The organism is Pseudomonas gozinkensis, from assembly GCF_014863585.1.
GTDB lineage: Bacteria > Pseudomonadota > Gammaproteobacteria > Pseudomonadales > Pseudomonadaceae > Aquipseudomonas > Aquipseudomonas gozinkensis.
Window position 1 is genome coordinate 5038677 of sequence record NZ_CP062253.1, and the last position, 57671, is coordinate 5096347.

The following is a 57671-nucleotide window of genomic DNA, read 5'->3' on the forward strand; positions in this document are numbered from 1 at the left end:
GGGCCTTGACCATTTCCGGGCCGGTCAGGGCAGCGTTGTCCAGGTCGACCAGGGCTTTCTTGTAACCATCAACACCCATCACCGACAGCACGACCGCTTCGAACACGGTGCTGTCCTGCCAAGGCTGACCGCCGTGAGCCAGCGGAATGAAGCCCGCCGCTTTCAGCTTGTCGCCGGCGGCGTAGAATTCTTCGAGGGTGGTCGGGGCTTTTTCGATACCGGCTTTCTTGAAGACTTCCGGATTGATCCACAGCCAGTTCACGCGGTGAATGTTCACCGGCACGGCCACGTAATCACCTTCGAACTTCACGGTGTCGGAGACTTTCTTGTCGAGCAGGCTGTCCCACTTCTCGGACTTGGAAACGTCTTTCAGGACGTCAGTGTCGAGCAGACCGGTCGACGCCCATTCCTGGATGTCCGGGCCCTTGATCTGGGCAACGCCCGGCGGGTTGCCGGCTACCGCGCGGCTTTTCAGCACGGTCATGGCAGTCGCACCGCCACCGCCGGCGACAGCGCCGTCTTTCCATGTGAAACCGTCTTTCTCGACTTGTGCCTTGAGCACATCGACGGCAGCTTTTTCGCCACCGGACGTCCACCAATGCACGACTTCCACCGAACCTTTGGATTCGGCAGCGGAAACACTCAGGGGCAGCACAGCGAGCGGGAACAGGGAGGCGACAGAAATGACAGTAGCGAGGCGAGAAATCGCATTCATCTGAGATGTACCTTTCTTGTTGTTATGCATGCAAGTCTGGTGCTTGCGCTGCACACGAGTTTAAACAGAGCGTTTCCCCTCGCAGGTAACGAAGGGACGCGCGAATGTCACCACATGGTTACACAGGAACGCTTCGGGACAGGTGTGCCAGAGCACTGGCCATGCTCGGCGCCAGCGGCAGACGCGGGATCAGAACCGCCTGCCAGGCGTGGTACAGATCCGGTTTGCCCGCCCAGATATCGGCACTTGGGCGGTTCTGCGGATCGAGTTCGTGGTGCCAGCTGCCATCGCAGCGGTCGATGAAATGCGTTTCGCAAAATTCCCAGAACAGGCGATACCAGCTTTCGTACTGCGCATCGCCGGTACGTTTGAGCAAGGCACTGGCGGCAGCGCTGGCCTCGGCGTGGGTCCAGTGCAGGCGATGGCGAACCACCGCTTTGTTGTTCCAGTCGAGGGTGTAGACGATGCCCGGTGTGCCATCCACATCCCAGCCATGGCGGCAGTTGTTTTCGAACAGCTTTTGCGCGTCAGTGGCCAGCCAGCCGGGCGTGAGCATGCCGGCCTGAACCCGCGCGGCTTCGAGGTGCAGCAACAGCCGCGCCCACTCGAAACCATGGCCCGGCGTGGTGCCGTAGGGACGGAAACCGTCGGCCGGATTGTCATGGTTGTATTCGCGCAGCGGTTGCCAGTCGCGGTCGAAATGCTCGATCACCAGGTAATCGTTGGCAGCGGCGTGCCCGTGAATCACCCGCTCGACGATGCGTTGCGCACGCACCAGCCAGCGTGGGTCTTCGGTGACATCGGCCAGCGCAAGGAAGGCTTCGGTGGCGTGCATGTTGCTGTTGGCGCCGCGATAGGCTTCTTCTTCGCGCCAGTCACGGTTGAAGAATTCGCGCATGGCGCCCTCTTCTTCGCTCCAGAAATACGTGTCGATGATGTCGATGGCGTCATCCAGCAACGCCTGCGCGCCGGGGCGTTGCGCGACCACGGCAGAACTGGCCGCGAGGGCAACGAAAGCATGCAGATAAGCGTTCTTGCCGGTGTTGCCGTCACGGTGTTCGGCGACGGCAAACCAGCCGCCGTGCAGCGCATCGCGCAACGGGCCGCGCAGGGCCGCAACGCCGTGATCGACCAGCTCGGCAAACCCCGGCAGGCCCTGAATGTGGGCCATGGCGAAGCTGTGGGTCATGCGCGCGGTGTTCATGGTTTCGGCTTGCGCGCCGGCCTGAAGCTGGCCGCGCTCATCGAGATTGCCGAAGCCTTCGGGCAATCGTGAAGCCTTGGCAAATGCCAGCAGGCGCAGGCCTTCATCGGCGAGCCATTGCTGGTGGGCAGGGGCGTTCAGCCAACTGCTGAAGCCCGGATTGAAGTGATCCATGGGTGGCCTTTTTTGTTGTTATGACTGCGGGCAGTCTAAACAACGGGCCGGGAGGGACTTGTAACGAAGGGGGCGGGCTTTGTCACGGATCAGTGACATTAGCATTGAACGGACCGACGCCTTCGCGAGCAAGCTCGCTCCCACAGGAGACAGGCGTTTTGTTCAAAACCAATGTGGGAGCGAGCTTGCTCGCGAAGAACGATGACGCGGTCTGACTAGTCAGCACTTCGCGGCAATTGCAGGGTCACGCGCAATCCGCCTTCACGAAGGTTCTGCAATGTCACCTCACCGCCATGGCTATGGGCAATGTTGCGGGCAATGCCCAATCCAAGCCCATAGCCCTGCTGCTGCCCCGCCAAGCGGAAGTGCGGTTCGAACACCTGTTCCAGCCGCTGTTCCGGCACGCCCGGCCCTTCATCGTCGACGTGCAACACGAATGCGCTGTCATCGTCATCGATGTGCAAATGCGCGTTCTGCCCGTACTTCAACGCGTTGTCGATCAGGTTGCCGATGCAGCGTTTGAGCGCCAACGGCTTGCCCGGATACGCCGCCAGCGCCCGCCCTTGCTGGGTCACGCGACCGTTGCCGTTGGGCGCCAGATACGGTTCCACCAGACAGTCGAGCACATGGTTGAGATCCACCGGTTCGATGTTTTCGTGGATGTCGGTGTCTTTCACGCATTGCAGCGCGCCTTTGACCAGCAGCTCCAGCTCATCCAGATCACGGCCGAACTTGGTCTGCAGCGCTTCATCTTCCAGCAGTTCGACCCGCAGTCGCAGACGCGTGATCGGTGTGCGCAGGTCGTGGGAAATCGCACTGAACAGCTGACTGCGCTCGGTCAGGTAACGGCTGATGCGCTCGCGCATGGTGTTGAATGCACGCCCCACTTCCACCACTTCGCTGCCGCCGCCCTCAGCTACAGGCTCGACGTCGGCGCCCAGCGACAAATCCCGCGCGGCCCGTGCCAGACGCTTGAGCGGCCGGCTCTGCCAGTGCACCAGCAGGCCGATGAACAACAGCAGAAATCCGCTGGTGAACACGATGAACCACACCTGCTGGGTCGGCAGGCCTTGTTCTTCAAGACTGGTGTAGGGCTCGGGCAACAGCGAGGCGATGTACAGCCATTCACCCGGCGCCAACTGAATCTGGGTCACCAGCACTGGCGGATTCACCGGTTCCAGGGTCAATGCGTAATGCGCCCACGAACGCGGCAACTCATCGAGTTTCAACCCGGCGTTGAAGATCCGTAAGTCATCGGGGCTGACGAAGGTCACCAGAATGTCGGTGTCCTGGCCCAGCGACTGACGCAGCACTTCATCCACCGCTTTCAACACCGCGGCCTTGCGCGGCGTCACCGGCAGCACTTCCATGCCCAGCGGTTTGTCATTCAGCGTCACCACAAAACGCGTGCCGCCCATGCTGCGCAACTGGTCGAGCACCAGCGGTCGATAGGCCACCGGCAACGAGCGGAAATAACTGACGCTGGCGGTCATCGAATGGGCGAGGCTGCGCGCGCTGGTGACCAGGCCTTCGAGCTGGGTCGCGCGCAATTGGGACACCCAGATCACGCTGGACAGCGTCTGGGCAAACAACACCGCGAGCAACGTCAACAGCAACATCCGCCCAAGCAGCGAACGCGGCATTGGCACTTTGCGCGCGGTGGTGCGCAGGAACTCAGTGACCATTGCCGGCAACCACATTGGCTGCCAGCTGGTAGCCGCTGCCACGCACGGTGCGGATCAGGCGCGGCGGTTTTTCGGTGTCGCGCAGACGCTGGCGCAAACGGCTGACGGCCATATCGACAATGCGGTCGAGGGGCATCAGGTCGCGGCCACGGGTGGCGTTGCCGATGGTGTCGCGGTCGAGGATTTGCTGAGGGTGATCGAGGAACAGCTTCAGCAGAGCGAAGTCGGCGCCGGACAGAATCACTTCCTCGCCGTCGGTGTGAAACAGTCGATGGCTGACCATGTCCAGCCGCCACTCATCGAACGCCAACACTTCACTGCCGCCGCGTTCCTGACCGAATTGGGCGCGACGCAGCAGGGCCTTGATCCGGGCTTGCAGTTCGCGGGGGCTGAAAGGTTTGCCGAGGTAATCGTCGGCACCGAGTTCCAGGCCGATGACCCGGTCGGTTTCGTCGGAACTGGCGGTGAGCATGATGATCGGCACCTGGGCCTGACGCGGATGCTGGCGCACCCAGCGGCACAGGCTGAAGCCGTCTTCATCGGGCAGCATCACATCGAGGATCACCAGATCGCTCGGCGCCTCGTTCAGTGCCTGACGAAAACCGGCGCCATCCGCCGTGGCCCGTACCTGAAAACCCGCGCGGGTCAGGTAGGTTTCCAGCAACTCGCGTATCTCCTGGTCGTCATCGACCAACAAAATCGACTTGTTGACTGAGCTCACTTCGAAGGCATCCTTGTTGTTGGAATTGGGCGGATTATGCCTGATGAACCTTGGTTATTTGTGGTCTGTTCTGGCCTCATCGCTGGCAAGCCAGCTCCCACAAGGTCTTGTACACATTCTGAGAATGTCTGGAATCCTGTGGGAGCTGGCTTGCCAGCGATGAAGGCGACTCGGTTTCAAGCCTGTTCGAGCGCCACTCCTGCACCGACGAGCCCCGAGTAAGGCGCCGTCACCAGCCACACCGGAATCCCCTTGAAGTAATCGCTCATGCAGCCCTTGTCGGCAAAGCTGCGGGCGAAACCGCTTTCGAGGAAGAAATCGGCGAAACGCGGAATCACGCCGCCAACGATGTACACCCCGCCCCGGCCGCCAGTGGTCAGCACGTTGTTGCCGGCCACGCGACCGAGCCAGCAGCAGAACTGCTCCAGCACTTCCAGGGCAATCGGATCACCCGCCAGCCCGGCCGCCGTGATCGCTTCCGGCGTGTCGAGTTTCGGCTCATGACCGTCCACCGCACAGATCGCCCGGTAAACCCGTGGCAAGCCGCCACCGCTCAACGCGGTTTCCGCGCTGACGTGGCCGATCTCGTTGTGGATGTGCTGCCAGAGCTGGGTTTCACGCGGGCTGCTCAGCGGCAGATCGACGTGGCCGCCCTCTCCCGGCAACGCGGCAAACCGCCCCTCACCGAGATCAAGCAAGGTGCCGACGCCCAGGCCAGTGCCCGGGCCGATCACCACTGCCGGGCGCAATGGCTCCGGCGTGCCTTCGCAGACCACGCGAAATTCGCCGGGCTGCAAACGGGTCATGCCCAGGGCCATGGCCGAGAAATCATTGACCAGCAACAACTGCTCGACCTGCAAGGTCTGGCAGAACGCCTTGCGGCTCAGGCGCCAGTGATTGTTGGTGAACTTGAATTCATCACCGCTCACCGGCCCCGCCACCGACAGGCACACCGAACCGATGGCGCCCGGCGCCAGACCGAGCCCGCTCAGGTAGAGGCTGATCGCCTCTTCCGGGCTGGCATGGTCGGCCGTGGCCAGCACCTGAACCGATTCGAGCTGCTGATCTTTCCACAACGCAAACCGCGCGTTGGTGCCTCCGATGTCACCGACCAAAGCCAGTTTCAATTAAGCGTCTCCAGGGCAGAAGTGAAGGCGCTGGCGCCCTGCTCCGCCGAGCTGAAGGCCAAACGCATGAAGCCAAACAGTTCGCGACCGCTGCCGATGTTGTTGCCCAACAGGCCTTTGGCGGGTTCGCGCGCTGCGAATTCGGCGGCGTCCACCTTGAGTTCCAAAGTGCCTTTGACGCCATCGACGCGGATGATATCGCCCTCTTGCACGCGCGCCAAAGCGCCGCCGACATAAGCTTCAGGGCTGACGTGAATGGCCGCCGGGATTTTCCCCGACGCGCCGGACATCCGTCCGTCAGTCACCAGCGCGACTTTGAAGCCGCGATCCTGCAGCACACCAAGGAACGGCGTCATCTTGTGCAGCTCCGGCATGCCGTTGGAACGCGGGCCCTGGAAGCGCATCACCGCGACAAAATCCTTCTCCAGCAGACCGGCCTTGAAAGCGTCGGCCAGATCCTGCTGATCCTGGAACACCATGGCCGGGGCTTCGACGATCTGGTTTTCCAGCGCGACGGCGGACACCTTCATCACGCCACGACCGAGGTTACCTTCCATCACGCGCAAGCCGCCCTCTGCCGAGAACGCACGAGCCACCGGCCGCAGGATGTTTTCGTCGAGGCTGTCGGTCGGGCCTTCGCGCCACACCAGTTTGCCGTTATCGAGGAACGGCTCTTTGGTGTACTGGCTCAAGCCGTGGCCGAGCACGGTGTTGACGTCTTCGTGCAGCAGGCCGGCTTCCAGCAGTTCGCGGATCAGGAACGACATCCCGCCGGCTGCCTGGAAGTGGTTGATGTCGGCTTTGCCGTTCGGATAGACGTGGCTCAGGGTCGGCACGACTTCGGAGAGGTCGGCCATGTCCTGCCAGGTCAGTTGAATGCCCGCCGCCATGGCGATGGCCGGCATGTGCAAGGTGTGGTTGGTCGAGCCGCCGGTGGCGTGCAGCGCGACGATCGAGTTGACCAGCGCCTTCTCGTCGACGATTTCGCCGATCGGCAGGAAGTTGCCGCTCTGTCTGGTCAGGCGCGTGACCTGATGCGCGGCCTCGCGGGTCAGGGCCTCACGCAGCGGCGTGTTCGGGTTGACGAAAGAGGCGCCCGGCAAGTGCAGGCCCATGACTTCCATCAGCAACTGGTTGGTGTTGGCGGTGCCGTAGAACGTGCAGGTGCCCGGGCTGTGGTAGGACTTCATTTCCGATTCCAGCAGCTCTTCGCGGGTCGCCTTGCCTTCGGCGTACTTCTGCCGCACGTCGGCTTTTTCCTTGTTGGAAATCCCCGAGACCATCGGCCCGCCCGGTACGAAAATCGTCGGCAGGTGACCGAAACGCAGGGAGCCCATCATCAGGCCCGGCACGATCTTGTCGCAGATGCCGAGCATCAGCGCGCCGTCGAACATGTTGTGGGACAGCGCCACGGCCGTCGACATGGCGATCACTTCGCGGCTCGGCAGGCTCAGCTCCATGCCCGGCTCGCCCTGGGTCACGCCGTCGCACATGGCAGGTGTACCGCCGGCGAACTGGCCGACCGAGCCGATTTCGCGCAGGGCGTTCTTGATCTGTTCCGGGAAGACTTCGTACGGCTGGTGCGCCGAGAGCATGTCGTTATATGACGAAACAATTGCGATGTTCGCCGAGTTCATCATCCGCAGGCTGTGCTTGTCTTCGCTGCCACATCCGGCCACGCCGTGGGCGAAGTTGGCGCATTGCAGCTTGCCGCGCATCGGCCCGTCAGTTGCAGCGCCGCGAATCAGCGCAAGGTAAGCCTGACGCGTGGCGCGGCTGCGGGCGATAAGCCGTTCGGTGACCTCAAGAACGCGGGGATGCATGTGTAGAACTCCAGGCTAACGGATGTGGCGACCTGATTGTCTATGCTGATCAAAAGCCCGTTCGCGTGGGATGACGAACGGTTTTCTTGATCATTCGGACCAGTTGATTCAGGTCACTCGTTGTAGATAAAACAAAATATTGCCACTAAAAAGGCTTGTTTTCTATTTTTATGCGAATAATCTTGTAATTCCAACAACAAAACGACGGCGGCGCTGTTCAATGACTCTTCGAATCGCAATCAATGGTTTTGGCCGCATCGGCCGTAATGTCCTGCGCGCACTGTATACCCAAGGCTATCGTCAGGATTTGCAGATCGTCGCCATCAACGATCTGGGCGACAGCGCAATCAATGCGCATCTGCTCAAGTACGACACCGTTCATGGCACATTCGACGCCGAAGTTGCTCACGACAACGAGAGCCTGACCGTCAACGGCGACCGCATTTCGGTCAGCGCCATCCGCAACCCGGCCGACCTGCCATGGGCCGCGGAAAAGATTGATGTGGTGTTCGAATGCACCGGTCTGTTCACCGACCGGGCCAAAGCCGCCGCGCATATTACCGCCGGCGCACGCAAAGTGATTATCTCGGCCCCGGCCAAAGGCGCCGATGCCACCGTCGTCTATGGTGTGAACCACGACATCCTGCGCCAGTCGCACCAGATCATTTCCAACGCGTCGTGCACCACCAACTGCCTGGCCCCGGTGGCTCAGGTGCTGCACCGGGAACTGGGCATCGAAAGCGGTCTGATGACCACTATCCACGCCTACACCAACGACCAGAACCTGACCGACGTTTACCACACCGACCCGTACCGCGCCCGCTCCGCCACCCAGAACATGATCCCGAGCAAGACTGGTGCTGCCGAAGCGGTGGGCCTGGTGCTGCCGGAACTGGCGGGCAAGCTGACCGGCATGGCCGTGCGCGTGCCGGTGATCAATGTGTCGCTGGTTGACCTGACCGTGCAACTGAAGCGCGAAGCGTCGGCCGATGAAGTCAATGCATTGATGAAAGCGGCGAGCCAGCACTCGAAGATCCTCGGCTACAACACCCTGCCGCTGGTATCGAGCGACTTCAACCACAACCCGCTGTCGTCGATCTTCGACGCCAACCACACCAAATCCAGCGGCAAACTGCTGAAAGTGCTGGCCTGGTACGACAACGAGTGGGGTTTCTCCAACCGTATGCTCGATAACTGCCTGGCGCTGTGCAACGCCGAGTAGTCCCTCCCGCATACCTGTGGGAGCTGGCTTGCCAGCGATGAGGTCGGCACATCCAATATGGATATCCGCTGACCTACCGCCATCGCTGGCAAGCCAGCTCCCACAAGGTCAATTATTCCAATTTGAAATCAGGGCTTGACCACTCGACTAGATGATAAGCATTATCATTCGCTCGAAATGGATCAGGTCCTCCCGTGAGTCAATCACACTTCAACCACGTCTTCCTCGCCCAGCGCACGTCGCTGCTGCGGACCCTGGAACGGATGGTCAACAACCACAGCACCGCCGAAGACCTGTTGCAGGAAACCTACCTGCGCGTCACCCGGGCGCTGAGCGAACGGGCCATCGATCACCTTGAACCCTTTGTCTTCCAGACCGCGCGCAACCTGGCGCTGGACCATTTGCGTGCGCGCAAGATTCATTCGCGCACCATGGTCGACGACGTGCCGCAGGACGTGGTGCACAGCGTCGCCGCCCCCGCCAGCAGCGCCGAAGACGCCGCCCACGCCGAACAATTGCTGGAGCGCCTGAACGTGAGCCTCGGTGAACTCAGCCCGCGCCAACAGCAAATCTTCATCCTCAGCCGCCTGCATGGGCACAGTTATCAGGAAATCGCCGAAGAACTGAGCGTGTCCCTCAGCACGGTGCAGAAAGAACTCAAACTGATCATGACCATCTGCATCGGTGTCGCCGAGCGTTTGAATAGTGACTGACGCTGTAGGGCGTTTCTGTAAACCTCAGGATCGACTGCACTGATCATCGGGCTTTGTTACCCTTGCCCGACTTTTACGCTTCACTAAAAAAACAGCCGTGCACAGACACTGCCGAGGAAACACCGTGACGGACACCCACCGCTCCCCTCCGCCTTCATCGGCGCAGGACGCCGCCAGCGCAATGGACCAGGCCCTGGACTGGCTCATCGTGCTCGGCAGTCCGGACGAGGAGCAGACCCGGCAATTCCATGCCTGGCTGGCGGCCGATCCGTTGAATACCGAGGCGTTCGCCAAGGCCCAGGCGATCTGGGACGGCCCGCAGATCGCCGAATGCGCGCAGAACCTCGCCGCCAAACCGAAGAAAGTCACCGTCCTCACTCGCCTGCGCCCGCACTGGAAACCGCTGGCCACCGCCGCGGTGCTGCTACTCGGGCTGTTCAGTTTCAGCAACCTGCCGATGCGTCTGCAGGCCGATCACCTGACCGTGGTCGGCGAGCGTCAGCGCCTGCAGCTTGAGGACGGCTCGAAAGTCCTGCTCAATACCAATTCCGCGTTCTCCAGCACGATCAACGATCAGCAGCGAGTCGCGCGGCTGTATCAGGGCGAAGCGTTTTTCGAGATCCCGGCGAGCCGTAACCAGCCGCTGGAACTCGACGCCGGCCCGGTGAAAGCCAGCGTGCGCGATACCGCTTTCGCCGTGCGCTATCTGGACGGCGTGGCGCAGGTGCGGGTGCAGCGCGGCGATGTTGATCTGCGGGCGACCCGTGACGATGCGCGGGTGCGGCTGTCCGCCGGGGAAAGCATCCGCATCGGCCCGAACGGTTTCGATCGCCCGGCCAAGGTCGACGCCGCCACCGATCTGGCGTGGGTGCAGGGTCGGCTGATCTTCGAGAACTGCCCGCTGAACCAGGTGCTGGCCGAACTGCGTCGCTACTATCCGGGCTTCATCATCAACACCAACGAGCAGTTGGCCGACGTCGCCGTCACCGGCAATTACCGTCTCGACCAGCCGCTGGACGTGGTGCGTTCGCTCGCTCACATTACCTCGGCCAAGCTTCAGGAATTCCCGGCGCTGGTGATTTTGAACTAAATGAGAATTATTTTTACTCGATAGCCAAAGCTCGTTCGTCTCGTTATAGCCAATGCAATTGATTCGCATCTCGCGAGATCAATCAGCACCTATAAAGATTCGTGCGACACGGAGCGCTATCGATGTCCTCACGCCTTACCCGCCAGACTTCTTCCCCTTCCCGCGTGCTGTCGCTGCTGACCGCCGCCATCCTGATGGCCGGCACCGCGCCGCTGATGGCCGCCACCGAACAGCCGACGCGCAACATGGGCGACTACTCGTTCGCCATCGGCCAGCAGCCGCTGGTGTCGGCGCTCAATGCGTTCACCGCCGTCACGGGCTGGCAGGTCGGTTTGCCGGCAGAACTGGGTCAGGACGTGTCGTCGCCGGGCGTGCGCGGTTCGCTGCCACCGGAAAAAGCCCTGGAGCGCCTGTTGGTGGGGACCAACCTGAGCTTCCGTAAACTGAGCAACAACAACGTCGTGCTGGAAAAGCGCGCCAGCAGCGGCGCACTCAATCTTGATCAGGTGACCATCAGCGCCACCCGTCAGGAGCAGTCGATCAACAGCGTGCCAGCCACCGTCACCGTGCAGACCCGTCAGGATCTGGACCGCAACAACGTCAACACCATCAAGGATCTGGTGCGCTACGAGCCGGGCGTCTCCGTCGGCGGCGCCGGCCAGCGCGGCGGGATCAGCGGCTACAACATTCGCGGCATCGACGGCGACCGGATTCTGACTCAGGTCGACGGCGTCGAAGTGCCAGACGGTTTCTTCAACGGCCCTTACGCCAAGACCCAGCGCAACTACGTCGACCCGGAAATCATCAAGCGCGTCGAAATCCTCCGTGGCCCGGCCTCGGTGCTGTACGGCAGCAACGCCATCGGCGGCGCGGTCAGTTACTACACCCTCGACCCGGACGACATCATCAAGCCCGGCAAAGACGTCGGCGCCCGCCTGAAAACCGGCTACAGCTCCGCCGACGAGAGCTGGCTGAAATCCGCCACCGTCGCCGGTCGCGCCGACCAGTTCGACGGCTTGCTGCACTACAGCCAGCGCGACGGCCACGAAACCGATTCCTACGGCAGCAACAACGGCACCGGCCTTGAGCGCACCGCCGCCAACCCGGAGGACGTGAAAGCCACCAACGTGCTGGCCAAGATCGGCTGGAACTACAACGAAGGTTCGCGCCTGGGCCTGACCTACGAAAAGTACAAGGATGATCGCGACACCGATCAGAAAAGCGCCTACGGCGGCCCGTACTTCAACGGTGCCCCGACGATCCCGGACAGCGTGCTGCCCGGCGGCATGTACCAGTGGCGCACCGGCAACGACACCATCACCCGCGAGCGTTTCGGCCTGGAGCACAGCTTCGAGTTGAACAGCCTGCTGGCGGACAACGTGAAGTGGAGCCTCAACCACCAGACCGCCAAAACCGACCAGAGCACCGACGAGTTCTACTACCCGATCACCCGTAAAGTGCTGCGCACCCGCGACACGATCTACGAAGAGAAACAGTGGGTCTTCGACGCGCAACTGGACAAGGCATTCGCCATCGGTGACACCGATCACGTGCTGACCTACGGCACCACCATCAAGCAGCAGAAAGTCACCGGCTCGCGCAGCGGCGACGGCACGTGCCTGGCGGTCGGTCGCGGCTGCACCGCCATCGGCGCCACCAGCGCGGCTGACGTACTGAAAAAATCCAGCGACTTCCCGGACCCGACCATCAACACCTACAGCCTGTTCGCCCAGGATCAGATCAGCTGGAACAACTGGACCTTCCTGCCGGGCCTGCGCTACGACTACACCCAGCTCAAGCCGCACATCACCCAGGAATTCCTCAACACCGTGGCCGCCGACGGCAACGGCACAGTCAGCGACAAGAACAAGACCTGGCATAAAGTCTCGCCGAAATTCGGCCTGACCTACGCACTGACCGAAAACTACACCTGGTACGGCCAATACGCCGAAGGCTTCCGCACCCCGACCGCGAAAGCGCTGTACGGCCGCTTCGAGAACAGCACCACCGGCTACAACGTGGCGCCGAACCCGGACCTGGAACCGGAAAAAAGCAAAAGCTATGAAACCGGCCTGCGCGGCAACTTCGAGCAAGGCTCGTTCGACGTGGCGGTGTTCTATAACAAGTACCGCGACTTCATCAACGAAGACGCCGTCACCCCGGGCTACAGCGAGCTGACCTTCCAGTCCAGCAACATCAAGCACGCGACCATCAAGGGTGCGGAAGTCAAAGGTCGCCTGAACCTCGATTCGTTCGGCGCGCCACAGGGCCTGTACACCCAGGGTTCGATCTCCTACGCCTATGGACGCAACAACGACAACGGCGAGCCATTGAACAGCGTCAATCCGCTGACCGGCGTGTTCGGTCTGGGTTATGACCAGGACAACTACGGCGGCCTGCTGAGCTGGACCGTGGTCAAGAAGAAGGATCGCGTCGACGACAGCAACTTCAAGTCGCCGGACGGCGTCAGCAGCCAGTTCAAGTCGCCGGGCTTCGGCGTTCTCGATCTGGCCGGTTATTACAAGGTCACCGACGACGTCACCGTCAGCGGCGGCATCTACAACCTGACCGACAAGAAATACTGGCTGTGGGATGACGTGCGCGGTTACGACAGCGTCGGCGAAGCGTCGGTGACACAACCGGCCAACCTCGATCGCCTGACCCAGCCGGGTCGCAACTTCGCGATCAATCTGGTCTGGGATATCTGATCCGGATGACCTCACGGCGCGCATGCATTGCCGCGCCGTGAGGTTTTTTTACTGTCCGGCGCTTGCCCGTACGTCTCGTTATCAAGCGCCTCTTCTTTTCAAGGACATCTCATGAGCACCCCGGAAAAAGCCCTGCGTTCGCAACGCCTGAACCAGATCACCCACGAGCCGCACAGCAAGCTCGACGCGCTGGTCAAGGCCCACGCGCCGTTCGAGACCCGCGCCAATTTCGCCCGGTTCGTGGTCGCGCAGTACCTGTTCCAGTCGGAACTGGTGTCGCTGTACAACGATGCCGAACTGACCGACATCGTCCCTGACCTGCCGGCCCGCTGCCGCGCCGAAGCGGCCAGGGCCGACCTCGCCGACCTCGACACCGAAGTGCCTGCGCCAGTGGCCGGCGCGGTGAAAAACCCGAGCAAGGCCCGCGCCCTGGGCTGGATCTTCGTGTCCGAGGGTTCCAAGCTCGGTGCTGCGTTCCTGATCAAACGTGCGGTGGCGCTGGACCTGAGCGAAACCTTCGGCGCCCGTCACCTGGGCGAGCCTGAAGGCGGTCGCGCCGAAGGCTGGAAGAGCTTTGTGCGCACCCTCGATTCGCTGCAATTCAGTGCCGAAGAGGAAGCCGAAGTCGAGCAAGGCGCGATTGACGCGTTCAACCGCTTCACCGTGCTGCTGGAACAGGCTTACGCCAAAGAAGCCGAACCGGCCTGAGCCACACCGGACACAAAACCCTGTGGGAGCTGGCTTGCCAGCGATGACGGCGCGTCAGACAACATCCGTGTCGACTGACCGGACGCTATCGCTGGCAAGCCAGCTCCCACAAGGAGTTGCGTAAGTCTGTAAGATTCCTGCCCTGTCTCATAAGCCTCTCGCTGAGCCCATGCCCCAACCCGCCTCCTCCCGACTCGCCCGCCTGCTGTTCGGCCTGCTCGCCTATGTCAGCCTCGGCATCGGCCTGATCGCCATCGTCGTGCCCGGCCTGCCGACCACCGAGTTCATCCTGCTCGCCGCCTGGGCCGCGACCCGCAGTTCGCCGCGCCTGAGTGCCTGGCTGGAAAACCACCGGCTGTTCGGCCCGATCCTGAGCAACTGGCGCAACGGCAAGATCATCGCCCGCAAGGCCAAGGTCAGCGCCACCGTCAGCATGTTGCTGTGCGCCACGCTGATGCTGGTGATGCTCGATCACGGCTGGCCGATCTATCTGGCGATTGCAGGGATGATGATGGGCAACCTGTGGATCTGGTCGCGACCGGAAACGTTGCCGAAGATTTCCTGATTTTTCCCTTGTTTTCAGGGCTTTTACCCGCGCAAACGTTTAGCCATGACCGTTCGTCGGCATGCCGCTCATGCGTCCTCGCCCTGCGCCGATGAGCCTTGAATGGCGCTGAATGGATTTGGCGAACCGGGCACCTCCCCTGCCCCGTAGCCAACAGTTCATTCATTCGCGAGAACGTCCCATGTTCGACTCTCTGTCCATTCGCCTGAAAATCGTCCTGCTCTCCGGCCTGTGCCTGCTCGGCGTGGTCGCGCTGATCGTCGGCATCAACCTCTACCAGACCAATCAGAACGACGAACTGGTCAGCGAGTCGAGCAGCAAGATGCTCACCGCCAGCGTGCAGAACCTGCTGCAGGCCAAGGCTGCCGAACAAGCGGTTCAAGTACAGAAAACCTTCGGCGAAAGCCTGTTGGTGATCACCGCGCTGGCCGATCAGATCAAGGACATGCGCGTCATGGCCGCCAAGCGTTCGCTGGACGCCGGCGCCCTGCGTGAAGAGCTGAACCTGAGCCTGAAAACCGCGTTCGAGCGCAACAGCAAGGTGCTCGGCATCTGGCTGGCGTTCGAACCCAACGGCCTCGACGGCAAGGACAGCGAGTTCGTCAACGACGCCGCGCGCCAGTCCAACGAAGCCGGGCGCTTCGCCACCTACTGGAGCCGCGCCGCCGGTTCCGCGCTGAACACGATCATGGTCGAAGAGGACATGACCAAGACCACTCTCAGTGTCAGCGGCACACCGTACAACAGTTGGTACACCTGCCCCCGCGACAACAAGCGCACCTGCCTGCTCGACCCGTACGCCGACACCGTGGGCGGCAAGGAAATGCTCATGACCACCATTTCCGTGCCGTTGCTGGTGGACGGCAAGACCATCGGCGTGGTCGGCATCGACATCGCCCTCGATGCGCTGCAAGCGGCGGCCGTGAATTCCCAGCGTGAACTGTTCAACGGCGCCGGGCACATGCTGATCGTCTCCGGCAGCGGCGTGCTTGGCGCCTACAGCACCGACGCGACCAAGGTCGGCAAAGGCATCGCCGAAACCCTCGGCGCCGAAGGCAAGGACATCCTGCAACTGCTGAGCGCCGGCACAGCGAAGATTCTGGAACAGGGCGATCTGATCCGCGCCGTGTACCCGGTCGATCCGATCGGCAATTCCCGGGCCTGGGGCGTGGTCATCGACCTGCCGAAACAAGTGCTGCTGGCCGACTCGGTCAAGCTGCAAGCGGTGCTCGACGACGCTCAGCAAGCCGGCATGATTACCGCGCTGTCGGTGGCCGTGATCGCAGGTCTGATCGGCCTTGTGCTGATCTGGCTCACTGCTTCGGGCGTGACCCGTCCGATCAATAGCGTTGCCGAGATGCTGAAGAATATCGCCAGTGGCGAAGGCGACCTGACCCAGCGCCTGAACTACACCAAGAAAGATGAACTGGGCGAACTGGTGAACTGGTTCAACCGTTTCCTCGACAAGCTGCAACCCACCATCGCCCAGATCAAACAGAGCATCACCGAAGCCCGTGGCACCGCCGATCAGTCGTCGGAAATCGCCCGCCAGACCAGCGAAGGCATGCAGGTGCAGTTCCGCGAGATCGATCAGGTGGCGACCGCGTCCAACGAAATGAGCGCCACCGCCCATGACGTTGCCAACAGCGCTTCGAACGCGGCCAACGCGGCGAAAGGCGCCGATCAGTCGGCCAAGGACGGGATGTCGATCATCGAGCGCAGCACCCGCGACATCAATCAACTGGCCGATGAAGTCAGCAAAGCGGTGACCGAAGTCGAAGAGCTGGCGGTCAACAGCGAGCAGATCGGCTCGGTGCTGGAAGTGATCCGCAGCATCGCCGAACAGACCAACCTGCTGGCGCTGAACGCCGCGATCGAAGCGGCTCGTGCCGGTGAAAGCGGTCGTGGTTTTGCGGTGGTGGCCGACGAAGTCCGTAACCTGGCCAAACGAACCCAGGATTCGGTGGAAGAAATCCGCGTGGTCATCGAACGCATCCAGACCGGCACCCGTGGCGTGGTCGCGACCATGCATTCAAGCCAGACCCAGGCCCACAACAACGCCGGGCAGATCCGCCAGGCTGTGGACGCCCTCGGCAAGATCAGCGACGCGGTCACCGTGATCAGCGACATGAACCTGCAGATCGCCAGCGCCGCCGAACAGCAGAGCGCCGTGGCCGAAGAGGTCAACCGCAACGTTTCGGCAATCCGCACCGTCACCGAAACCCTGACCGAACAGGCCACCGAATCGGCGGCGATCAGCAGCCAGCTCAACGCCCTGGCCAGTCAGCAGATGAAATTGATGGATCAGTTCCGCGTGTAATCGCAGTCGCCCTGAATCCCTGTGGGAGCTGGCTTGCCAGCGATGGCGGTAGATCAGTCGATACATTGTTGACTGACACTCCGTAATCGCTGGCAAGCCAGCTCCCACAGGGACCGGTGATGTCCGGTAAATCGGGGATTTCATCTAAGCCAACAGCGTTTTGCACTATTCTGCCCTCTCGTTCCGGAGGGCCTTCGATGACTGATCTGCTCACGTCCATTCAAGCCGCACTTGGCTTGTCCCGCACGCCGATTCCGTTCACCGGCGAGGGCGCCCTGCCTTCGGCGTTTGCCGTCACCGACCTTGCCTGCGCGAGCATTGCCGCGGCCGGGCAAGCCGTCGCCGAACTCCTTCAGCAGCAAACCGGCGACTTGCCCAGCGTAGAAGTCGACCGCCGCCTCGCCTCGTTCTGGTTCGCCACTTCACTGCGGCCAATCGGCTGGGAAGTCCCGCCGCTCTGGGATCCGGTGGCCGGCGACTACGCGACCAAAGACGGCTGGATTCGCCTGCACACCAACGCCCCGCATCACCGCGCCGCTGCTGAAAGCGTGCTGGGCGCCTGTGCCGACCGCGCGGCGATGGCGGCGAAAGTCGCACAATGGGCCAGTGCCGATCTGGAGCGAGCGGTGGTCGAGGCCAAGGGTTGTGCGGCCGAAATGCGCAGTTGGGAGCAGTGGCAGAAACATCCCCAAGGGTTGGCGGTGAATGCCGAACCCATGGTGCATTTCAGTGATGGGAAAGACGAAAGTCATCAACCCTGGCAAGGCTCGGTGGCGCAACCATTGGCCGGACTCAAGGTGCTCGACCTGACTCGCGTACTCGCCGGCCCGACTGCCAGCCGTTTCCTCGCTGGGCTGGGCGCCAATGTCCTGCGCATCGATCCACCGACCTGGAACGAACCCGGCGTGGTGCCGGAAGTAACCCTCGGCAAGCGTTGTGCGCGGCTGGATCTGCATCAACCGGCAGATCGCGCAGTGTTCGAAAGCCTGCTCAAGGATGCCGACATTCTGTTGCACGGCTATCGCGCCGACGCCCTTGAACATCTCGGCTTCGGCGTCGAACGTCGCCGGCAACTGGCGCCGGGGCTGATCGATGTCTGCCTCAACGCTTACGGCTGGAGCGGCCCGTGGCAGAACCGTCGGGGCTTCGACAGTCTGGTGCAGATGAGCAGCGGGATTGCCGAGGCAGGACAGCGCTGGAAGCAGGCGGACAAACCGACGCCGTTGCCGGTGCAGGCGCTGGATCATGCGACGGGGTATCTGATGGCGGCAAGTGTGATTCGGTTGCTGGCTGACCGGTTACGCAGTGGTCGAGGTGGGTCGGCACGGTTGTCGCTGGCGCGGACGGCGAAGTTGTTGATTGAGGATGGGGCTGGGACTGACGAAGCGTTGCGTCCGGAAAATCCACAAGATCAAAGCTCGCTGGTGGAGCAGACACCTTGGGGGCCGGCGCATCGGCTACAAGCGCCGCTTCGTATCGCAGGAACGTCGTTGCAGTGGTCTTTGCCGGCGACTGAGTTGGGATCGCATCGTCCGCAGTGGTGAATGTCAGACCGCCATCGCTGGCAAGCCAGCTCCCACAGGTCCAACGGTGTTTACGGATTTTGTGTACGGCCTGGATACTGTGGGAGCTGGCTTGCCAGCGATGGGGCCAGTAATGACAGCCTATCAGCCGGATCAGTCTGCCCTGCTCAGAGATGTCCACAGCAACTGCGCCGCATACCCCCGAAACGGCCGCCAGGCTTCAGCGCGGGCTGACAACTCCCGCACCGTCATCCGCTCCCCTTCCAGCACCTCCAGCGCCCGCAGCAATCCCACATCGCCAGTCGGAAACCCGTCCATATCCCGCAACTGCCGCAGGGCAATGTACTGCGCCGTCCAGTCGCCAATCCCGTGCAGCGCCAGCAATCGCGCGGTCCCGGATGAAAACAGCAACGGGTCCTCCAGCAACGCCTGCACCACGCCCGACAGCGTGCGACCACGACTTTTCGGCATGCCCAGCGCCGCCAGATCCGCGCGCGCTAAAACCGCCGCTTCGGGAAACACATGGGTCAACCCCGGCACCGCAGAGTGCAACGGCTCGCCATACTGCGCCACGAGTTTCCCTGCCAACCGGATCGCCCCGACCACTGTAATCTGCTGCCCCAGCACCGCCCGAAACGCCAGCTCCAGACCATCCCACGCCCCCGGCACCCGTAAACCCGGGCGCGCGGCCATCAACGGCGCCAGCAGCGGATCCGCCGCCAGATGCCGTTGCATGGTCGGCAGATCGGCGTCCAGATCGAACAGCCGACGCAAGCGCGCAACAATCTCGGGAAGCGCTGATGGATCAGGAAAATCCAGTTCGACCTCCAGCGCATCACCTTCACCCGGCCAGACCGAAACCGTACCGTAAACACCGTTCAATCCGATGCTGCGCGAATACACGCCATCGACCACCGTTTCCATCCCGACCACCGCCCGCGCCGCGAAAAACCCGAGCATCGCCGGCCAGTCACAGGATCCCTGATAGTCGAGCCGTAATCTCACAGGGACAACACGCCGCTGTACAACCCATACGCCGCGAGCCCGGCGCCGGCGATCACACAGGTGAAAATCCCCTTCTCGATCGTCGTGAACAACGGTTCGCCCTGCTCATGCTTGGCCTTGGCGAACAGAATCACTCCCGGTGCATACAGCAGCGCCGACAGCAGCAAATATTTCACCCCGCCGGCGTACAGCAACCACACCGCGTAGCACAGGGCGATGCCGCCGATCAGCAGATCCTTGGTGCGTTCTGCCGAAGCATGTTCATAGGTTTCCCCCCGTCCGCTCAACAGCACCGCATAGGCCGCCGACCACAGGTACGGCACCAGAATCATCGAAGAGGCGAGGTAAATCAGACTGGTGTAAGTGCCTTCGGAAAACAGCGTGATCAACAGGAAAATCTGGATCATCACGTTGGTCAGCCACAACGCGTTGACCGGCACATGGTTGGCGTTTTCCTTTTTCAGGAACGCCGGCATGGTCTTGTCCCGGGCAGTGGCAAACAGGATTTCGGCGCACAGCAGGGCCCAGGACAACAATGCACCGAGCAACGAGATCGCCAGGCCGATGCTGATCGCCAGCGCCCCCCACGGCCCGACGATATGCTCGAGCACCGCCGCCAGCGACGGGTTCTGCAAGGTCGCCAACTCAGGCTGGCTCATGATTCCGAGCGACAGCACATTGACCAACACCAGCAACGCCAGCACGCCAATGAACCCGATCACCGTGGCACGCCCCACGTCGCTGCGTTTCTCCGCTCGCGCCGAGTACACACTGGCACCTTCGATGCCAATGAACACAAACACGGTGACCAGCATCATATTGCGCACCTGATCCATCACACCGCCAAAACTGGGGTTGCTGCGGCCCCAGATGTCGCGGGTAAAGATGTCAGCCTTGAACGCCACCGCGGCAATCACGATGAACATGATCAGCGGCACGATCTTCGCCACCGTGGTCACCTGATTGATGAACGCCGCCTCCTTGATCCCGCGCATCACCAGAAAGTGCACGGCCCACAGCAGCACCGAAGCGCAGCCAATGGCAATCGGCGTGTTGCCTTGACCGAACACCGGGAAGAAATACCCGAGAGTGCTGAACAGCAACACGAAATACCCGACGTTGCCCAGCCACGCGCTGATCCAGTAACCCCACGCGGAAGAAAAACCCATGTAGTCGCCGAACCCGGCCTTGGCGTAGGCATACACGCCGGAGTCCAGTTCCGGTTTGCGATTGGCCAGGGTCTGGAAAACGAAGGCCAGGGTGAGCATGCCGATTGCCGTGATGCCCCAGCCGATCAGGATGGCCCCGGCATCGGCCCGGGCCGCCATGTTCTGCGGCAGGGAAAAAATCCCCCCGCCGATCATCGAACCCACCACCAGGGCGATCAGTGCGCCAAGGCGCAGTTTTTGCGTCGGTTGCGACATTCAAATCTCCTTGAAAGATGGTGTGATGTTTTCGGTTATTACAACTATTAACTAAACGGATAAAGCTAGCTGACGTTTATCAGGTAACGCCAACAAACGCCTGTTTATATATAGCGGTTGGCGCTAACGCCTAGCACGCTCAGACAGTTTTGTGCGCGAATCCTAATAAATCAATTCTGTACTGAAAACAGCGGTGAAAAATTTGCCAAAACCTGAAAACGAACTAGCGTGATAATTCGAAAGTAATAGGATCCATTCTTGATAATCTCCCCAAAAAGCCTCTAGGACAGGCTTTCCAGGCAATAGCCTTATGCCTCCAGACGTTTCATAAGTCATTCATTAACAATGGAATGTGACTATGCACTGATCTAAGTCAGCTGTTTGAAAAGCCAACAGAACTACGCTGTGAACTCTTCTCTCCTGCAATGGAGTCATGCAATGTCTGAAGCTCCCGGAAAACTACGACTAGGTGCACTGGTTGCATTGGTAGTCGGTTCAATGATCGGTGGCGGGATATTCTCTTTGCCACAAAACATGGCCGCCAGTGCCGACGTCGGCGCGGTACTGATTGGCTGGGCCATCACCGCTGTCGGCATGCTCACCCTCGCTTTCGTCTTCCAAACCCTCGCCAATCGCAAGCCTGACCTGGACGGCGGTGTCTACGCCTACGCCAAGGCCGGTTTCGGCGATTACATGGGTTTCTCCTCGGCCTGGGGTTACTGGATCAGTGCCTGGCTGGGCAACGTCGGTTACTTCGTTCTGCTGTTCAGCACCCTCGGATACTTCTTTCCGATATTTGGGGAAGGCAACACCGTGGCTGCGGTGATCGGCGCCTCGGTGCTGCTGTGGGGCGTGCACTTTCTGGTGCTGCGCGGGATCAAGGAAGCGGCGTTCATCAACCTCGTGACCACCGTCGCCAAAGTCGTGCCGCTGCTGCTGTTCGTGCTGATCGCGGTTTTCGCCTTCAAACTGGACATCTTCACCGCCGACATCTGGGGCGTGAAAAACCCGGATCTGGGCAGCGTGATGAACCAGGTGCGCAACATGATGCTGGTCACCGTGTGGGTGTTCATCGGCATCGAAGGCGCAAGCATCTTCTCGGCCCGGGCGGAAAAACGTTCGGACGTCGGCAAGGCCACCGTGATCGGTTTCATCACCGTGCTGCTGTTCCTGGTGCTGGTGAACGTGCTGTCGCTGGGCATCATGACCCAACCGGAACTGGCCAAACTGCAGAACCCGTCGATGGCTGCCGTGCTTGAGCATGTGGTCGGTCACTGGGGCGCGGTGCTGATCAGCGTCGGTCTGATCATCTCGCTGCTGGGGGCGTTGCTGTCGTGGGTGCTGCTGTGTGCGGAGATCATGTTCGCCGCCGCCAAGGACCACACCATGCCGGAGTTCCTGCGCAAGGAAAACGCCAACCACGTGCCGGTCAACGCCCTGTGGCTGACCAACGCGATGGTGCAGCTGTTCCTGATCATCACCCTGTTCTCGGCCAGCACTTACCTGTCGCTGATCTACCTCGCCACTTCGATGATTCTGGTGCCGTACCTGTGGTCGGCGGCCTACGCCCTGCTGCTGGCGGTGCGTGGCGAAAGCTACGAAGGCTTCGCGGCCGAACGGCGCAAGGACCTGATCATCGGTGGTATCGCCCTGATCTACGCGGTCTGGCTGCTCTACGCCGGTGGCGTGAAGTACCTGCTGCTCTCGGCCCTGCTCTATGCCCCCGGCGCGATCCTGTTCGCCAAGGCCAAGCTCGAACTCAAACAACCGGTTTTCACCAACGTCGAGAAGCTGATTTTCGCCGCAGTGGTCGTGGGTGCCCTCGTGGCCGCCTACGGACTGTATGACGGCTTCCTGACTCTGTAACTGCCCAACGTTTTCACTCTGGAGGATCACTGAAATGACCACGGAAAAAGCTAAGTACGGCGTCCATTCCGAAGCCGGCAAACTGCGCAAAGTCATGGTTTGCTCCCCAGGTCTGGCCCATCAGCGGCTGACCCCGAGCAACTGCGACGAGCTGCTGTTCGACGACGTCATCTGGGTCAACCAGGCCAAGCGCGACCACTTCGATTTCGTCACCAAGATGCGCGAGCGCGGGATCGAAGTGCTGGAAATGCACAACCTGCTGACCGACATCGTTTCCAACCCCGAAGCGCTGAAATGGATTCTGGATCGCAAGATCACCCCCGACACCGTCGGCGTTGGTCTGACGAATGAAGTGCGCAGCTGGCTCGAAGGCCTGGAGCCACGCAAGCTCGCGGAGTTCCTGATCGGTGGCGTGGCCGGTGAAGACCTGCCGGACAGCGAAGGCGCCAGCGTGATCAAGATGTACCGCGATTACCTGGGCCACTCCAGCTTCCTGCTGCCACCGCTGCCCAACACTCAGTTCACCCGCGATACCACGTGCTGGATATACGGCGGCGTGACCCTCAATCCGATGTACTGGCCAGCCCGCCGTCAGGAAACCCTGCTGACTACCGCCATCTACAAATTCCACCCCGACTTCACCGGCGCCGACTTCGAAGTCTGGTACGGCGATCCGGACAAGGATCACGGCCAGGCCACCCTCGAGGGCGGCGACGTGATGCCGATCGGCAATGGCGTGGTATTGATCGGCATGGGCGAGCGCACCTCGCGCCAGGCCATCGGCCAACTGGCGCAATCGCTGTTCGCCAAAGGCGCTGTGGAAAAGGTCGTGGTCGCCGGCCTGCCGAAATCCCGCGCGGCGATGCACCTGGACACCGTGTTCAGCTTCTGCGACCGCGACCTGGTCACGGTCTTCCCGGAAGTGGTCAAGGAAATCGTGCCGTTCATCATTCGTCCCGACAGCACCAAGCCGTACGGCCTGGACGTGCGCCGGGAGAACAAGTCGTTCATCGAAGTGGTGGCCGAAGTCCTCAACCTGCCGAAGTTGCGCGTGGTGGAAACCGGCGGCAACAGCTTCGCCGCCGAACGCGAGCAATGGGATGACGGCAACAACGTGGTGGCCGTGGAGCCGGGCGTGGTCATCGGCTACGACCGCAACACCTACACCAACACCCTGCTGCGCAAGGCCGGGGTCGAGGTCATCACCATCAGCGCCGGCGAACTGGGCCGTGGCCGTGGCGGCGGCCACTGCATGACCTGCCCGATCGTGCGCGACCCAATCGACTACTAAACGACCATCTCCCCGGCCGCACTGACCCTGTCGCGGCCGGGCCGATTACCGAATCCAAGGAGAATCATCATGGCGTTCAACATTCACAACCGTAACCTGCTCAGCCTGGAACACCACACCCCGCGTGAGCTGCGCTACCTGCTCGACCTGTCCCGCGACCTCAAGCGCGCCAAGTACACCGGCACCGAGCAGCAACACCTGAAGGGCAACAACATCGCCCTGATCTTCGAAAAAACCTCGACCCGCACCCGCTGCGCGTTCGAAGTCGCCGCTTATGACCAGGGCGCCAACGTCACCTACATCGACCCGAATTCCTCGCAGATCGGCCACAAGGAAAGCATGAAGGACACAGCCCGCGTGCTGGGTCGCATGTACGACGCCATCGAGTACCGTGGCTTCAAGCAGGAAATCGTCGAAGAGCTGGCCAAGTTCGCCGGTGTGCCGGTGTTCAACGGCCTGACCGATGAATATCACCCGACCCAGATGATCGCCGACGTGCTGACCATGCGTGAGCACGCCGACAAGCCGATCCACGAGATCAGCTACGCCTACCTGGGCGACGCGCGCAACAACATGGGCAACTCGCTGCTGCTGGTCGGCGCCAAACTCGGCATGGACGTGCGCATCTGCGCGCCGAAAGCCCTGTGGCCCCACGATGATCTGGTGGATCGCTGCAAGAAATACGCAGAAGAAAGCGGCGCCCGCATCACCCTGACCGAAGACCCGAAAGCCGCCGTCAAAGGCGTGGACTTCATCCACACCGACGTCTGGGTATCGATGGGCGAGCCGGTTGAAGCCTGGGCCGAGCGTATCCAGCAACTGCTGCCGTATCAGGTCAACGCCGAGCTGATGAAAGCCACCGGCAACCCGCGCACCAAGTTCATGCACTGCCTGCCGGCGTTCCACAACAGCGACACCAAGGTCGGCAAACAGATTGCCGAACAGTATCCGCACCTGAAAAACGGCATCGAAGTGACCGACGATGTGTTCGAGTCGCCGGCCTGCATCGCCTTCGAGCAAGCGGAAAACCGCATGCACACCATCAAGGCGATTCTGGTGTCGACTTTGGCTGATCTGTAACCACCACCCCGCTCCCACTGAAGGACCTGGAACCCAATGTGGGAGCGAGCTTGCTCGCGAAGGCGGTGCGCCAGTCGCCAAAGATGTTGCCTGACACAACGCTTTCGCGAGCAAGCTCGCTCCCACAGGTGCCCGGTACCGACAGTGTGATGGAGTCGTTTGCCATTCCTCTGTACAAGAAGGACATGCACCATGCGTATCGTCGTAGCTCTGGGCGGTAACGCCCTGCTCCGCCGTGGTGAGCCGATGACCGCTGACAATCAGCGCGCCAACATCCGCATCGCCACCGAGCAAATCGCCAAGATCCATCCCGGCAATCAACTGGTCATTGCCCACGGCAATGGCCCGCAAGTCGGCCTGCTGTCGTTGCAGGCGGCGGCCTACACTTCCGTCACCCCTTACCCGCTCGACGTGCTCGGTGCCGAAACCGAAGGCATGATCGGCTACATCATCGAACAGGAACTGGGCAACCTGCTGGACTTCGAAGTCCCGTTCGCCACCCTGCTCACCCAGGTCGAAGTCGACGCCAACGACCCGGCCTTCAAGAACCCGACCAAACCGATCGGCCCGGTCTACGAGAAAGCCGAAGCCGAAAAGCTCGCCGCTGAAAAAGGCTGGGCCATCGCCCCGGACGGCGACAAGTTCCGCCGCGTGGTGGCCAGTCCACGGCCGAAACGCATCTTCGAAATCCGCCCGATCAAGTGGCTGCTGGACAAGGGCAGCATCGTGATCTGCGCCGGCGGTGGCGGCATTCCGACCATGTACGACGAGAACCGCAATCTCAAAGGTATCGAAGCGGTGATCGACAAGGACCTGTGCTCGGCGCTGCTGGCCGAACAGCTGGAGGCGGACTTGCTGGTGATCGCCACCGACGTCAACGCGGCGTACATCGATTTCAAGAAACCCACCGAGAAAGCCATCGCTCAGGCCCACCCGGACGAACTCGAACGCCTGGGCTTCGCTGCCGGCTCCATGGGGCCGAAGGTGCAGGCAGCCTGTGAATTTGCGCGCCATACTGGCAAGGTCGCGGTGATCGGTTCGCTCTCGGACATCGAAGCCATCGTCCAGGGCACCGCCGGTACGCGGGTCAGCACCGCAGCGCCGGGCATCACCTACCGATAAAAAGAAACTCCGGGGGCAGACCTCAGGTCTGCCCTTCTCCCATGCCTTGAAAGGAGAAAACCATGGCCCAGTTCGAACCCGGCCGCTTGCACATCGAGCGCCACGCGTTGACTGACGACGACGTCAATTACAACGTGTGCCTCGACTATGAAGTGTTCACCGATCCTCAGAAAGGCAAAGGGATACAGTTCACCCTGCACGGCAGCATGCAGGGCAAGGACATGAAGGAAACGTTTTTCCTGCCCAAGGAAGAGGCTTACAACTTCGCCCGCGACGTGACCAGGATCGCCGAGAAATACGGGATTCCCAAGGCGCACAGCCAGATCGGCTCGGTGCACAAGCATTACGACCTGATGTTTGAAGACATCCGCAAGCAGCTGAATATGCAATCCGGGGATCCGGTCAATCCCGAGCATTTCGAGTAACCCGAACTCACCACATTCCCCCTGTGGGAGCGAGCTTGCTCGCGAAAGCGCTCTGTCAGTTCATATCTTCATTACTGATACACCGCATTCGCGAGCAAGCTCGCTCCCACAAGGGTATGTATCCAGCGAAAAAACACGCCCGGTTTCACCATTTCCCCGCCCCAAGGCATACTTGCCCCCCTCCGCACTCCAGAACCCAGAACCGCCCCATGCGTATCCACGTCAGCTTCATCGACCGCGTCGGCATCACCCAGGAAGTCCTGGCCCTGCTCGGTGGGCGCAATCTCAATCTGGATGCGGTGGAAATGGTCCCGCCGAACGTCTACATCGACGCCCCGACCCTGAGCCCGCAAGTGCTCGAAGAACTCAAAGATGCGTTGTTCCGGGTGCGCGGCGTAGAGGCCGTGGTGGTAGTCGACATCCTCCCCGGACAGCGTCGGCACCTGCAGCTCGACGCGTTGCTCGCGGCGATGACCGACCCGGTGCTGGCGCTGGACAGCGCCGGCAAGGTGCTGCTGGCCAACCCGGCGCTGATCGCCTTGTACGGTCGCGAGCCGGCAGGCGAAAGCGTCTCGGAACTGTTCAACGATCCGGGCCTGCTCGAAACGTTGTTGGAACAGGGTTTCCGCCTTCCGCTGCGGGAAATCACCGTCAACGGCCAGACCCTGTTGCTGGACGCCACGCCGATCACCGACGCCGGCGCCCTGCTGACGCTGTACCAGCCGAACCGCATCGGCGAACAACTCTCGGCGCTGCACCACGACCATGCCGAAGGTTTCGATGCACTGCTCGGTGAATCACCGCCGATCCGCACCCTCAAGGCCCGCGCCCAACGCGTCGCAGCCCTCGATGCGCCGCTGCTGATCCAGGGCGAGACCGGCACCGGCAAGGAACTGGTGGCCCGCGCCTGCCACGCCATCAGCGCCCGGCACAGCGCGCCATTCCTCGCGCTGAACTGCGCGGCCCTGCCGGAGAACCTCGCCGAGAGCGAACTGTTCGGCTACGCCCCCGGCGCCTTCACTGGCGCACAACGCGGTGGCAAACCGGGGCTGATGGAACTGGCCAACCAGGGCACGGTGTTCCTCGACGAGATCGGCGAGATGTCGCCGTATTTGCAGGCCAAACTGCTGCGCTTTCTCAATGACGGCAGCTTCCGTCGGGTCGGTGGCGATCGTGAGGTGAAGGTCAACGTGCGGATCCTCAGCGCGACCCACCGCGACCTGGAAAAAATGGTCAGCGAAGGTCTGTTCCGCGAAGACCTTTTTTACCGCCTCAACGTGCTCAACGTCGAAGTGCCGCCCCTGCGCGAACGCGGTCAGGACATTCTGTTGCTGGCGCGCTATTTCATGCAGCAGGCCTGCGCGCAGATCCAGCGCCCGGTCTGTCGCCTTGCCCCCGGCACTTACCCGGCGCTGCTCGGCAACCGCTGGCCGGGCAACGTGCGGCAATTGCAGAACGTGATCTTCCGCGCCGCCGCGATCTGCGAAAGCAGCCTGGTGGACATCGGCGACCTCGACATCGCCGGCACCTCGGTGGCGCGCCAGACCGACACCGACGTCGACAGCCTCGAAGAAGCCGTCGAAGCCTTCGAGAAATCGCTGCTGGAAAAACTCTACGTCAGCTACCCCTCGACCCGCCAACTGGCCAGCCGCCTGCAGACCTCGCACACGGCGATTGCCCATCGGCTGCGCAAGTACGGCATTCCCAACAAGCCCTGAGGCGAGACCCCGAATAAACTGTGGGAGCGAGCTTGCTCGCGATGGCGGTGCGACATTCAAAAAGCTGTCGACTGACACGCCCTCATCGCGAGCAAGCTCGCTCCCACAGGCTCTCCATCCAGCCGGTTCTCCATCCAGTTGAGAGTCCGAGCCCAAAAGCGACCTCTATCTGTACTGAAAGCGCTACAGCGGAACGATATCGCTACACCCTTCTCCGATTACCGCTGTGCAAGGCTTTGATCCGGTTCAGCTTTTTTATTCGTCCCGTGCTGTAGCGATTTCGCTACAGTCAACGTGATTTCGTTCACCCACAATTCAATCAAGCCATTGATTTATAACGATATTTTTACGTTGGCCGCGTTCTTGCTAAGTAACCGCTCATAAAATCAGGGCATTGCCGCCCGAGCATTCCACCGCGTCCACCAGACGAGTCTGGCCCCTAGGAGATTCCATGAGCGAGTTGCGTTTTACTGAAGATCACGAATGGCTGCGCGCCGAAGCCGATGGCTCTGTCACCGTTGGCATCACCGCTTTCGCGCAGAACGCCCTGGGCGACGTGGTGTTCGTGCAACTGCCTGAATTGCAGGCGTACGAGAAAGGCGCCGAAGCCGCCACCGTGGAATCGGTAAAAGCCGCCAGCGGCGTTTACATGCCACTGGACGGTGAAGTCCTGGCCACCAACCCGGCCCTGGAAGACAGCCCTGAGCTGGTCAACGAAGATCCGCTGGGCGAAGGCTGGTTCTTCCGCTTCAAGCCATCCGACGCTTCTGCCGTCGCCAAGCTGCTGGATCAGGACGCCTACGACCGCCTGATCAAAGCCCAAGCCGAAGCCTGAGGAACCTGACATGACCCAAGTAAATCTCGGCACCGCCAACGAATTCATCGCCCGTCACATCGGCCCGCGCGCCGGTGACGAGCAAGCCATGCTCAACAGCCTCGGTTTCGACTCGCTCGAAGCCCTGAGCGCCAGCGTCATCCCGGAAAGCATCAAGGGCACCAGCGTGCTCGGCCTCGACGACGGCCTGAGCGAAGCCGATGCCCTGGCGATGATCAAAGGCATCGCCGGCAAGAACCAGCTGTTCAAGACCTACATCGGCCAGGGCTACTACAACTGCCACACGCCGTCGCCGATCCTGCGCAACCTGCTGGAAAACCCGGCCTGGTACACCGCTTACACCCCGTACCAGCCAGAAATTTCCCAGGGCCGTCTCGAAGCGCTGCTGAACTTCCAGACCCTGATCAGCGACCTCACCGGCCTGCCGATCGCCAACGCTTCCCTGCTCGACGAAGCCACCGCTGCTGCCGAAGCCATGACCTTCTGCAAACGCCTGAGCAAGAACAAGGGCAGCCACCAGTTCTTCGCCTCGATCCACAGCCACCCGCAAACCCTCGACGTACTGCGCACCCGTGCCGAGCCGCTGGGCATCGACGTAGTCGTGGGCGATGAGCGCGAACTGACCGACGTGACGCCGTTCTTCGGCGCGCTGCTGCAATACCCGGCCAGCAACGGTGATGTGTTCGACTACCGCGAACTGACCGAACGCTTCCACGCTGCCAACGCCTTGGTAGCCGTGGCCGCTGACCTGCTGGCCCTGACTCTGCTGACCCCGCCGGGCGAGTTCGGCGCCGACGTGGCCATCGGCAGCGCCCAACGTTTCGGCGTGCCGCTGGGCTTCGGTGGCCCGCACGCGGCTTACTTCTCCACCAAAGATGCGTTCAAGCGCGACATGCCGGGCCGACTGGTCGGTGTATCGGTTGACCGTTTCGGCAAGCCGGCCCTGCGTCTGGCGATGCAGACCCGCGAGCAACACATCCGCCGCGAGAAAGCCACGTCGAACATCTGCACCGCGCAAGTGCTGCTGGCCAACATCGCCAGCATGTACGCCGTGTACCACGGCCCTAAAGGCCTGACCCAGATCGCCAACCGCGTGCATCACCTGACCGCGATCCTGGCAAAGGGCCTGAGCGCACTGGGCGTGACCGTCGAGCAAGCCAGCTTCTTCGACACCCTGACCCTGGCCACCGGCGCGCAAACTGCCGCGCTGCACGACAAGGCCCGCGCCCAACAGATCAACCTGCGTGTGATCGATGCCCAGCGTCTGGGCCTGTCGGTTGACGAAACCACCACCCAGGCCGATATCGAAACCCTGTGGGGCCTGTTCGCCGACGGCAAGACCCTGCCGGATTTCGCCGCTCTCGCCGCTGCCGCGCAAAGCACGATTCCAGCCGCACTGGTGCGTCAGTCGCCGATCCTCAGCCACCCGGTGTTCAACCGTTATCACTCGGAAACCGAGCTGATGCGCTACCTGCGCAAACTGGCGGACAAGGACCTGGCACTGGATCGCACCATGATCCCGCTGGGCTCGTGCACCATGAAACTCAACGCCGCCAGCGAAATGATCCCGGTGACCTGGGCTGAATTCGGCGCCCTGCACCCGTTCGCTCCGGCCGAGCAAAGCGCCGGTTACCAGCAACTGACCGACGAACTGGAAGCGATGCTTTGCGCAGCCACCGGTTACGACTCGATCTCGCTGCAGCCGAACGCCGGTTCCCAGGGTGAGTACGCAGGTCTGCTGGCAATTCGCGCCTATCACCAGAGCCGTGGCGAAGACCGTCGCGACATCTGCCTGATCCCGTCGTCCGCCCACGGCACCAACCCGGCGACCGCCAACATGGCTGGCATGCGCGTGGTCGTGACCGCGTGCGACGCCCGTGGCAACGTGGACATCGAAGACCTGCGCGCCAAGGCCATCGAGCACCGCGAACACCTCGCGGCGCTGATGATCACTTACCCGTCGACCCACGGCGTGTTCGAAGAAGGCATCCGCGAAATTTGCGGCATCATTCATGACAACGGCGGCCAGGTGTACATCGACGGCGCCAACATGAACGCGATGGTCGGCCTCTGCGCACCGGGCAAGTTCGGCGGCGACGTCTCGCACCTGAACCTGCACAAGACCTTCTGCATCCCCCACGGCGGTGGCGGCCCGGGTGTCGGCCCGATCGGCGTGAAATCGCACCTGACGCCGTTCCTGCCCGGCCACGGCCACATGGAACGCAAGGAAGGCGCGGTCTGCGCCGCACCGTTCGGCAGCGCGAGCATTCTGCCGATCACCTGGATGTACATTCGCATGATGGGTGGCGCAGGTCTGAAGCGCGCTTCGCAGTTGGCGATCCTCAATGCCAACTACATTTCCCGTCGCCTGGAAGAGCACTACCCAGTGCTGTACACCGGCAGCAACGGTCTGGTGGCGCACGAGTGCATCCTGGATCTGCGCCCGTTGAAAGACAGCAGCGGCATCAGCGTCGATGACGTGGCCAAGCGTCTGATCGACTTCGGCTTCCACGCCCCGACCATGTCGTTCCCGGTGGCCGGCACGCTGATGATCGAGCCGACCGAAAGCGAATCCAAGGAAGAACTGGACCGCTTCTGCGACGCCATGATCCGCATCCGCGAAGAAATCCGCGCGGTGGAAAACGGCACGCTGGACAAGGACGACAACCCGCTGAAGAACGCTCCGCACACTGCGGCAGAGCTGGTCGGCGAGTGGACTCACCCGTACAGCCGCGAACAAGCGGTGTACCCGGTAGCGTCGTTGATCGAAGGCAAGTACTGGCCGCCGGTCGGTCGCGTCGACAACGTGTTCGGCGACCGCAACCTGGTCTGCGCCTGCCCGTCGATCGAAAGCTACGCTTAAACGAATGAGGGGCATTCATTTGCCCCCACTTCCAACAACACCGCAAAACCTGTGGGAGCTGGCTTGCCAGCGATGAGGGTGGATCAGCCTCCATCCAAGTTGCCTGACACACCGCCATCGCTGGCAAGCCAGCTCCCACAAGGAAATGCTTCAAGCCTGATATCCCGCCAATTCCTATAACAAGAAACCGGAGAACAACCATGTCGTTAAGCGTGTTCGACCTGTTCAAGATTGGCATCGGCCCCTCCAGCTCCCACACCGTCGGCCCGATGCGCGCAGCTGCGCGCTTCATCGAAGGCCTGCGTCGGGAAAACCTGTTGTCGGCCACCACCAGCGTCAGGGTCGAGCTGTATGGATCCCTCGGCGCCACCGGCAAGGGCCATGGCAGCGACAAGGCCGTGCTGCTGGGCCTGGAAGGTGAACACCCGGACACCGTGGATACCGAAACCGTCGCCGCCCGTCTCTCGCAGATTCGCGGCAGCGGGCAATTGAATCTGCTCGGCGAGCACAGCATCGCGTTCAACGAGAAAGAACACCTGGCAATGATCCGAAAACCGTTGGCCTATCACCCCAACGGCATGATCTTCCGTGCCTTCGATGCGGCGGGATTGCAGATCCGCAGCCGCGAGTACTACTCGGTCGGCGGTGGTTTTGTGGTCGACGAAGACGCGGCCGGCGCCGACCGCATCGTCGAAGACGCCACCCCGCTGACCTTCCCGTTCAAAAGTGCCAAGGACCTGCTCGGTCACTGCGCCACTTATGGGCTGTCGATCAGCCAGGTGATGCTGACCAACGAAAGCGCCTGGCGCCCGGAAGCGGAAACCCGTGCCGGCCTGCTGAAAATCTGGCAAGTGATGCAGGACTGCGTGGCCGCCGGCTGTCGCAACGAAGGCATTCTGCCGGGTGGCCTGAAGGTCAAGCGAAGGGCGGCGGCATTGCACCGGCAACTGTGCAAGAACCCGGAATCGTCGCTACGCGATCCGCTGTCGGTGCTGGACTGGGTCAACCTCTACGCCCTGGCCGTCAACGAAGAAAACGCCAACGGCGGGCGCGTGGTCACGGCACCGACCAACGGCGCGGCGGGAATCATTCCTGCGGTTTTGCATTACTACATGCGCTTCATTCCCGGCGCGAACGATGACGGCGTGGTGCGTTTCCTGCTGACCGCGGCGGCCATCGGCATTCTGTACAAGGAAAACGCCTCGATCTCCGGCGCCGAAGTCGGCTGTCAGGGCGAGGTCGGCGTGGCCTGTTCGATGGCGGCCGGCGCGTTGTGCGAAGTCCTCGGCGGCAGCGTGCAACAAGTGGAAAACGCTGCTGAAATCGGCATGGAACACAACCTCGGCCTGACCTGCGACCCGATTGGCGGGCTGGTTCAGGTGCCGTGCATCGAGCGCAACGCCATGGGCTCGGTGAAGGCGATCAACGCCGTGCGCATGGCCATGCGCGGAGACGGGCAGCACTTCGTCTCCCTCGACAAGGTCATCCGCACCATGCGCCAGACCGGCGCCGACATGAAAAGCAAATACAAGGAGACCGCCCGTGGCGGTCTGGCGGTCAACATTATCGAGTGCTGATCGCGCCATCAAATCTCTCTCCCTTTGGGAGAGAACACAAAACTGGCCCCCTCTCCCTCCGGGAGAGGGTTGGTGTGAATCAAGGAGTCACGCATGTCCACCGAACAACTGTCGAAAACCCCGCTGCACGCTCTGCACATCGAACTCGGCGCCCGCATGGTGCCGTTCGCCGGCTACGACATGCCGGTGCAATACCCGCTGGGCGTGATGAAGGAGCACCAGCACACCCGTGAGCAGGCCGGGCTGTTCGATGTCTCGCACATGGGCCAGATCCGCCTGACCGGCGCCAATGCCGCCAAAGCCCTGGAAACCCTGGTGCCGGTGGACATCATCGACCTGCCGGTAGGCATGCAGCGTTACGCGATGTTCACCAACGAAACCGGCGGCATCCTCGATGACCTGATGGTCGCCAACCTGGGCAACGACGAACTGTTCCTGGTGGTCAACGCCGCGTGCAAGGACCAGGACCTGGCCCATCTGCAGAAGCACATCGGCGATCAATGCAAGATCGAGCCTCTTTTTGAAGAACGCGCCCTGCTCGCCCTGCAAGGCCCGGCCGCCGTGACCGTGCTGGCTCGCCTGGCGCCGGAAGTGGCGAAAATGACTTTCATGCAATTCACCCGCGTGAAGCTGCTGGGCGTCGACTGCTTTGTCAGCCGTTCGGGCTACACCGGTGAAGACGGTTTCGAAATCTCGGTTCCGGCAGCCGACGCGGAAAAACTCGCGCGCGCCCTGCTGGCCGAACCGGAAGTCGCCGCCATCGGCCTCGGCGCCCGTGACTCGCTGCGCCTGGAAGCCGGCCTGTGCCTGTACGGCCACGACATGAACACCGAGACCACCCCGATCGAAGCCAGCCTGCTGTGGGCAATCTCCAGGTCTCGGCGTTCCGACGGTGCTCGCGCCGGTGGTTTCCCCGGTGCGGAACAAGTCTTCGCTCAGCAGCAAAACGGCGTTTCGCGTAAACGCGTCGGCCTGCTGCCGCAAGAGCGTACGCCGGTCCGTGAAGGTGCAGAGATCGTCAACGAAGCGGGCGAAATCATCGGCAGCGTGTGCAGCGGCGGTTTCGGTCCGACCTTGGGCGGCCCGTTGGCCATGGGTTATCTGGACAGCGCCTATATCGCACTCGACACGCCAGTCTGGGCGATTGTTCGTGGGAAAAAGGTGCCATTGCTTGTAAGCAAAATGCCATTTGTTCCACAACGCTACTATCGCGGTTGATTGACTGTTTCTATAAGTAACGCGATTGCGCTATGCGTGCACTAATGTGTAACGCAATCGCCATAAAACAGTGCACTCCTCTTACATACGATTCGAATTTGAAATTGGCTTATAACGTTCGAAAACAATTGAACAAGCTAATCGTATAAGCCGGACTAGTAGACCGACTAAGTACTAGAAAGGGCAGGAAAACCGGGGCCTTCGCGGGGCTTGTTTTTCCTCCCGTAGTTGGCGTAGAGTTTGTCCACTGTGTTTGCATGGGTCAGCTTGGAATCGTGACCTGGGCAGTAGCCTACAAGTTAGCTACATCCCGTTCGACGTCTTCTTACTCTCCTGCAACCAGCCCCAGTACTCTTTCATGAGAAGGAGACTGTCATCAATTTTTGCGTCAAAGGAAATAAGAAATGTCCACACGTCAGAGCGGTACCGTCAAGTGGTTTAACGACGAGAAAGGTTTTGGTTTTATCACTCCAGAAAGCGGTCCGGATCTGTTCGTGCATTTCCGCGCCATTCAGGGCAACGGCTTCAAGAGCCTGAAAGAAGGCCAGAAAGTGACCTTCGTTGCTGTGCAGGGCCAGAAAGGCATGCAAGCTGATGAAGTCATCGCAGAAGCCTGATTTTCTGTAACGAAAAAGCCCCTGATATTGATATCAGGGGCTTTTTTGTGGGCGCAAATCCGTAAAATGGCGCTTCATTTTCCGTCCAGAGGCTGCCATGTCGAAACACCTGCTCACTCCCCAGGGCGATTTCCCCGCCGTCGGCCTGGGTCGTCGCCTGGCAGCGATGTTCTACGATTTCCTTCTGTGCACCGCTCTGCTGATCGTCACGGGATTCATTTATAAGCTGATCCAGGCCGCGATCATCGGTGAAGAGCGCCTGCGAGTGCTGACCGACGCCGGCAAGCTCGACGGAGACCCGCTGTACTCCACCGTGCTGCTGCTGGTGCTGTTCGGTTTCTTCGCCAAATTCTGGACTCACGCCGGCCAGACCCTGGGCATGCAGGTCTGGGGCATTCGCGTACAGAATGCCGATGGCACCGCGATCAGCCTGTGGCAGGCGCTGCTGCGGTTCATGGTGTCGATCGCGTCGTGGTTATGCCTGGGCCTGGGGTTCTTCTGGTCGCTGTTCGACAAACAGAAACGCGCCTGGCATGACATCTACTCCGACACGCAGCTCGTGCGAATTCCGAAGAAGACCAAATAACTCTCAAACGCCACAAAACAATGTGGGAGCGAGCTTGCTCGCGAAAGCGTCGTGTCAGTCAATATCAATGGCGACTGATACACCGCTTTCGCGAGCAAGCTCGCTCCCACCGGTTTTGCATGCAGACAAGAAGAACTCAGGCGTTGCCGGCCAGCTTCATCCGCGCAGCCTGAGTGAAATCGAGCATGCGCTTGAGTGGGCGGATCGCCTGGGGAATGAGCGCCGGGTCGACGAAGATCTCGTTCGAGCCCTCCTTCAGGCACTTGAGCGTGCGCTCAAGGGTGTTCATGGCCATCCACGGGCAATGCGCGCAACTGCGACACGCCGCGCCGTTACCGGCGGTTGGTGCCTCGATGAAGACCTTGTCCGGGCACAGCTGCTGCATCTTGTAGAAGATGCCGCGATCGGTAGCGACGATCAGGGTCTTGTTCGGCAGCGATTGAGCGGCGGCAATCAGCTGACTGGTAGAGCCCACGGCGTCCGCCAGTTCGATCACCGAAGTCGGCGACTCCGGGTGCACCAGAATGGCGGCATCCGGGTACAGCGCTTTCATGTCTTCCAGCTGCTTGGACTTGAACTCCTCGTGAACGATGCAGGCACCGTCCCAGAGCAGCATGTCGGCGCCGGTCTGACGCTGAATGTAGGTGCCCAGGTGCTTGTCCGGCCCCCAGATAATGGTTTCGCCGTTGTCCATCAGGCTTTCGACGATTTCCAGTGCGCAGCTGGAGGTCACTACCCAGTCGGCCCGGGCTTTGACCGCAGCCGAGGTGTTGGCATACACCACCACGGTGCGTTCCGGATGCTGATCGCAGAACGCCGAGAACTCATCCACCGGGCAACCGAGATCCAGCGAGCAGGTCGCTTCCAGGGTCGGCATCAGCACGCGCTTTTCAGGGTTGAGAATCTTCGCGGTCTCGCCCATGAACTTCACGCCGGCAACCACCACGGTCTTGGCCGGATGGGCATTGCCGAAACGGGCCATTTCCAGGGAATCGGAAACACAACCGCCGGTTTCTTCGGCGAGGGCCTGGATGATCGGATCGCAATAAAAGTGGGCAACCAGCACCGCGTCCTGAGCCTTGAGCTCGGCGGCGATGGCGGAACGGTAATAAGCCTCTTCCTCGGCTGTCAGCGGCTTGGGCTGCTTGGCATCGAGGTGGGCTTGTACCAGAAGGCGTTCGGAAATCTGCGTCATGTTCGCAAGACCTGCAGGCGCATTCGCGCGAAAGTCGAGTATACACCCGGCTCCGGACCGCTTGAGGGTACCGCCGGGAGAGTGAGTATTATCAGGCACGGACAGCATTGAAGCTGCGCAAGGCTACAGAATATCCCGTTGATACAAAAGATGATTCTGACCTGCGTCACGGCGAGCAGAAACGAAGAGAGGGACGCCCGAATCGCAGGCAAAAAAAAATCCGGAAATCCTCACTTTCGTGGGCCTTCCAGACTTTTAAAAACAGCAAAAATGGTGGGTCGTGTGGGATTCGAACCTACGACCAATTGGTTAAAAGCCAACTGCTCTACCAACTGAGCTAACGACCCGCTGTGTGGTGGCGCGTATAATACTGATTTTTAAGGACTATTCAACACCTAATTTGAAAAAAATCAAAAATAAGGTGTCGGGTCGCTGATTCCGGCCGCCACAAAGCCTTCTGCACGCAGTCGGCAGCTGTCGCATTTGCCACAGGCACGGCCATCATCGTCGGCCTGATAGCAGGACACAGTCAGCCCGTAATCAACGCCAAGCTTCACGCCCGCCTGGACAATCTGCGCCTTGCTGAGGTTCTGCAGCGGTGCCTGGATGCGGAAACCATTGCCTTCCACACCCGCCTTGGTCGCCAGATTGGCCATGCGCTCGAACGACTCGATGAACTCGGGACGGCAATCCGGATAACCGGAATAGTCCACCGCGTTGACGCCGATAAAGATGTCACGGGCGCCGAGCACTTCAGCCCAGCCCAATGCCAATGACAGGAAAACCGTGTTGCGCGCCGGCACGTAAGTGACCGGGATGCCTTCGCCCAGCTCTTCCGGGATATCGATGCTGGTGTCCGTCAGGGCCGAACCGCCCATGCCGTTCAGGTTCAGGCCGATCACCTTGTGTTCGACCACACCCAGGTCGCGGGCGACGCGAGCAGCGGCATGCAGTTCGGCGTGGGAACGCTGACCGTAATCGAAACTCATGGTGTAGCAGGCGTAGCCTTCAGCGCGAGCCATCGCCACAACAGTGGCCGAGTCCAGACCACCCGACAGCAGGATTACCGCACGTTTTTGGCTAGTGTTCAGTTGTTCAGTCATCTCAGCGCCCCGGCTCATCATTCCATAGATATTTATGCAGCTGCAGTTGCAGGCGCACTGGCAGGTTATCCGCCACCACCCAGTCCGCCAGATCCCGAGCGTTCAGGTCATGGTGACTTGGGGAAAACAGCACTTCACCTGCACGTCGCTCGAGACCGTACTGGATCAGCTTCGATACCGCCCAGTCATAGTCCTCCCGCGAGCAGATGACAAACTTCACCTGATCGTTGGGCGTCAGCAGTTCGATGTTCTCGTAACGGTTGCGATGGGCTTCTTTGGAGTCAGGCGTCTTCAGGTCGACAACCCGACTGACCCGCGGATCGACCGCCGAGATGTCGAGGGCGCCGCTGGTTTCCAGCGAGACTTCGTAGCCGGCATCGCACAACTGTTTGAGCAAAGGGATGGCATTGGGTTGTGCCAGCGGCTCACCGCCAGTGACGCAGACGTAGCGCGGGCGAAAGCCGGCCACTTGCTCGAGGATGTCGTCGAGGGTACGGATCGTGCCACCGCTGAACGCGTAGGCGCTGTCGCAGTATTGGCAACGCAATGGGCAACCGGTCAGGCGCACAAAAACAGTGGGCAGCCCGGCAGTCCGCGTTTCCCCCTGCAACGAGTAGAAAACTTCGGTGATTCTCAATGTGTCTTGCATAGTCGCCACGGGCGTAACAGCTAAACAGGCTGTCCGCCTCCGTCAGGCACTTCAGGCAACCCCGCCAACGCGTAGATCACCAGAAGCGTGTTTCATAAAAGGGCGTGAATTCTAACGAAAAAACCCGCGACAAGCGCGGGTTTCTTCCAAACGGGTCAAACGCTGTTACATGCGTTGCAGATCGCGCTGCGCCAACTGTGCGGCGGACGTGCCCGGATATTGGGCCACCACCTGCTGCAGAATGCCTTTGACCTTGTCGGTATGACCGAGGCGGCGCTCTACGTCAGCCAGCTTGTACAGCGAATCCGGCACTTTGGCGTGCTTGGGATACAGCTGCGAAACCTTGGCGAAAGCCTGACCTGCACCTTGCAGATCACCTTTGGCCAGATTCACTTCACCCAGCCAGTACTGGGCATTGCCCGCGTATTGGCTATTCGGGTATTTACGCAGGAAAGCGGCAAACGCCTGGCTGGCCTTGTCGAAATCCTTGGCCTTGATCAGGTCGAAAGCGGCATCGTAATACAGCTTTTCCTTGGCCGGATCAGCCGGTTCGCTACCCGCGGCAGGTGCCTGGGCGGCCGCAGCGGCACCGGCTCCAGCGGCGGCACCGGCAGCAGCACTTGCATCGCCACCGGCAGAAGAATTCTCGGGAGTCGCGGCAGGTGCAACGCCGGATCCTATGCGCCGATCAAGATCCTGGTATCGCTCCAGGGATTCCTGCTTCATGCGCGCAATCTGATTCTGCAGTTCTTCGATCACGCCCTGCTGGCGCGATATCTGATCCTGCATTTGTTGCAGTTGGTTGAACAGCATGCCTTGTGCCGAGGCAGGGGCCGAAGCCGCTCCCCCGGCATAGGCGCCGTTCGTACCGTAACCTGCAGGCGGATAACTGCTCCCGCTATTGTTATAACCGGAGTTGTCATCGACCACAGGAACCGCAGCCCACGCCGCAAGCGGCGCGAGGCTGAGAGCCAGAACAGTTACAGCACGACGGCACGTTCGCATATCGAATTACTTACGCAGTTCGACGCGACGGTTTTGAGCCCAGGACTGCTCGTCGTTGCCGGTAGCAACTGGACGCTCTTCGCCGTAGGAAACCAGTTCCAGCTGAGCTGGGGAAACACCTTGCAGTACCAGGTAGCGCTGAACGGCTTTCGCACGACGCTCGCCCAGTGCCATGTTGTACTCACGAGTACCACGTTCGTCGGTGTTGCCTTCCAGAACAACGCGAGCGCCGTTTGCTTTCAGGTCTTTGGCGTGAACGTCCAGAGCGCGCATGGCTTCTGGCTTCAGGTCCGAGCTGTCGTATTCGAAGTAGAAGGTGGTGATTGCGCGCAGAGCAGCTTCTTCGCTCAGGGAACCGTCAACTGCACCAGTGTTTGCGCCGTAACCAGCGTTTGGATCAACAGCGCCTTCACCGGCGTTGTCGCCGCCTTTGGACGAGCAACCTACAGCTACAGCCATGGCCAGAGCCAGCGCAGCAAATTTACCAAACTTCAGCATTTCCATCGTGAAACTCCTAATGAACCCCAGTGTGTTAAGTAAAACGTAAAGCGCCGCGTCAGTTCAGGTAAGGGGACCAGGACGGTTCTCTGACTTCGCCTTGAGCGGTAGGAAGCGGGAGCCTCACGCGTCCATTAATGGACACGAGCATCAAGACTCCCCGGCCCTGCTGGCGGGTGGCGTAGATTACCATGGTGCCGTTGGGCGCAACAGTAGGCGACTCGTCCAGAGTGCTATCAGTGAGGATTTTTACACTTCCGCGCTGCAAATCCTGGGCCGCCACTTTGAAATTGGTGAAACCGTCCTGACGATGGATCATCACCAGGGTCTTTTCATCCGCCGAAAGCTTCGGGTTGGCGTTGTAGTTGCCCACGAACGTCACACGCTCGGCACCGCCGCCCCCGGCGCTGGTCTTGTAGATCTGCGGCTTGCCGCCACGGTCGGAGGTGAAGTAGATGGTCGAACCATCCTTGCCCCAGTACGGTTCGGTGTTGATGCCAGGACCTGCGGTCACGCGGGTGATCTGACGCGAACCGAGGTTCATCACATAAATGTCCGGGTTACCGTCTTTCGACAGTACGAACGCCAGGCGATTGCCGTCCGGCGACCAGGCTGGCGCGCCGTTCAGGCCTTCGAAGTTGGTGATCTGCTCGCGGCGACCGGTGTCGATGTTCTGCATGAAGATGCGCGGACGCTTCTGCTCGAACGACACGTAGGCGATACGCTTGCCGTCCGGTGCAAAACGCGGCGACAGGATCGGCTCGCGCGATTGCAGCAGGGTCACGGCGCGGGCACCGTCGTAGTCCGAACGCTGCAGGGTGTAACGGGTGTTCTTCTCGGAGAAACGCTCGGCCGTGACGTACAGCAGGCGAGTCGAGAACGCACCTTTGATACCGGTCAGTTTTTCGAACGACTGATCGGAAATGTAGTGCGCCATGTCGCGCAGCTGTTCGGTGGTACCGGACACACTGCCGTCAGCCACTTTCTGTTCGGTGGCGACGTTGAACAAAGCCCACTGCACTTGCAGACGACCACCGGCCGGCACGATGCTGCCGACCATCATGTATTGCGCGCCCACCGCCTTCCAGTCACGGAAGATGATTTCGCTCGGCTGGCTTGGCTGGCTGATCATGTTCTGCTTTGGAATCGGCGAGTAATAGCCCGAGTTGCGCAAATCGTTACCAATGATTTCAGCCATGTCATCCGGCAGGACGGCACCGCCCTGGAAACCGAACGGTACGACGGCGATCGGCGTTGCCCGATCGCTGCCGCTGGTGACCAGAATGTTCTTTTCATCCGCCATCGCGATCCCTGCCATGCAGCAGATCACGACCAGCATTCCTCGAAGAAGGTTTCTCACAAGGCTAGATCCTCAGGTGTGAATGTCATCTTGAATGAACGATACGGAGCGAAATCGCTCGGCTTCATTCCCTGCATTTCCGTCAAACGTCCAATATTCTTGACCGCTGCCACTGCCGATGCATCGAACGGACCGTCGCCACTGGACTTGGCCACGCTGACCGAAGTCACCGTACCGTCCGGCAACATGCCGATCTGCAGTACAACCGTCATGCCTTTGCGTGCCGAAGGTGGACGTGCCCAGCCTTCCGCTGCTCGCGCACGAATCAGGTCATCGAAACTGCCCGCGACTTCATCGCCCTGCTCATCGGCCAAGGCCTGCTGGCGCTGCGGCGTGTCGGAAAGCAAATCTGCCAGGGCCTGAGCCTTTTTGTCTTCGGCGGATTTACGTGCCGCGTCCTGCGCTTTCTTCTTCGCAGCATCGGCAGCAGCTTTCTTCTTCGCGTCTTCGGCGACTTTCTTCTTCGCCTCTTCAGCTTCAGCTTTCTTCTTGGCGTCTTCGGCGGCTTTCTTCTTCGCGTCTTCGACGATCTTTTTCTTGGCTTCTTCAGCGGCCGCTTTCTTGGCCTCTTCTTCAGCAGCCTTCTTGGCTTCTTCTTCGGCTTTCTTCTTGGCTATATCAGCCAATTGTTTCTCTTCTGCCTTCTTGGCTTCGGCGGCTTTCTTCGCGTCGTCGGCTTTCTTGGCTTCATCAGCCTTCTTCGCCTCGTCCGCTTTCTTCGCCTCATCGGCCTTCTTGGCTTCCTCGGCCTTTTGAGCCGCTTCTTCTTTCTTTTGTTCCGCAGCCTTCACCGCTTCCTGCTCGACCTTTTTCTGCTCCATCTGCTCGACTTCAGTCTGGCGCGCGGCGGATTTCTTCGCCTCACCCGCAATCTTCTGATTGGTCTGGGTGGTTGCCTGACTTTTCGATTTCAGCTGGTACAGGGTCGCCTGGACAATCGGCTTGGCCGGCGGCAGCTCCGGGGTCAGGGCGAAACTGACGAACAGCATGCCGAACACCAGCACGTGCAAGCCAATCGCCCAGACACTAGGCCAGAAGTAGCTTTCCGAGGCGGACGGCTCTCGCTGTTGCTGCATCAGGGCGCCTCGGTGATCAAGCCAACGTTACCGACCCCGGCTTTCTGCAACCCGCCCATGGCGCCCATGACGGAGCCATAATCGACGGACTTGTCGCCACGGATGAAGACCTGGGTACGCTTGCCGCCTTCAGTGCCGGCACGAATGATCTTGGTCACCGCGTCGGTCATCTGTGGCAGGGTCATGGCACGGTCCTGCTGCTTCTCGGTGTCGACTTCGCTGCCAAGGTTCCAGTAGTAGGTCTTGTCCGATTTGATCGAAATGGTCAGCACCTGGGTGTTGTTGTCCTGCGGCAAGGCTTCGCTGGAAACCTTGGGCAGATCCACTTTCACGCCCTGATTGAGCATCGGCGCAGTCACCATGAAGATGACCAGCAGCACCAGCATCACGTCGATGTAAGGCACTACGTTCATCTCGGCGACCGGCTTGCGCTTGTGTCGGGCTCGAGTGATTAAAGCCATCGTGAAATACCTGCTTATTCTTCGCTGGTGTGCACTTTGCGGTGCAGGATCGCCTGGAATTCATCGGCGAAGGTGTAGTAGCGGCTCAGCAAGGTTTCACTGCGGGCAGAGAAACGGTTGTAAGCGATAACGGCCGGGATCGCGGCGAACAGACCGATCGCGGTGGCGATCAGGGCTTCGGCGATGCCGGGTGCCACGGTGGCCAGGGTGGCCTGCTGGGCGCTGGCCAGACCACGGAAGGAGTTCATGATCCCCCAGACGGTACCGAACAGACCGATGTACGGGCTGACCGAACCGACGGTGGCGAGGAACGGCAGGCTCTGCTCGAGCTTCTCTTCCTCACGGGAGATGGCGACGCGCATGGCACGGGCCACGCCTTCCATCACTGCTTCAGGATCGACACCAGGCTGCTGACGCAGACGGGAGAACTCCTTGAAGCCGGCGCGGAAGATCTGCTCGACGCCCGAATCCGGATCCGGGTTGCTGCCGGCCTGACGGTAGAGTTTGGACAGGTCGATACCCGACCAGAAGCGCTCCTCGAAGCTCTCCAGGGCACGTCGACCGGCGCGCAGCAGGTTGCTGCGCTGAAAGATCATGATCCATGAGGTCACCGATGCGGCTACCAGGGTCAACATTACCAACTGCACCACGATGCTGGCATTGCTGACCAGGCTCCACATGGAGGAATGGTCGACGACGTTAGCTTCCACGCTTTATCTCCTGCTTTGAGTGTGTACCCGTGCCGACCGCGTCGGCAAAGGCCGCACGCAGGTCTTCGGGAAGGGCCCGGGGTTTCAAACTGTTAGTGCGCACACAGGCCACCAGAAACTGCCCTTCGCAGAGCAGCACATTATCCGTTGCCCGCCTGACCTGCTGTCGAAAGCGCAGGCTGGCACGGTTCAATTCGATTACATCAGCGCTTACCAGAAGCTCGTCATCCAGTCGCGCCGGCGCGTGGTAACGCGCTTCGCTGGAATGCACGACGAACAACAGGTCCTCCCCTGCCAGCGCCGACTGGGCAAAGCCCAGCTCCCGGAGCCGCTCGGTTCGAGCCCGTTCCATAAACTTGAGGTAATTAACGTAATACACGATGCCGCCCGCATCGGTGTCCTCGTAATAAACGCGACAACGATGTGCGAACGACTCAAGCCCGTTTTGCGCGCGCATACTCTAGTGCTTACTCCTCGGGTTGCCAATCCGGCCAGGCAACTGTTTTTCATTGTTCGAAGGCTTTACCGCAAAAGTACCGTCCTGAGACAGTACAAACGCTGAATAAATCGACAATAAATGTGTATTAATCGTCCACGGCATCGAGAAACTCGTCTACCACGGGCATCTCGCCCATTCGTGTCGGAATGTTTAAACCAAAATGCAGGTACGCGTGGCGGGTAACCACCCTGCCCCGTGGTGTCCGCATGATGTAACCCTGCTGAATCAGATACGGCTCGAGCACGTCTTCAATGGTGTGGCGTTCTTCGCTGATCGCCGCCGCCAGACTGTCGATGCCCACCGGGCCACCGTCGAACTTCTCGATCATGGTCAACAGCAGACGCCGGTCCTGATGATCGAAACCGTGCTCGTCGACATCCAGCAGGTTCAGCGCCAGATCCGCGACGGACTTGGTGATGTGGCCCTTGGCCCGGACTTCGGCGAAATCCCGTACCCGGCGCAACAGTCGGTTGGCGATCCGCGGCGTGCCACGGGCGCGGCGGGCAATCTCGAAAGCCCCTTCCGGATCCAGCGGCAGGCCGAGGATATTCGCTGAACGGCTGACAATCGTCGCCAGGTCAGCGGTGCTGTAGAACTCGAGACGCTGGACGATGCCGAAACGGTCGCGCAACGGGTTGGTCAGCATGCCCGCCCTGGTGGTCGCACCCACCAGGGTGAACGGCGGCAGATCGAGTTTGATCGAACGCGCCGCCGGCCCTTCACCGATCATGATGTCGAGCTGGAAATCTTCCATGGCCGGGTACAGCACTTCTTCTACGATCGGCGACAGGCGATGGATTTCATCGATGAACAGCACGTCGTGCGGCTCAAGATTGGTCAACAGCGCCGCCAGATCACCCGGGCGCTCCAGCACCGGGCCGGAAGTGCTCTTGATCGACACACCCATTTCCTGGGCGATGATGTTCGCCAGCGTGGTTTTACCCAGCCCCGGCGGGCCGAAGATCAGGGTGTGGTCGAGGGATTCGCTACGGCCACGGGCGGCCTGGATAAACAGTTCCATCTGCTCGCGAACGGTCGGCTGGCCGATGTACTCGGCGAGGCTGACGGGACGTATCGCCCGATCCTGGACTTCTTCGCGCTCACGCGGGCTGTGCGTGGCGGCGATCAGACGATCAGCTTCAATCACTTAAATCATTCCCTTCAGGGCGCGTCGAATCATGTCTTCGCTGCTCAGGCCTTTCTCTTTGATCGCGGAAATCGCCTTGCTCGCTTCCTGTGGTTTGTAGCCCAGGGAAATCAGCGCGCTGACCGCATCGTTCTCGGCGGTGTTGACCGGCGCCGGGCCGTCCGGCTGGTTGGGTACCAGTGCGAACATGGCCGGCGAGGTTTCCCAGGCCTTGAAGCGATCCTTGAGTTCAACCAGCAGACGCTCGGCAGTTTTCTTGCCCACGCCCGGCACCTTGGTCAGCGCCGAGGTGTCCTGGGACTGCACGCAACGGATCAGTTCGTCGACTTCCAGACTCGACATCAAGGCCAGCGCCAGTTTCGGCCCCACACCATTGAGACGGATCAACTCGCGAAAAAAGTCTCGCTCACGCTTGCCGGCAAAACCATAGAGTAACTGCGCGTCTTCGCGTACGACCAAATGGGTGTGCAGGGTCAGCGGTTCACCGACCGACGGCAGACGATAAAGGGTGGTCATGGGCACTTCCAGCTCATACCCGAGGCCGTTTACATCCAGAATCAGGTGCGGCGGCTGTTTCTCAGCCAGAGTGCCGCGCAAGCGTCCAATCACGTTTCAGATCCTTGAGCGTTGGCCAGCCGTGGGCTGGCGACTGTCGGAAGGAGAGTTTCGGGCCGACGACCCAGGCGCAAAACACGCATTCCGGAAATTTGACTGCTGATGCTATCAGAGACGCAGTCGCCCGCCACGACTGCGTGCCGTTCCCAAGCCGTGCGGCAACAGACTGGAGCGCGTGTGGGCGTGACAAATGGCAATCGCCAGGGCATCCGACGCGTCGATTTGCGGTTTGCTGGTCAGCTTGAGCATGTGCATGACCATCATCTGCACCTGCTCTTTATTGGCCGCGCCCGTCCCCACCACTGCCTGTTTGACCTGCGTGGCCGTGTACTCGGCGATCTCCAGGCTCTCTTCGGCGCCAGCGACGATAGCGGCCCCACGGGCCTGCCCGAGCTTGAGCGCCGAGTCGGCGTTTTTCGCCATGAACACCTTTTCGATGCCCATGGTGACCGGGCCGTAGGTCTGGATGATCTCCCGCACGCCGCGATAGACGATCTGCAACCGTTCATGCAATTCGCCGGCACCAGTGCGGATACAACCCGAGGCGACATAGATGCAACCGCCGCGTCCGGTATCGCGAACAATGCCGTAGCCGGTAATGCGCGAACCGGGGTCGATACCAAGAATTAAAGTCATAACGCCTGCAGGTTCGGTAAAAGCACTGAATTCAAGATAACGCATAACAAATGTGGGAGCTGGCTTGCCAGCGATGACGGTGTGTCAGGCACGATCATTACCTGATGTGCCGACGCCATCGCTGGCAAGCCAGCTCCCACATTGAAGCCTAGTCGCTCTTAACCGAGCTGAGCGGCCACGTCTTCCGGAATGTCCGCGTTGGAGTAGACGTTCTGCACGTCGTCCAGGTCTTCCAGCATGTCGATCAGCTTGAGCACCTTCTCGGCGCCCTCCAGGTCCAGTTCGGCGCTGGTGGTCGGCTGCATGACGATTTCCGCGTCATCACCCTTGAAGCCTGCGGCCTCCAGGGCATTGCGCACCGCGTAGAAACTGGTGAACGAGGTGAACACGTCGATCGAGCCGTCTTCGTGGCTGACCACGTCGTCGGCATCGGCTTCCAGCGCCGCTTCTGTCAGCGCGTCCTCATCGACACCCGGCGCAAAGCTGATCTGCCCCTTGCGTTCGAACAGGTAAGCTACCGAACCGTCGGTACCGAGGTTGCCGCCACACTTGCTGAACGCGTGGCGCACGGCCGCTGCGGTACGGTTGCGGTTGTCGGTCATGCACTCGACCATTACGGCAACGCCGCCCGGGCCGTAGCCTTCATAGGTCAACTCTTCAACGTTGTCGGCTTCGGTCGCGCCGGCGCCACGGGCCACGGCACGGTCGATGATGTCCCGGCTCATGTTGGCGCCCAGTGCCTTGTCCAGTGCCAGACGCAGACGCGGGTTGGAGCCCGGATCACCGCCGCCCTGACGGGCCGCCACGGTCAGTTCGCGGATCCACTTGGTGAAGATCTTGCCTCTCTTGGCATCCTGGCGTTCTTTGCGGTGCTTGATGTTCGCCCACTTGGAATGACCTGCCATAACTCGCTCCGAATTCTCTTGAACAATGCCCGCCATGCAACTGCATCGGCCAGCAAAAAAATCTTGTTTTCAATCACTGCAGAAAGAAAAAAGGCGCATCCGAAGATGCGCCTTCAGGCCCGTCTTACTCGGCCTTTGGCGTTTCACGCAAACGAATGTGCAATTCGCGCAATGCCTTCGCATCCACGACACCCGGCGCCTGCGTCATCACGTCGGCAGCACTCTGGGTTTTCGGGAAGGCGATCACTTCACGGATCGACTGGGCGCCGGTCATCAGCATCACCAGACGGTCCAGACCGAAGGCCAGACCGCCATGCGGCGGCGCGCCGTATTTCAGGGCGTCGAGCAGGAAGCCGAACTTCTCTTCCTGTTCCGCTTCGTTGATGCCCAGCAGACGGAATACCGCTTGCTGCATTTCTTTACGGTGGATACGGATCGAACCGCCACCCAGCTCGGTGCCGTTCAGCACCATGTCGTAGGCACGGGACAGAGCGCCGGCCGGGTTGGCTTCCAGCTCTTCCGGCGAGCACTTCGGTGCGGTGAACGGGTGGTGCAGCGCGGAGAAGCTGCCGTCGTCGTTCTCTTCGAACATCGGGAAGTCGACGACCCACATCGGTGCCCACTCGCAGGTCAGCAGCTTCAGGTCGTGACCGAGCTTGATACGCAGCGCGCCCAGGGCTTCGCTGACGATCTTGGCCTTGTCGGCGCCGAAGAACACGATGTCGCCGTCGACTGCACCGACGCGATCGAGGATCACGTTCAGCTTGTCTTCAGGGATGTTTTTCACGATCGGCGATTGCAGGCCTTCTACACCAGCAGCGCGCTCGTTGACCTTGATGTACGCCAGGCCCTTGGCACCGTAGATGCCGACGAACTTGGTGTAGTCGTCGATCTGCTTGCGCGGCATGCTCGCCCCGCCTGGAACGCGCAGCGCGGCGATACGGCATTTCGGGTCGTTGGCAGGGCCGCTGAAGACTTTGAAATCAACTTCTTTCAGCTGATCGGCCACGTCGACCAGTTCCAGCGGGTTACGCAGGTCCGGCTTGTCGGAACCGTAACGGCGCATGGCTTCTTCGAAGGTCATGTGCGGGAACTCACCGAACTCCAGATCCAGCACTTCCTTGAACAGGTTGCGGATCATGCCTTCGGTCAGGCCCATGATGTCTTTTTCGTCGAGGAAGCTGGTCTCGATGTCGATCTGAGTGAACTCAGGCTGACGGTCGGCACGCAGGTCTTCGTCGCGGAAGCACTTGGCGATCTGGTAGTAGCGGTCGAAGCCGGCGACCATCAGCAGCTGCTTGAACAGCTGTGGCGATTGCGGCAGGGCGAAGAACGAACCGGCGTGGGTACGGCTCGGTACGAGGTAGTCGCGCGCGCCTTCCGGAGTGGCACGGGTCAGGATCGGCGTTTCGACGTCGAGGAAGCCGTTCTCGTCGAGATAGCGACGGATGCTGGTGGTCATGCGCGAACGCAGACGCAGCTTCTCGGCCATTTCCGGACGACGCAGGTCCAGGAAGCGATAGCGCAGACGGGTTTCCTCGCCCACGTCGGAGAACTCGTTCAGCGGGAACGGCGGGGTTTCCGACTCGTTCAGCACTTCGAGCTCGTAGCCCAGCACTTCGATCATGCCCGACGCCATGTTGGCGTTGGTGGCACCGGCCGGACGCAGACGCACCTTGCCGGTGATCTTCACGACGTATTCGCTGCGCACGCGATCGGCGGCGGCGAAGCTCTCGGCGCGATCCGGATCGAACACTACCTGGGCCAGACCGTCACGATCACGGATATCGAGGAAAATCACCCCGCCGTGGTCGCGACGACGGTGAACCCATCCGCAAAGGGTAATTTCCTGGCCTTCCAGGCTTTCGTTCAGTTGGCCGCAATAATGGCTGCGCATCATGGTAGTGGTTCGCTTCTCGTAATTCGAAATTCGGTGGAGATCCTGCTGCACTCAAGCACTGTGCAACCTGTGGAAACTCGCGCGTGTCGTTCGACCTGGGTTTGAACCCTAGTCAGATTTGTCGCCACCGGCCAGATTCTTCTTCGCGCCGGTCTTGAAATCGGTTTCGTACCAGCCGCTGCCGCTGAGGCGAAAGCCCGGCATCGACAGCTGCTTCTTGAGTTCCGGCGCCTGACAGGCAGGGCAATCGACCAGTGGTGCGTCGCTGATCTTTTGAATGGCTTCCAACTGATGACCACAGGAAGCACATTGGTAATCGTACATCGGCATGGGGTTGTCTCGGCAATCAGATTGCCAGCACGCGCAGGGCGGTGCGGCGAAAGAGCGGGATTATATCCATTAAATGCGGCCTGTGCAGCCGGAAGACTGCACAGGCCGTCTCGTCAGTGACAACCTTCGTCGTGCATCCCCGGAGAATCCCGCAGGCCATGCACCACACACATCACCCGCACCAGACCGCTGAAGTTTTTCACCCCGCCATGACGCAGGTGCACTTCACGATCGACGCGGGACAACAGCGTGCCGACCGAACAGCAATTGTCCTCGGCCATCCGGCCCAGGATGTTCCAGTAAACCTGCTCCAGCCGCATGCAGGTCGCAAACCCGTTCAAACGCACCGAACGGGATAACGGCCGGATCAACGCCATGTCGAACCCGCCGAGCAAAGGTTCTGTGGCGCTCTCCCGTTGCGAACCGACTGCGATCTCTCTTCGCCTGTCTCCAACTTCCATATCGTTGACACTCCTTTGTCATCTCTGCGCCCGTTATCAAGGCAACTTCCCGTGACCTCATTAAATGCGCAGGCACGAAGGCAGTTCCAGATGACTTTTTGACCATCGACGTAGGATAAGCCAACGCGACAAGGAGGATCATGGAGCGGTGGATCGTCTTTCCTGTTTCCTACAGGAAGGAGTGACATTTCCAGGAAAAAAGAGGACAGCGCACGAAAAGGGGTCCGTGCGCTTCCCGTCATCAGGCCTCAAGCAATGCGCGCAGCATCCACGCGGTTTTCTCGTGAACCTGCATGCGCTGGGTCAGCAGGTCGGCGGTAGGTTCATCGCTGACCTTGTCCAGCAGAGGGAAAATGCCCCGTGCGGTCCGGGTGACGGCTTCCTGACCTTCCACCAACTGCTTGATCATGTCTTCGGCACTTGGCACGCCGACTTCCTCTTTAATAGAAGACAGACGTGCGTAAGTCGCATAGGCACCCGGTGCGGGAAAACCCAGCGCCCGGATACGTTCGGCGATCAAATCCACCGCCAGGGCCAATTCGTTGTATTGCTCCTCGAACATCAGATGCAGGGTCCGGAACATCGGCCCGGTGACGTTCCAGTGGAAGTTGTGAGTCTTCAGATACAGCACGTAGGTGTCCGACAGCAGGCGCGAGAGCCCTTCGACGATGGACTTGCGGTCTTCTTCACTGATACCGATATCGATTGCCATGTTTACCCCCTAACGGCGATTGAATTCATCCAGCAGGTGTCGTTCCACTGTAGCAAGGCGACCCACCCCCCGCAGCCCCCGTATGAACGCGATAGACGCGACAAATCGTCCGACGCCTGCCGCTGGCCGGCGTGATTTGAGTACCCGCAGGCTTTGCTGTTAAATAGGCAGTGTGTCGCTACGCCCCGTTTTCCGGGCCTGCGCATAGGCTGATGCCGGGTACGTGTCCAACGCCTCTTATTGTTCCGAAGCGAACCGTGCGCCTTCAGCTCTTCCTTGTGAGCCGTCATAACGTGAGTCAATAAAAATGTTGAAAATCGTCCACCTGCTAATGGGCGCAGCAGCCTTGCTGCTGTCCTTCATACCCAGCCTGAAGTCCGAAGCGGTACCTTACCTGCAACAACCCGATGCACTTTACCTGGCCTTTTTCGGCCTGCTGAACCTGATCCTTGCGCCAGTTATCCCCTACTGGAACAAAGGTCCGCGCCAGCATCTGCAAAATCTGGTCAGCGCCCTGCTGGTGCTGACTGTCGTCCTGCAAACCCTGACCCTGATCGCGCCGATGCCTGTCATCGCCGGCCAGCCAGCTGTGCTGTTCAGCCTGGTCATTGCTCTGGTTGCCGTGGCGGTACACCTGGCCGTCAGCTTCTATAAATCCTCACCGGCCGCCGCCGCGCAAAGCTACGACATGAGCAACCGCGATACCGGCACCGTCAAGTGGTTCAACACCTCCAAAGGCTTCGGCTTTATCTCCCGGGACTCCGGCGATGATATTTTCGTGCACTTTCGCGCCATCCGTGGCGAAGGCCACCGCGTTCTGGTCGAAGGCCAGCGCGTGGAGTTCTCGGTGATGAACCGTGACAAGGGCCTGCAGGCCGAAGACGTGATCGCTGCCCTGCCGCGCCGCTGATCCACGTCCCCGCAATAAAAAAACCGCGAACAGCCTGGCTGTTCGCGGTTTTTTAATGGGAGCACGGGAGCATCCCCGCATACATTTCAATAGTGTGGCGGTGGCGCATCTTCTTCAAAAGACCCGATCTGCCCCACCATCTCCTCCTGACGCTTGAGTACGGCTGCCATCTGCAATTGCAGACGCTCGACCACACGCTGCTGTTCCACCAGCACGTCGTTCAATGCCTGGATGGTGTCGTCCTGAAACGCCAGGCGGCTTTCCAGCTCGGTAACACGTTGTTCAAGGCTCATGACTCAGCCCTCCAGAAAGGTGAAATCTTCGTCCAGCACCAGACGCAGGCGCTCGCGAATCGCGGCCACTTGCCCGGTACTGTAAGGCTTGGCGGGGTGCTTGCCCCAGACCGGCGCCGGCCAGGCGGCATCGTCCCTCTTACGCACGATCACATGCATATGCAGCTGGCTGACCACGTTACCCAGGGTCGCCACATTCATCTTGTCGGCGTCGAAGGAATCCTTCAGCACCTCGGCCAGGGCGGTGGTTTCCTGCCACAGGCGCTGCTGGTCGGCGACATCCAACTGAAACAACTCGCTGATATCGTCGCGGCGTGGCACCAGGATGAACCACGGGTAGTTGGCGTCGTTGGACAACAGCAATCGGCAAAGCGGGAAATCGCCGATGGTCAGCGTGTCCTGTTGAAGTCGTGAATCTAAAGCAAACACTGCGCGCACTCCCGGCGAAATGACCTGTTTTTCAGCTTAGCGCCCCGCTGTAAAAGCAGCACGCCAGGCGACTGGACGGCAGCATACCTGCGATTGCTGCGTCCTTCACGGTGAATGCGCTGATGCAAAGTTCTCCAGCGCCCCGGAATGTGACACTCGCAGCACGAGCGCACCACGACGAGACCCGGACCGCCATCCAGCGTGGCGAAAGGACCGTCTCATGACGCAGCGTTCACGCACCTTGAACGGCTCAACTGTATGAATTCAGTACAGCCTTTGAAATTTTTTGCACCAAAACCGCACAGTGCGTCTACGCTCAGTGCGTCTGGCATCCGCCGAATACTCACCGACGGGGTGAACCGGTAACGTTTTCGATTGTCGTGCAGCGAATTTCACGGAGCAACACCATGCGAAGGATGGCGTCAAGCCTGATTGAAACGCCCGCGAAGCCCCCGGTTTCATGAGGGTTTTACCGCAAAAGACGAGCACCTCGAAAAAAACCGGAACAATTCAGCGGTTTGTGCACGCTTGTTGCATTCATACCCATATGGACTATAAGCGCACCACAAGAAGTGGATGCCTTGGGCCAATAAAAACAGTGGCAGGGTTGCCCGATGGAGATTCAAGCGTTTTGCCAAGGGACTCTTTTTTACCGATGCTCAAGCCCTGTAAAACAGCGCTGAAGTTGTCAGTCCCATTGCATTTGGACTGTAAATTTGCGACATCTACCAAGCCGATTGCGACACGCTCGTAAAGAAGCTGAAAGGTTGGATGTGCAAGTATCGCCAACATGGTCGGCGTGATATAAGTTTGCGCCGACACAAAAAGAAAGAGCCGCCCAGATAATAAAACAGGTGGGACGGCAGTACTCTTCTAAAACCAAAGGAGCAAATCACGATGCGCGTGATGAAGTGGAGCATGATCGCACTGGCAGTTGCAGCAGCAGCCAGTACTCAGATGGCTACGGCCGCACCGTTCGTAAGTGACCAGGCAGAAGCCAAAGGCTTCGTTGAAGACGCGAAAGCTGATTTGCTGATTCGCAACTATTACTTCAACCGTGACAACAAAGACCGTGCCCGTGACGTGAAAGACTGGACCCAGGGTATCTGGGGCAACTTCAGCTCCGGTTACACCCAAGGTACTGTTGGTGTCGGCGTTGATGCATTCGGTTACCTGGCCATCAAACTGGACGGCGGTGCCGGCACCAGCGGTTCGGGCAACATGAGCCGCAGCAACACCTTCAATGCAAACGGTTCCCGCGATCCTGACGACAGCCAAGGCAAAGCCGGCGCAGCCATCAAGTTCCGCGTATCGAAAACCGAGCTGAAAGTCGGTGACATGCAGCCTAGCACCGCTCCGGTGTTCGCTGTTGGCGGCTCCCGTATCCTTCCGCAAACTGCCAGCGGTTTCCAACTGCAGAGCAGCGAGATCAAAGACCTTGACCTCGAAGCCGGTCACTTCTACTCGGCTACCAGCCAGGACCGCAACGCCCGTGAAGGCGGCCTGTACGCGACCTACGCTGGCGTTGAAGCCAAAACCATCGACTACTTCGGTGGCAAGTACGGCATCACCGAAAACCTGAGCGCATCGCTCTACGGCGCCAAACTGGAAGACATCTGGAACCAGTACTACGCCAACGTGAACCTCACCACTCCATTTGGTGGTGACACTTCGCTGAACACCGACTTCAACATCTATCGCACCACCGATACCGGTAGCGCGAAAGCCGGTGACATCAGCAACACCGCGTTCTCCCTGGCTACCGCTCTCTCGTTCCTGAAAGCGCACACCATCACCCTGGCCTTCCAGAAGGTCAACGGTGACACTCCGTTCGACTACATCGGCGTGGGCAAGAACAACCGTGGCGGCGACTCGATCTTCCTCGCCAACTCCATCCAGTACTCTGACTTCAACGCCCCGGGCGAGAAGTCTGCCCAGATCCGTTACGACATCAAGATGGCCGAGTACGGCGTTCCAGGTCTGAGCTTCATGACCCGTTACGTAAAAGGTTGGGACATCGACGGTACCCACACTCCGGCAGGCAGCGCCTACACCGGTCTGTACGGCGAAGATGGCAAACACAACGAAACCAACTTTGAAGCCAAGTACGTTGTTCAGTCTGGCCCAGCCAAAGATCTTTCGTTCCGTATTCGTCAGGCATGGCACTTCGCTAACGCCGACGAAGGTGAAGGCGATACCAAAGAGTTCCGTCTGATCGTCGACTACCCGCTGTCGCTTTTGTAATCGCTTCGATTTAGTTGCGGTAACAAAACAAAAAGGCCCATCTTCGGATGGGCCTTTTTTATTGCCTGTCACTTGTAATAGATGCCTGACCGATAAGTCAGGCAATTAATTAGCAACCTATCATTACACTGCCGATTCCTGAACCACACGAATCACTCGTTGCGGAAACGGGATATCAATTCCGGCAGTTTTTAAACGATCACGGGACTGTTCGTTAAACATGAACATCACATCCCAGTAATCCGCAGTTTTAACCCACACACGCAGGGAAACAGTGATCGAACTGTCACCCAGTGTCGAAATAACGGCCTGAGGTGCCGGATCCTGCAAAACGCGATCATCCTTGGCCAGATCCAGCAGCACCTGTCGGGCCTTTTGCAGATCGGCTTCGTAATCCACACCCACATCAAACACAACCTTGCGGGTTGGCTGACGGTTGGTGTTGGTAATGATGCCGTTCGACAGGTTGCCGTTCGGGACGATGATGGTCTTGTTGTCGCCGGTACGCAGCACGGTGTGGAAAATCTGGATGCTGTCGACGGTACCCGCCACACCCTGGGCTTCGATCCAGTCACCGATGCGGAACGGACGGAACAGCAGAATCAGCACGCCGCCGGCGAAGTTCGCCAGACTGCCCTGCAACGCCAGACCGATAGCCAGGCCGGCCGCACCGATCGCCGCCACGAACGAAGTGGTCTCGACGCCAATCATCGACGCCACGCTGACGATCAGCAGCACCTTGAGAATGATGTTGGCCAGGCTGCTGATGAAACCTTGCAGCGCCAGGTCGGCATTGCGCAGGGCCAGCAGGCCGCCGAGCTTTTGCGTGACCTTGTTGATCAGCCACCAGCCGATGGCCAGGGTAATCACCGCCAGCAACACGCGGCTGCCGTATTCCATGATCATCGGAATCCACGCCTGGGATGCCTTGACCAGGTTGTCTACCTCAGCATTCAAATCCATCTTTTATCTCCTGATTGCCGGCTTCCCGGGCTATAAAAAACCAGCGGCAGAAAGACCGAACCGCACTGGGCTCAATCGTTTCTGCCGTTGCTTGGGCCTCGGACGCCTTAAACGCCGAGAGGTTCCCGACCGGAAAAAGCTTAGTCGCGGAAGTTGTTGAACTGCAGTGGCATGCCGAATTCCTTGGCACGCAGGGCCGCGATGGCTTCCTGCAGGTCGTCACGCTTCTTGCCGGTCACACGCACCTGCTCGCCCTGAATGGCGGCCTGCACCTTGAGCTTGGCTTCCTTGATGTGGCCGACGATTTTCTTCGCCAGCTCCTTGTCGATGCCTTCCTTGAGGACGGCGTCCTGTTTCATCAGCTTGCCCGAAGCGAAGGAGTCTTTGACTTCAAGGCACTGCACATCGATCTTGCGCTTGACCAGGGCCAGCTTGAGGATCTCGATCATCGCTTCCAGCTGGAAATCGGCTTCAGCGGTCAGGTGGACGGTCAGGTCCTTTTCCTTGAATTCAAAGCTGCCCTTGCCTTTCAGGTCATAACGACGATCGAGTTCCTTCACGGCGTTCTCGACCGCGTTGGTGAGTTCGTGTTTGTCCAGTTCGGATACCACGTCGAACGACGGCATGTAATCTCTCCAATAAAAAGGCGCGCTCGGTCAGGACGCGGCGCGCTTGGCTTGCGGTTAAAATCGGGCTCATTATAACGGGTCTTTTCCCACCGACACGGCGAGCCTTGCATGCCTGTACCTTACCGAGTGAAAAACTGATGTCCACCCCCTGGCATGTCCTGGGCGCCGGAAGTCTCGGCACGCTCTGGGCCACGCGTCTGGCCCGGGCCGGATTGCCGGTCCGGCTGATCCTGCGCGACATCGACCGCTTGCACGACTATGCAACGGCGGGCGGCCTGACCCTCGTCGAACAAGGCGTGACCAGCCGTTACGCCATCCCCGGTGAAACCCCGGACAGTCCCGGCCCCATCCGTCGCCTGCTGGTGGCTTGCAAGGCCTACGACGCCGAAGCGGCCGTGGCCGGACTTGCCCACCGCCTGGCACCGGACGCCGAACTCATCCTGTTGCAGAACGGCCTCGGCAGCCAGGAAGCGGTCGCCGCACGTGTCCCACAAGCCCGCTGCATCAGTGCCTCCAGCACCGAGGGCGCGTTTCGCGACGGCGACTGGCGCGTGGTGTTTGCCGGCCATGGTTACACCTGGCTCGGTGACGCCAGCCATCCCGTGGCCCCCATCTGGCTGGACGATCTCGAGGCAGCGAAAATCCCCCATGAGTGGAGCGCCGACATTCTTACCCGCCTGTGGCGCAAACTGGCGCTCAACTGTGCGATCAATCCGCTGACGGTGCTGCACGACTGCCGCAACGGCGGCCTCCAGCAACATCACTGTGAAGTCGCGACGCTGTGTGGCGAACTGACCGAACTGCTCGAACGTTGCGGGCAACCGGCGGCGGCGGACAACCTGCAACAGGAAGTCGAACGGGTGATCCAGGCCACGGCGGCGAACTTCTCGTCGATGTATCAGGATGTGGCCAATAAACGCCGCACCGAAATCAGCTATCTGCTCGGCCATGCCTGCAAGGTAGCCGAGCGTCATCAACTGAACCTGCCACATCTCAAGCAATTGCAGCAGCGCCTG

General features: G+C 60.4%; 53 protein-coding genes, 1 tRNA gene and 1 pseudogene (2 of these 55 cut by a window edge). 24 read left to right on the forward strand and 31 right to left on the reverse strand.

Going from position 1 to position 57671, the window contains the following annotated elements; translation table 11 throughout:
* The 6 genes from IHQ43_RS22420 to edd all read right to left on the reverse strand — a co-directional run.
* Positions 1–715, reverse strand: the 5' portion of a protein-coding gene (locus IHQ43_RS22420) for an ABC transporter substrate-binding protein (RefSeq protein ID WP_007951167.1). 587 nt of this gene lie to the left of the window's left edge; the window shows 715 of its 1302 coding nt (coding positions 1–715); the start codon lies at positions 713–715; its stop codon lies beyond the left edge, outside the window.
* Positions 716–833: 118 nt separating this feature from the next.
* Positions 834–2093 (reverse strand): D-mannose isomerase, encoded by a 1260-nt coding sequence (locus IHQ43_RS22425; RefSeq protein WP_192562152.1) that lies wholly within the window; start codon positions 2091–2093, stop codon positions 834–836.
* Positions 2094–2308: 215 nt separating this feature from the next.
* On the reverse strand, positions 2309–3736 hold the full coding sequence (locus IHQ43_RS22430; protein ID WP_192565044.1) for an ATP-binding protein: 1428 nt from the start codon (positions 3734–3736) through the stop codon (positions 2309–2311).
* A gap of 31 nt (positions 3737–3767) precedes the next feature.
* The gene (locus tag IHQ43_RS22435; protein WP_192562153.1) at positions 3768–4499 is read right to left on the reverse strand and encodes a response regulator; all 732 of its coding nucleotides are present in this window, start codon (positions 4497–4499) and stop codon (positions 3768–3770) included.
* Positions 4500–4675: 176 nt separating this feature from the next.
* Positions 4676–5626 (reverse strand): glucokinase, encoded by a 951-nt coding sequence (locus tag IHQ43_RS22440; RefSeq protein WP_192562154.1) that lies wholly within the window; start codon positions 5624–5626, stop codon positions 4676–4678.
* Complete coding sequence (gene edd / locus IHQ43_RS22445) at positions 5623–7449, reverse strand: phosphogluconate dehydratase (protein WP_192562155.1); 1827 nt, start codon at positions 7447–7449, stop codon at positions 5623–5625. The genes IHQ43_RS22440 and edd overlap by 4 nt, the downstream gene beginning before the upstream one ends.
* A 220-nt stretch (positions 7450–7669) precedes the next feature.
* Here edd and gap point away from each other — a divergent pair, with 220 nt between their 5' ends.
* From gap to IHQ43_RS22485, 9 genes and pseudogenes are all read left to right on the forward strand, one after another.
* The gene (gap, locus tag IHQ43_RS22450; RefSeq protein WP_007951174.1) at positions 7670–8671 is read left to right on the forward strand and encodes a type I glyceraldehyde-3-phosphate dehydrogenase; all 1002 of its coding nucleotides are present in this window, start codon (positions 7670–7672) and stop codon (positions 8669–8671) included.
* A 194-nt stretch (positions 8672–8865) separates the two neighbouring features.
* Positions 8866–9384 carry an RNA polymerase sigma factor gene (locus IHQ43_RS22455; protein WP_192562156.1) on the forward strand — a complete coding sequence of 173 codons (519 nt, stop codon included), beginning with the start codon at positions 8866–8868 and terminating at the stop codon, positions 9382–9384.
* Between the two features lie 124 nt (positions 9385–9508).
* Positions 9509–10474: a FecR family protein gene (locus IHQ43_RS22460; RefSeq protein WP_192562157.1), complete on the forward strand. Its 966-nt coding sequence runs from the start codon at positions 9509–9511 to the stop codon at positions 10472–10474.
* Positions 10475–10596: 122 nt separating this feature from the next.
* Positions 10597–13182, forward strand: a complete 2586-nt coding sequence (locus IHQ43_RS22465) for a TonB-dependent receptor (RefSeq protein WP_192562158.1) — start codon at positions 10597–10599, stop codon at positions 13180–13182.
* Positions 13183–13293: 111 nt separating this feature from the next.
* Positions 13294–13890, forward strand: coding sequence for a biliverdin-producing heme oxygenase (locus IHQ43_RS22470; protein WP_192562159.1), 597 nt, complete (start codon positions 13294–13296; stop codon positions 13888–13890).
* 169 nt (positions 13891–14059) lie between these two features.
* Positions 14060–14455, forward strand: coding sequence for a YbaN family protein (locus tag IHQ43_RS22475; RefSeq protein ID WP_192562160.1), 396 nt, complete (start codon positions 14060–14062; stop codon positions 14453–14455).
* A gap of 454 nt (positions 14456–14909) precedes the next feature.
* Positions 14910–15917 (forward strand): annotated as a pseudogene (locus IHQ43_RS29870) (methyl-accepting chemotaxis protein); the annotation flags it as partial.
* A 102-nt stretch (positions 15918–16019) separates the two neighbouring features.
* Entirely contained in the window at positions 16020–16775 is a 756-nt protein-coding gene (locus IHQ43_RS29875) for a methyl-accepting chemotaxis protein (RefSeq protein WP_371320921.1), read from the forward strand.
* Between the two features lie 197 nt (positions 16776–16972).
* On the forward strand, positions 16973–18319 hold the full coding sequence (locus IHQ43_RS22485) for a CoA transferase (protein ID WP_192562162.1): 1347 nt from the start codon (positions 16973–16975) through the stop codon (positions 18317–18319).
* A gap of 132 nt (positions 18320–18451) precedes the next feature.
* On the opposite strand, the gene IHQ43_RS22490 is transcribed toward IHQ43_RS22485, so the two are convergent.
* Both IHQ43_RS22490 and arcD (IHQ43_RS22495) read right to left on the reverse strand, forming a co-directional pair.
* Entirely contained in the window at positions 18452–19303 is an 852-nt protein-coding gene (locus tag IHQ43_RS22490; RefSeq protein WP_192562163.1) for a DNA-3-methyladenine glycosylase family protein, read from the reverse strand.
* A complete protein-coding gene (arcD, locus tag IHQ43_RS22495; RefSeq protein ID WP_192562164.1) occupies positions 19300–20727 on the reverse strand; it encodes an arginine-ornithine antiporter in 1428 nt (475 codons plus the stop codon). Before arcD (IHQ43_RS22495) ends, IHQ43_RS22490 begins: the two co-directional genes overlap by 4 nt.
* Positions 20728–21165: 438 nt before the next feature.
* On the opposite strand from arcD (IHQ43_RS22495), the gene arcD (IHQ43_RS22500) reads away from it, so the two are divergent.
* The 12 genes from arcD (IHQ43_RS22500) (at position 21166) to IHQ43_RS22555 (ending at position 35925) form a co-directional block, all read left to right on the forward strand.
* Complete coding sequence (gene arcD, locus IHQ43_RS22500; RefSeq protein WP_192562165.1) at positions 21166–22593, forward strand: arginine-ornithine antiporter; 1428 nt, start codon at positions 21166–21168, stop codon at positions 22591–22593.
* Positions 22594–22627: 34 nt separating this feature from the next.
* On the forward strand, positions 22628–23884 hold the full coding sequence (gene arcA, locus IHQ43_RS22505; protein ID WP_192562166.1) for an arginine deiminase: 1257 nt from the start codon (positions 22628–22630) through the stop codon (positions 23882–23884).
* Between the two features lie 69 nt (positions 23885–23953).
* Complete coding sequence (locus IHQ43_RS22510; RefSeq protein WP_007951186.1) at positions 23954–24964, forward strand: ornithine carbamoyltransferase; 1011 nt, start codon at positions 23954–23956, stop codon at positions 24962–24964.
* Between the two features lie 192 nt (positions 24965–25156).
* The gene (arcC, locus tag IHQ43_RS22515; RefSeq protein WP_127799554.1) at positions 25157–26086 is read left to right on the forward strand and encodes a carbamate kinase; all 930 of its coding nucleotides are present in this window, start codon (positions 25157–25159) and stop codon (positions 26084–26086) included.
* Positions 26087–26148: 62 nt separating this feature from the next.
* Entirely contained in the window at positions 26149–26511 is a 363-nt protein-coding gene (locus tag IHQ43_RS22520) for a DUF5064 family protein (protein ID WP_007951188.1), read from the forward strand.
* Between the two features lie 209 nt (positions 26512–26720).
* Positions 26721–28229, forward strand: coding sequence for a sigma-54-dependent transcriptional regulator (locus IHQ43_RS22525; protein WP_085606603.1), 1509 nt, complete (start codon positions 26721–26723; stop codon positions 28227–28229).
* Positions 28230–28680: 451 nt separating this feature from the next.
* A complete protein-coding gene (gene gcvH, locus IHQ43_RS22530; protein WP_114885059.1) occupies positions 28681–29064 on the forward strand; it encodes a glycine cleavage system protein GcvH in 384 nt (127 codons plus the stop codon).
* A gap of 10 nt (positions 29065–29074) precedes the next feature.
* The gene (gene gcvP, locus IHQ43_RS22535) at positions 29075–31927 is read left to right on the forward strand and encodes an aminomethyl-transferring glycine dehydrogenase (RefSeq protein WP_102687257.1); all 2853 of its coding nucleotides are present in this window, start codon (positions 29075–29077) and stop codon (positions 31925–31927) included.
* A gap of 200 nt (positions 31928–32127) precedes the next feature.
* Positions 32128–33504, forward strand: coding sequence for an L-serine ammonia-lyase (locus IHQ43_RS22540; RefSeq protein WP_192562167.1), 1377 nt, complete (start codon positions 32128–32130; stop codon positions 33502–33504).
* A gap of 93 nt (positions 33505–33597) precedes the next feature.
* On the forward strand, positions 33598–34722 hold the full coding sequence (gene gcvT / locus IHQ43_RS22545) for a glycine cleavage system aminomethyltransferase GcvT (protein ID WP_192562168.1): 1125 nt from the start codon (positions 33598–33600) through the stop codon (positions 34720–34722).
* A gap of 404 nt (positions 34723–35126) precedes the next feature.
* A complete protein-coding gene (locus IHQ43_RS22550; RefSeq protein ID WP_007951194.1) occupies positions 35127–35339 on the forward strand; it encodes a cold-shock protein in 213 nt (70 codons plus the stop codon).
* 97 nt (positions 35340–35436) lie between these two features.
* Entirely contained in the window at positions 35437–35925 is a 489-nt protein-coding gene (locus IHQ43_RS22555; RefSeq protein ID WP_192562169.1) for an RDD family protein, read from the forward strand.
* A gap of 136 nt (positions 35926–36061) precedes the next feature.
* Here the strand turns inward: IHQ43_RS22555 and nadA are convergent, their stop codons facing one another.
* From nadA to IHQ43_RS22650, 19 genes are all read right to left on the reverse strand, one after another.
* The gene (nadA, locus tag IHQ43_RS22560) at positions 36062–37120 is read right to left on the reverse strand and encodes a quinolinate synthase NadA (protein ID WP_039766022.1); all 1059 of its coding nucleotides are present in this window, start codon (positions 37118–37120) and stop codon (positions 36062–36064) included.
* 271 nt (positions 37121–37391) lie between these two features.
* Positions 37392–37467, reverse strand: a tRNA-Lys gene (locus IHQ43_RS22565).
* Between the two features lie 63 nt (positions 37468–37530).
* Complete coding sequence (queC, locus tag IHQ43_RS22570) at positions 37531–38223, reverse strand: 7-cyano-7-deazaguanine synthase QueC (RefSeq protein WP_064383747.1); 693 nt, start codon at positions 38221–38223, stop codon at positions 37531–37533.
* 1 nt (position 38224) lies between these two features.
* Entirely contained in the window at positions 38225–38872 is a 648-nt protein-coding gene (gene queE, locus IHQ43_RS22575; RefSeq protein WP_007951198.1) for a 7-carboxy-7-deazaguanine synthase QueE, read from the reverse strand.
* A 165-nt stretch (positions 38873–39037) separates the two neighbouring features.
* Positions 39038–39877, reverse strand: coding sequence for a tol-pal system protein YbgF (gene ybgF, locus IHQ43_RS22580; protein WP_192562170.1), 840 nt, complete (start codon positions 39875–39877; stop codon positions 39038–39040).
* Between the two features lie 6 nt (positions 39878–39883).
* Positions 39884–40381, reverse strand: coding sequence for a peptidoglycan-associated lipoprotein Pal (gene pal / locus IHQ43_RS22585; RefSeq protein ID WP_003178634.1), 498 nt, complete (start codon positions 40379–40381; stop codon positions 39884–39886).
* A 52-nt stretch (positions 40382–40433) separates the two neighbouring features.
* The gene (gene tolB, locus IHQ43_RS22590; protein WP_166742344.1) at positions 40434–41714 is read right to left on the reverse strand and encodes a Tol-Pal system beta propeller repeat protein TolB; all 1281 of its coding nucleotides are present in this window, start codon (positions 41712–41714) and stop codon (positions 40434–40436) included.
* Between the two features lie 17 nt (positions 41715–41731).
* Positions 41732–42811, reverse strand: a complete 1080-nt coding sequence (tolA, locus tag IHQ43_RS22595; protein WP_011335641.1) for a cell envelope integrity protein TolA — start codon at positions 42809–42811, stop codon at positions 41732–41734.
* Positions 42811–43263 carry a protein TolR gene (tolR, locus tag IHQ43_RS22600; protein ID WP_162130475.1) on the reverse strand — a complete coding sequence of 151 codons (453 nt, stop codon included), beginning with the start codon at positions 43261–43263 and terminating at the stop codon, positions 42811–42813. The genes tolA and tolR overlap by 1 nt, the downstream gene beginning before the upstream one ends.
* A 23-nt stretch (positions 43264–43286) precedes the next feature.
* On the reverse strand, positions 43287–43982 hold the full coding sequence (gene tolQ / locus IHQ43_RS22605) for a protein TolQ (RefSeq protein ID WP_007912733.1): 696 nt from the start codon (positions 43980–43982) through the stop codon (positions 43287–43289).
* Positions 43972–44439, reverse strand: coding sequence for a tol-pal system-associated acyl-CoA thioesterase (gene ybgC / locus IHQ43_RS22610; RefSeq protein ID WP_192562171.1), 468 nt, complete (start codon positions 44437–44439; stop codon positions 43972–43974). The genes tolQ and ybgC overlap by 11 nt, the downstream gene beginning before the upstream one ends.
* A gap of 127 nt (positions 44440–44566) precedes the next feature.
* Positions 44567–45628: a Holliday junction branch migration DNA helicase RuvB gene (gene ruvB, locus IHQ43_RS22615; protein WP_192562172.1), complete on the reverse strand. Its 1062-nt coding sequence runs from the start codon at positions 45626–45628 to the stop codon at positions 44567–44569.
* The gene (gene ruvA / locus IHQ43_RS22620; RefSeq protein ID WP_007951205.1) at positions 45629–46237 is read right to left on the reverse strand and encodes a Holliday junction branch migration protein RuvA; all 609 of its coding nucleotides are present in this window, start codon (positions 46235–46237) and stop codon (positions 45629–45631) included.
* A 114-nt stretch (positions 46238–46351) separates the two neighbouring features.
* Entirely contained in the window at positions 46352–46879 is a 528-nt protein-coding gene (gene ruvC, locus IHQ43_RS22625) for a crossover junction endodeoxyribonuclease RuvC (RefSeq protein ID WP_007951206.1), read from the reverse strand.
* Between the two features lie 158 nt (positions 46880–47037).
* The gene (locus tag IHQ43_RS22630) at positions 47038–47784 is read right to left on the reverse strand and encodes a YebC/PmpR family DNA-binding transcriptional regulator (RefSeq protein ID WP_003227527.1); all 747 of its coding nucleotides are present in this window, start codon (positions 47782–47784) and stop codon (positions 47038–47040) included.
* 124 nt (positions 47785–47908) lie between these two features.
* Positions 47909–49684 carry an aspartate--tRNA ligase gene (aspS, locus tag IHQ43_RS22635; RefSeq protein ID WP_192562173.1) on the reverse strand — a complete coding sequence of 592 codons (1776 nt, stop codon included), beginning with the start codon at positions 49682–49684 and terminating at the stop codon, positions 47909–47911.
* A 108-nt stretch (positions 49685–49792) separates the two neighbouring features.
* On the reverse strand, positions 49793–50014 hold the full coding sequence (locus IHQ43_RS22640) for an FmdB family zinc ribbon protein (protein WP_007951210.1): 222 nt from the start codon (positions 50012–50014) through the stop codon (positions 49793–49795).
* A gap of 113 nt (positions 50015–50127) precedes the next feature.
* Positions 50128–50475 carry a ribbon-helix-helix domain-containing protein gene (locus IHQ43_RS22645; RefSeq protein WP_192562174.1) on the reverse strand — a complete coding sequence of 116 codons (348 nt, stop codon included), beginning with the start codon at positions 50473–50475 and terminating at the stop codon, positions 50128–50130.
* A 241-nt stretch (positions 50476–50716) separates the two neighbouring features.
* Entirely contained in the window at positions 50717–51187 is a 471-nt protein-coding gene (locus IHQ43_RS22650; protein ID WP_192562175.1) for a Dps family protein, read from the reverse strand.
* A gap of 307 nt (positions 51188–51494) precedes the next feature.
* On the opposite strand from IHQ43_RS22650, the gene IHQ43_RS29710 reads away from it, so the two are divergent.
* On the forward strand, positions 51495–52097 hold the full coding sequence (locus tag IHQ43_RS29710) for a cold-shock protein (RefSeq protein ID WP_192562176.1): 603 nt from the start codon (positions 51495–51497) through the stop codon (positions 52095–52097).
* An 86-nt stretch (positions 52098–52183) separates the two neighbouring features.
* Here the strand turns inward: IHQ43_RS29710 and IHQ43_RS22660 are convergent, their stop codons facing one another.
* Positions 52184–52390: a SlyX family protein gene (locus tag IHQ43_RS22660; protein WP_039766003.1), complete on the reverse strand. Its 207-nt coding sequence runs from the start codon at positions 52388–52390 to the stop codon at positions 52184–52186.
* Positions 52391–52393: 3 nt separating this feature from the next.
* Entirely contained in the window at positions 52394–52819 is a 426-nt protein-coding gene (locus tag IHQ43_RS22665) for an HIT family protein (protein ID WP_192562177.1), read from the reverse strand.
* A gap of 897 nt (positions 52820–53716) precedes the next feature.
* On the opposite strand from IHQ43_RS22665, the gene IHQ43_RS22670 reads away from it, so the two are divergent.
* Positions 53717–55063 (forward strand): OprD family porin, encoded by a 1347-nt coding sequence (locus IHQ43_RS22670; RefSeq protein ID WP_192562178.1) that lies wholly within the window; start codon positions 53717–53719, stop codon positions 55061–55063.
* Between the two features lie 123 nt (positions 55064–55186).
* On the opposite strand, the gene IHQ43_RS22675 is transcribed toward IHQ43_RS22670, so the two are convergent.
* Both IHQ43_RS22675 and IHQ43_RS22680 read right to left on the reverse strand, forming a co-directional pair.
* Positions 55187–56026: a mechanosensitive ion channel family protein gene (locus tag IHQ43_RS22675; protein WP_007951217.1), complete on the reverse strand. Its 840-nt coding sequence runs from the start codon at positions 56024–56026 to the stop codon at positions 55187–55189.
* A 140-nt stretch (positions 56027–56166) separates the two neighbouring features.
* A complete protein-coding gene (locus IHQ43_RS22680; protein WP_007951218.1) occupies positions 56167–56652 on the reverse strand; it encodes a YajQ family cyclic di-GMP-binding protein in 486 nt (161 codons plus the stop codon).
* A gap of 140 nt (positions 56653–56792) precedes the next feature.
* On the opposite strand from IHQ43_RS22680, the gene IHQ43_RS22685 reads away from it, so the two are divergent.
* On the forward strand, positions 56793–57671 hold the 5' portion of the coding sequence (locus IHQ43_RS22685) for a putative 2-dehydropantoate 2-reductase (protein ID WP_192562179.1). 39 nt of this gene lie beyond the right edge of the window; only the first 879 of its 918 coding nucleotides appear in the window; it begins with the start codon at positions 56793–56795; its stop codon lies beyond the right edge, outside the window.

Excerpts from the sequence above, each read along its gene's own strand:
- IHQ43_RS22660 (WP_039766003.1), bottom strand. The coding sequence starts at position 52,390 with ATGAGCCTTGAACAACGTGTTACCGAGCTGGAAAGCCGCCTGGCGTTT.
- tolA (WP_011335641.1), bottom strand. The coding sequence starts at position 42,811 with ATGCAGCAACAGCGAGAGCCGTCCGCCTCGGAAAGCTACTTCTGGCCT.
- IHQ43_RS22630 (WP_003227527.1), bottom strand. The coding sequence starts at position 47,784 with ATGGCAGGTCATTCCAAGTGGGCGAACATCAAGCACCGCAAAGAACGC.
- pal (WP_003178634.1), bottom strand. The coding sequence starts at position 40,381 with ATGGAAATGCTGAAGTTTGGTAAATTTGCTGCGCTGGCTCTGGCCATG.
- ybgC (WP_192562171.1), bottom strand. The coding sequence starts at position 44,439 with ATGCGCGCGCAAAACGGGCTTGAGTCGTTCGCACATCGTTGTCGCGTT.
- IHQ43_RS22470 (WP_192562159.1), top strand. The coding sequence starts at position 13,294 with ATGAGCACCCCGGAAAAAGCCCTGCGTTCGCAACGCCTGAACCAGATC.
- IHQ43_RS22475 (WP_192562160.1), top strand. The coding sequence starts at position 14,060 with ATGCCCCAACCCGCCTCCTCCCGACTCGCCCGCCTGCTGTTCGGCCTG.
- arcD (WP_192562164.1), bottom strand. The coding sequence starts at position 20,727 with ATGTCGCAACCGACGCAAAAACTGCGCCTTGGCGCACTGATCGCCCTG.
- aspS (WP_192562173.1), bottom strand. The coding sequence starts at position 49,684 with ATGATGCGCAGCCATTATTGCGGCCAACTGAACGAAAGCCTGGAAGGC.
- IHQ43_RS22425 (WP_192562152.1), bottom strand. The coding sequence starts at position 2,093 with ATGGATCACTTCAATCCGGGCTTCAGCAGTTGGCTGAACGCCCCTGCC.
- ruvC (WP_007951206.1), bottom strand. The coding sequence starts at position 46,879 with ATGACTTTAATTCTTGGTATCGACCCCGGTTCGCGCATTACCGGCTAC.
- IHQ43_RS22675 (WP_007951217.1), bottom strand. The coding sequence starts at position 56,026 with ATGGATTTGAATGCTGAGGTAGACAACCTGGTCAAGGCATCCCAGGCG.
- tolB (WP_166742344.1), bottom strand. The coding sequence starts at position 41,714 with ATGCTGGTCGTGATCTGCTGCATGGCAGGGATCGCGATGGCGGATGAA.
- IHQ43_RS22650 (WP_192562175.1), bottom strand. The coding sequence starts at position 51,187 with ATGGCAATCGATATCGGTATCAGTGAAGAAGACCGCAAGTCCATCGTC.
- nadA (WP_039766022.1), bottom strand. The coding sequence starts at position 37,120 with ATGACGCAGATTTCCGAACGCCTTCTGGTACAAGCCCACCTCGATGCC.
- edd (WP_192562155.1), bottom strand. The coding sequence starts at position 7,449 with ATGCATCCCCGCGTTCTTGAGGTCACCGAACGGCTTATCGCCCGCAGC.
- IHQ43_RS22510 (WP_007951186.1), top strand. The coding sequence starts at position 23,954 with ATGGCGTTCAACATTCACAACCGTAACCTGCTCAGCCTGGAACACCAC.
- gcvH (WP_114885059.1), top strand. The coding sequence starts at position 28,681 with ATGAGCGAGTTGCGTTTTACTGAAGATCACGAATGGCTGCGCGCCGAA.
- gcvT (WP_192562168.1), top strand. The coding sequence starts at position 33,598 with ATGTCCACCGAACAACTGTCGAAAACCCCGCTGCACGCTCTGCACATC.
- IHQ43_RS22670 (WP_192562178.1), top strand. The coding sequence starts at position 53,717 with ATGCGCGTGATGAAGTGGAGCATGATCGCACTGGCAGTTGCAGCAGCA.
- IHQ43_RS22555 (WP_192562169.1), top strand. The coding sequence starts at position 35,437 with ATGTCGAAACACCTGCTCACTCCCCAGGGCGATTTCCCCGCCGTCGGC.
- queE (WP_007951198.1), bottom strand. The coding sequence starts at position 38,872 with ATGCAAGACACATTGAGAATCACCGAAGTTTTCTACTCGTTGCAGGGG.
- IHQ43_RS22465 (WP_192562158.1), top strand. The coding sequence starts at position 10,597 with ATGTCCTCACGCCTTACCCGCCAGACTTCTTCCCCTTCCCGCGTGCTG.
- queC (WP_064383747.1), bottom strand. The coding sequence starts at position 38,223 with ATGACTGAACAACTGAACACTAGCCAAAAACGTGCGGTAATCCTGCTG.
- arcD (WP_192562165.1), top strand. The coding sequence starts at position 21,166 with ATGTCTGAAGCTCCCGGAAAACTACGACTAGGTGCACTGGTTGCATTG.
- ybgF (WP_192562170.1), bottom strand. The coding sequence starts at position 39,877 with ATGCGAACGTGCCGTCGTGCTGTAACTGTTCTGGCTCTCAGCCTCGCG.
- arcA (WP_192562166.1), top strand. The coding sequence starts at position 22,628 with ATGACCACGGAAAAAGCTAAGTACGGCGTCCATTCCGAAGCCGGCAAA.
- gcvP (WP_102687257.1), top strand. The coding sequence starts at position 29,075 with ATGACCCAAGTAAATCTCGGCACCGCCAACGAATTCATCGCCCGTCAC.
- IHQ43_RS22520 (WP_007951188.1), top strand. The coding sequence starts at position 26,149 with ATGGCCCAGTTCGAACCCGGCCGCTTGCACATCGAGCGCCACGCGTTG.
- IHQ43_RS22525 (WP_085606603.1), top strand. The coding sequence starts at position 26,721 with ATGCGTATCCACGTCAGCTTCATCGACCGCGTCGGCATCACCCAGGAA.
- arcC (WP_127799554.1), top strand. The coding sequence starts at position 25,157 with ATGCGTATCGTCGTAGCTCTGGGCGGTAACGCCCTGCTCCGCCGTGGT.
- IHQ43_RS22540 (WP_192562167.1), top strand. The coding sequence starts at position 32,128 with ATGTCGTTAAGCGTGTTCGACCTGTTCAAGATTGGCATCGGCCCCTCC.
- IHQ43_RS22550 (WP_007951194.1), top strand. The coding sequence starts at position 35,127 with ATGTCCACACGTCAGAGCGGTACCGTCAAGTGGTTTAACGACGAGAAA.
- IHQ43_RS29710 (WP_192562176.1), top strand. The coding sequence starts at position 51,495 with ATGTTGAAAATCGTCCACCTGCTAATGGGCGCAGCAGCCTTGCTGCTG.
- IHQ43_RS29875 (WP_371320921.1), top strand. The coding sequence starts at position 16,020 with ATGCAGGTGCAGTTCCGCGAGATCGATCAGGTGGCGACCGCGTCCAAC.
- IHQ43_RS22645 (WP_192562174.1), bottom strand. The coding sequence starts at position 50,475 with ATGGAAGTTGGAGACAGGCGAAGAGAGATCGCAGTCGGTTCGCAACGG.
- IHQ43_RS22485 (WP_192562162.1), top strand. The coding sequence starts at position 16,973 with ATGACTGATCTGCTCACGTCCATTCAAGCCGCACTTGGCTTGTCCCGC.
- IHQ43_RS22680 (WP_007951218.1), bottom strand. The coding sequence starts at position 56,652 with ATGCCGTCGTTCGACGTGGTATCCGAACTGGACAAACACGAACTCACC.
- IHQ43_RS22640 (WP_007951210.1), bottom strand. The coding sequence starts at position 50,014 with ATGCCGATGTACGATTACCAATGTGCTTCCTGTGGTCATCAGTTGGAA.
- gap (WP_007951174.1), top strand. The coding sequence starts at position 7,670 with ATGACTCTTCGAATCGCAATCAATGGTTTTGGCCGCATCGGCCGTAAT.
- IHQ43_RS22430 (WP_192565044.1), bottom strand. The coding sequence starts at position 3,736 with ATGCCGCGTTCGCTGCTTGGGCGGATGTTGCTGTTGACGTTGCTCGCG.